Source organism: Verrucomicrobiia bacterium (assembly GCA_035495615.1).
GTDB lineage: Bacteria > Omnitrophota > Omnitrophia > Omnitrophales > Aquincolibacteriaceae > DATJFP01.
Genome location: DATJFP010000034.1, coordinates 1 through 43,835, shown reverse-complemented (window position 1 = coordinate 43,835; position 43,835 = coordinate 1). Strand labels below are relative to the sequence as shown.

Annotated in this window: 38 protein-coding genes and 1 tRNA gene; 35 read left to right on the top strand and 4 right to left on the bottom strand. The window is 58.5% G+C overall.

The genetic code is table 11. From position 1 onward, the window contains the following. The 6 genes from VL688_04220 to VL688_04195 form a co-directional block, all read left to right on the top strand. On the top strand, positions 1–903 hold a 903-nt coding region (locus VL688_04220; protein HTL47252.1), incomplete at its 5' end, for a UDP-N-acetylglucosamine--N-acetylmuramyl-(pentapeptide) pyrophosphoryl-undecaprenol N-acetylglucosamine transferase. Continuing rightward, positions 900–2,300 (top strand): UDP-N-acetylmuramate--L-alanine ligase, encoded by a 1,401-nt coding sequence (murC, locus tag VL688_04215; protein HTL47251.1) that lies wholly within the window; start codon positions 900–902, stop codon positions 2,298–2,300. The genes VL688_04220 and murC, both read left to right, overlap by 4 nt. Continuing rightward, positions 2,260–3,174: a UDP-N-acetylmuramate dehydrogenase gene (gene murB, locus VL688_04210; GenBank protein ID HTL47250.1), complete on the top strand. Its 915-nt coding sequence runs from the start codon at positions 2,260–2,262 to the stop codon at positions 3,172–3,174. The genes murC and murB overlap by 41 nt, the downstream gene beginning before the upstream one ends. 7 nt (positions 3,175–3,181) lie before the next feature. Beyond that, a complete protein-coding gene (locus tag VL688_04205; GenBank protein ID HTL47249.1) occupies positions 3,182–4,105 on the top strand; it encodes a D-alanine--D-alanine ligase in 924 nt (307 codons plus the stop codon). Continuing rightward, on the top strand, positions 4,102–4,914 hold the full coding sequence (locus tag VL688_04200) for an FtsQ-type POTRA domain-containing protein (protein HTL47248.1): 813 nt from the start codon (positions 4,102–4,104) through the stop codon (positions 4,912–4,914). The genes VL688_04205 and VL688_04200 overlap by 4 nt, the downstream gene beginning before the upstream one ends. A 3-nt stretch (positions 4,915–4,917) precedes the next feature. Beyond that, positions 4,918–6,162, top strand: coding sequence for a cell division FtsA domain-containing protein (locus tag VL688_04195; GenBank protein ID HTL47247.1), 1,245 nt, complete (start codon positions 4,918–4,920; stop codon positions 6,160–6,162). A 56-nt stretch (positions 6,163–6,218) separates the two neighbouring features. Here VL688_04195 and VL688_04190 read toward each other — a convergent pair whose 3' ends face one another. Continuing rightward, positions 6,219–8,204, bottom strand: a complete 1,986-nt coding sequence (locus tag VL688_04190; GenBank protein HTL47246.1) for a DEAD/DEAH box helicase — start codon at positions 8,202–8,204, stop codon at positions 6,219–6,221. Between the two features lie 87 nt (positions 8,205–8,291). Between VL688_04190 and thiD the strand changes: the two genes are divergently transcribed. Both thiD and VL688_04180 read left to right on the top strand, forming a co-directional pair. Further along, complete coding sequence (gene thiD, locus VL688_04185; protein ID HTL47245.1) at positions 8,292–9,119, top strand: bifunctional hydroxymethylpyrimidine kinase/phosphomethylpyrimidine kinase; 828 nt, start codon at positions 8,292–8,294, stop codon at positions 9,117–9,119. Between the two features lie 68 nt (positions 9,120–9,187). Further along, positions 9,188–9,556 carry a response regulator gene (locus tag VL688_04180; GenBank protein ID HTL47244.1) on the top strand — a complete coding sequence of 123 codons (369 nt, stop codon included), beginning with the start codon at positions 9,188–9,190 and terminating at the stop codon, positions 9,554–9,556. A 33-nt stretch (positions 9,557–9,589) separates the two neighbouring features. Here the strand turns inward: VL688_04180 and VL688_04175 are convergent, their stop codons facing one another. Then, positions 9,590–9,874 (bottom strand): hypothetical protein, encoded by a 285-nt coding sequence (locus VL688_04175; GenBank protein ID HTL47243.1) that lies wholly within the window; start codon positions 9,872–9,874, stop codon positions 9,590–9,592. A 126-nt stretch (positions 9,875–10,000) separates the two neighbouring features. Between VL688_04175 and VL688_04170 the strand changes: the two genes are divergently transcribed. Further along, positions 10,001–11,467: a nicotinate phosphoribosyltransferase gene (locus tag VL688_04170; protein HTL47242.1), complete on the top strand. Its 1,467-nt coding sequence runs from the start codon at positions 10,001–10,003 to the stop codon at positions 11,465–11,467. Next, positions 11,464–11,676, top strand: a complete 213-nt coding sequence (locus VL688_04165) for a hypothetical protein (GenBank protein HTL47241.1) — start codon at positions 11,464–11,466, stop codon at positions 11,674–11,676. Before VL688_04170 ends, VL688_04165 begins: the two co-directional genes overlap by 4 nt. Here VL688_04165 and VL688_04160 read toward each other — a convergent pair whose 3' ends face one another. Next, positions 11,677–12,081, bottom strand: coding sequence for a hypothetical protein (locus VL688_04160; GenBank protein ID HTL47240.1), 405 nt, complete (start codon positions 12,079–12,081; stop codon positions 11,677–11,679). A 225-nt stretch (positions 12,082–12,306) separates the two neighbouring features. Between VL688_04160 and VL688_04155 the strand changes: the two genes are divergently transcribed. The 6 genes from VL688_04155 to VL688_04130 all read left to right on the top strand — a co-directional run bounded on the left by VL688_04155 (position 12,307) and on the right by VL688_04130 (position 15,184). After that, positions 12,307–12,690, top strand: a complete 384-nt coding sequence (locus tag VL688_04155; protein HTL47239.1) for a hypothetical protein — start codon at positions 12,307–12,309, stop codon at positions 12,688–12,690. 104 nt (positions 12,691–12,794) lie between these two features. Next, positions 12,795–13,265 (top strand): hypothetical protein, encoded by a 471-nt coding sequence (locus tag VL688_04150; protein ID HTL47238.1) that lies wholly within the window; start codon positions 12,795–12,797, stop codon positions 13,263–13,265. 50 nt (positions 13,266–13,315) lie between these two features. Next, positions 13,316–14,167, top strand: coding sequence for a toxin-antitoxin system YwqK family antitoxin (locus VL688_04145; protein ID HTL47237.1), 852 nt, complete (start codon positions 13,316–13,318; stop codon positions 14,165–14,167). Beyond that, complete coding sequence (locus VL688_04140; GenBank protein HTL47236.1) at positions 14,164–14,340, top strand: hypothetical protein; 177 nt, start codon at positions 14,164–14,166, stop codon at positions 14,338–14,340. The genes VL688_04145 and VL688_04140 overlap by 4 nt, the downstream gene beginning before the upstream one ends. 29 nt (positions 14,341–14,369) lie before the next feature. After that, complete coding sequence (locus VL688_04135; GenBank protein ID HTL47235.1) at positions 14,370–14,747, top strand: hypothetical protein; 378 nt, start codon at positions 14,370–14,372, stop codon at positions 14,745–14,747. Next, a complete protein-coding gene (locus tag VL688_04130; GenBank protein HTL47234.1) occupies positions 14,744–15,184 on the top strand; it encodes a response regulator in 441 nt (146 codons plus the stop codon). Before VL688_04135 ends, VL688_04130 begins: the two co-directional genes overlap by 4 nt. 5 nt (positions 15,185–15,189) lie before the next feature. On the opposite strand, the gene VL688_04125 is transcribed toward VL688_04130, so the two are convergent. Further along, positions 15,190–15,813 carry a glutathione S-transferase family protein gene (locus VL688_04125; GenBank protein ID HTL47233.1) on the bottom strand — a complete coding sequence of 208 codons (624 nt, stop codon included), beginning with the start codon at positions 15,811–15,813 and terminating at the stop codon, positions 15,190–15,192. 224 nt (positions 15,814–16,037) lie between these two features. Here VL688_04125 and VL688_04120 point away from each other — a divergent pair, with 224 nt between their 5' ends. The 19 genes from VL688_04120 to VL688_04030 all read left to right on the top strand — a co-directional run. Then, positions 16,038–17,036, top strand: a complete 999-nt coding sequence (locus VL688_04120) for a diguanylate cyclase (GenBank protein ID HTL47232.1) — start codon at positions 16,038–16,040, stop codon at positions 17,034–17,036. Between the two features lie 11 nt (positions 17,037–17,047). After that, positions 17,048–17,440: a hypothetical protein gene (locus VL688_04115; GenBank protein ID HTL47231.1), complete on the top strand. Its 393-nt coding sequence runs from the start codon at positions 17,048–17,050 to the stop codon at positions 17,438–17,440. Next, positions 17,437–17,988: a toxin-antitoxin system YwqK family antitoxin gene (locus VL688_04110; GenBank protein HTL47230.1), complete on the top strand. Its 552-nt coding sequence runs from the start codon at positions 17,437–17,439 to the stop codon at positions 17,986–17,988. The genes VL688_04115 and VL688_04110 overlap by 4 nt, the downstream gene beginning before the upstream one ends. Before the next feature lie 33 nt (positions 17,989–18,021). Further along, positions 18,022–18,297: an acylphosphatase gene (locus VL688_04105; GenBank protein ID HTL47229.1), complete on the top strand. Its 276-nt coding sequence runs from the start codon at positions 18,022–18,024 to the stop codon at positions 18,295–18,297. 1 nt (position 18,298) lies between these two features. Next, entirely contained in the window at positions 18,299–19,015 is a 717-nt protein-coding gene (locus tag VL688_04100; GenBank protein ID HTL47228.1) for a metallophosphoesterase family protein, read from the top strand. Position 19,016: 1 nt separating this feature from the next. Further along, positions 19,017–21,068, top strand: a complete 2,052-nt coding sequence (gene ligA / locus VL688_04095; GenBank protein ID HTL47227.1) for an NAD-dependent DNA ligase LigA — start codon at positions 19,017–19,019, stop codon at positions 21,066–21,068. A 32-nt stretch (positions 21,069–21,100) separates the two neighbouring features. After that, entirely contained in the window at positions 21,101–22,003 is a 903-nt protein-coding gene (gene xerD, locus VL688_04090; GenBank protein HTL47226.1) for a site-specific tyrosine recombinase XerD, read from the top strand. A 59-nt stretch (positions 22,004–22,062) separates the two neighbouring features. Further along, positions 22,063–22,575, top strand: coding sequence for a hypothetical protein (locus tag VL688_04085; protein HTL47225.1), 513 nt, complete (start codon positions 22,063–22,065; stop codon positions 22,573–22,575). Positions 22,576–22,693: 118 nt separating this feature from the next. Next, a tRNA-Glu gene (locus VL688_04080) sits at positions 22,694–22,768 on the top strand. A gap of 27 nt (positions 22,769–22,795) precedes the next feature. Next, entirely contained in the window at positions 22,796–24,118 is a 1,323-nt protein-coding gene (purB, locus tag VL688_04075) for an adenylosuccinate lyase (GenBank protein ID HTL47224.1), read from the top strand. Positions 24,119–24,164: 46 nt separating this feature from the next. Further along, entirely contained in the window at positions 24,165–25,064 is a 900-nt protein-coding gene (locus tag VL688_04070; protein ID HTL47223.1) for a phosphoribosylaminoimidazolesuccinocarboxamide synthase, read from the top strand. A gap of 1 nt (position 25,065) precedes the next feature. After that, the gene (purS, locus tag VL688_04065) at positions 25,066–25,329 is read left to right on the top strand and encodes a phosphoribosylformylglycinamidine synthase subunit PurS (GenBank protein HTL47222.1); all 264 of its coding nucleotides are present in this window, start codon (positions 25,066–25,068) and stop codon (positions 25,327–25,329) included. Between the two features lie 2 nt (positions 25,330–25,331). Next, on the top strand, positions 25,332–26,033 hold the full coding sequence (gene purQ, locus VL688_04060) for a phosphoribosylformylglycinamidine synthase subunit PurQ (protein HTL47221.1): 702 nt from the start codon (positions 25,332–25,334) through the stop codon (positions 26,031–26,033). Between the two features lie 2 nt (positions 26,034–26,035). Then, positions 26,036–28,285, top strand: coding sequence for a phosphoribosylformylglycinamidine synthase subunit PurL (gene purL, locus VL688_04055; protein HTL47220.1), 2,250 nt, complete (start codon positions 26,036–26,038; stop codon positions 28,283–28,285). Beyond that, positions 28,285–29,694: an amidophosphoribosyltransferase gene (gene purF, locus VL688_04050; protein HTL47219.1), complete on the top strand. Its 1,410-nt coding sequence runs from the start codon at positions 28,285–28,287 to the stop codon at positions 29,692–29,694. The genes purL and purF overlap by 1 nt, the downstream gene beginning before the upstream one ends. Positions 29,695–29,888: 194 nt before the next feature. Then, the gene (locus VL688_04045) at positions 29,889–35,849 is read left to right on the top strand and encodes a hypothetical protein (GenBank protein ID HTL47218.1); all 5,961 of its coding nucleotides are present in this window, start codon (positions 29,889–29,891) and stop codon (positions 35,847–35,849) included. A gap of 165 nt (positions 35,850–36,014) precedes the next feature. After that, positions 36,015–42,380, top strand: coding sequence for a hypothetical protein (locus tag VL688_04040; GenBank protein ID HTL47217.1), 6,366 nt, complete (start codon positions 36,015–36,017; stop codon positions 42,378–42,380). Between the two features lie 110 nt (positions 42,381–42,490). Further along, positions 42,491–43,519 carry a phosphoribosylformylglycinamidine cyclo-ligase gene (gene purM / locus VL688_04035; GenBank protein HTL47216.1) on the top strand — a complete coding sequence of 343 codons (1,029 nt, stop codon included), beginning with the start codon at positions 42,491–42,493 and terminating at the stop codon, positions 43,517–43,519. A 35-nt stretch (positions 43,520–43,554) separates the two neighbouring features. After that, on the top strand, positions 43,555–43,835 hold a 281-nt coding region (locus tag VL688_04030), incomplete at its 3' end, for a phosphoribosylamine--glycine ligase N-terminal domain-containing protein (GenBank protein ID HTL47215.1).

Sequence of the window (43,835 nt, the reverse complement as noted above, 5' to 3'; positions counted from 1 at the left end):
TCTTTGAGAAGCGCCGGCTTTTTGTTAAAATTGGCCCGGGCTTTCGGTGCTTCTTACCGCCATCTTACCCGCCTCAAACCTGATTTAAGCGTCGGATTCGGCAGCTACGTTTCATTTCCCGGGATGCTGCTCAGCGCCTGGAAGAAAATCCCGACGGTGATCCACGAGCAGAACGCAGTTCCGGGAAAAGCCACCCAGTGGCTGGCTGGCCATGCGGACGGCGCTGCGGTAAGCTTTCCTGAGACGCTCGAAAATGCGAAACTCCGGCGCCGTGAAGTGACGGGACTGCCTTTAAGAAGCCGTTTCTATCAATCTTTATCATCGCCGCGGACCGCTCCCGCCAACGGACGCGTGAAGCTCCTCATCGTGGGCGGATCGCAGGGCGCGAGCTTCTTGAATCGCACGATTTTAGACGCTTTTTCGCTGCTGAATTCTGAAGAAAAAAACAAAATAGCCGTTACTCATATCACCGGTGAAAAAGATTTGGTTTCGGTGACCGAAACGTACCGAAAACAGGGCCTCGAAGCCAAAGTTTTTCCCTTCTTTGAAAAAATGGAGAGCCTTTACCCCGAGGCGGATCTGGCGCTGACGCGGGCCGGCGCGAACACCTTGTTCGAGCTGGCCATGTTCCGCGTTCCCGCCGTGGTGATCCCGTACCCCCATGCGGGCGGCCATCAGGCCGACAACGCGCGCTACTTTGAAAAACGCGGCGCGGTGCGTGTCGAGCTCGAATCGAGCCTGACGCCCGAATCGCTCGCCGCGGTTTTGCGGGAGCTTGTCGCGGACGAGGACGGAAGGCGCCGGATGTCGGAGGCCATGGGAAAGCTTGCTTGTCCCGAGGCCCCGGAAAAAACAACCCATTTTGCATTAGATGTATTTATTCATAAAAGGAGAGCCGAGTGAGCGTCATCAGTACTAACCTCATCGGGAATGCCAAACGCATCTACTTGATCGGGATCGGCGGGGTCGGCATGAGCGGCCTTGCCCGCATCTTGAAACGCCAGGGCTACGAAGTTGCGGGCTTTGATTCCAAGGAAAGCGCCACGACTCATTCCCTCCGCGAGCACGGCATCCAGGTCTGGACCGACAAATCGAAAAGCTCTATCGCGGATGCGGACCTTGTCATCTATTCCAGCGCCATTTCCGCCAGCGATCCCGAGATGATCACGGCCAAACGCCTGGGCATCAAGGTCCATCACCGCGCGGAAATCCTGGCCACGCTCCTTAATTTCGCGCCGACCTCGGTCGGCATTGCCGGGACTCACGGCAAGACCACCACGACTTCCATGACGTCTTTCGTGCTTTCCGAACTCGGCCAGAAGCCCACGTGCCTCGTGGGCGGGGACGTGCTCAACTGGGGAACGAACGCGATTCTCGGCCGCGACGACCTCTGGGTCGCGGAGATCGACGAGAGCGACCGCAGCCATGAATTTTACGCGCTCAGCTATGCCGTGCTCACGAACCTGGAGCAGGACCACATCGAAAATTACAAAGACCTCGCGGACCTCAAGGGTTCGTTCGAGCGCTTTGCCGGCAACGTCAAGAATCCCGGTCTGATCGTATACTCGGCCGAAGACGCGCTCCTGGCCGAGATCGTCAAGAACAGTGGCAAGCCTTCGGTGAGCGTCGGCTTTTCGCCGTCTTTTGATTTTTCCGCGGACAGTATCATCATGAACAACTTTGGGTCGGAGTTCGACCTGCTGGAAGCCGGGTTTTTCGTGGCCCGCGTGAAGCTGGGCATCCCGGGACGGCACAACATCGCGAACGCACTTTGCACGCTGGCCCTTTTGAGCCAGATGGGCTATGATCTTGAAGAGATTTGCCGCGCCCTCAGCGGTTTCCGAGGGGCCAAGCGCAGGCTGGAATCCAAAGGCGAATACCACCAGGTCATGGTGATCGACGATTACGCGCATCATCCCACGGAAGTCCGGGCGTCGATCCGGGCGCTCCGCGCGATGGGGAAAAAAGTCACGATCGTGTTTCAGCCGCACCGGTACACGCGCACCGCGTATTTCTTCAAGGATTTCGCGCTTGCGCTGGCGGAAGCGGACCAGGTCATCTTGACCGACATTTACTCGGCAGGGGAACAGAACCCGGGAAATGTCCACGCGCGCCTGATCCAGGAACAACTTCTCGGATTGGGCCATCCCGAGGCGCAGATCGTTCCGCGCGAGCGGATCATTGCCCATCTCCAGACCCTGGCCAATCTCCAGGGCGTGGTTGCGTTTGTTGGCGCGGGAAATATCGGAGAGGTTGCGGATGAATTTGCGTGCCGGCTCAAAAATTTCGCTACGGCGTAACGTCCTTCTTTCCCAGTACACCACCATGCAGGTCGGCGGCCCGGCAGAGCTTTTTGCCGAGCCGGCCAACGAGCAGGAACTCGCCGCGGTTTTAGAATACGCCCGCCAGGAAAAAGTCCCCTTCATGGTTCTCGGTAAAGGCTCGAACATGGTCTTTCCCGACACGGGTTATCCAGGCCTGGTCATCACGCTCCTTCAATTCCAGAAAGAGCGCATGGTCTTCGATCTCGAAAAATCCACGGTCAAGGCCTCGGGCGGCGTTTTTCTCTACCGCTTCGTGCTGGCCTGCCGCGACAAGGGTCTCGGCGGCATGGAATTCCTGGCCAACATTCCCGGGACGATCGGCGGCGCGGTCATCATGAATGCGGGCTTCAGCCGCCATGCCGGGCAAAAGAATGAGATCGGCGACCTCATCGAAGAAGTGACGCTCATGACTTACGAAGGCGAGAAGAAAGTCTTCGCCAAGGGGGACGTGAAGTTCACGTACCGCCATTCGAGCCTGCCGGAAGGCATCGTGACCGACGCCCGGCTGCGGCTCTGGCACCGCCCCAAAGAAACCATCGACCAGGAAATCCGCGCCTGCTTCCAATACCGCAATACGAAGCAGGACATGCGCTACCCGAGCTCGGGCTCCATCTTCAAGAACCCTCCGGCTCCCGCTCCTGCGGCCGGCGCTCTCATTCAGGAACTAGGCCTCAAAGGCACGCGCATCGGCGGCATCATGGTTTCGGAAAAACACGGTAATTATTTTGTCAACGTCGGACAGGGGAAATGCTCCGAACTTGTCCAGCTCATCGCACTTGTCCAAGAAAAGGTCTTTCATGCCAAAGGCATCTGGCTCGAACCCGAGGTCCGCATCATTGCCAAGCCCTAAGGTGGGCGTGTTTCTCGGGGGAAATTCCCCCGAACGGAAGATTTCCCTTCGTTCGGGCCGCGCGGTCTGCCAGGCTCTCGTCAACGCGGGTTTCCGCGTCAAAAGGCTGGATCCGGGCCGCACGGACAGGAAAAAGATCCTCGCGACTCCCATGGACGTCGCTTTCATCGCCTTGCACGGCGAGGGCGGGGAAGATGGCACCCTTCAAACCTGGATGGATCGCCACGGGCTTTCCTATACCGGCTCCGATCCTCTCGGCTGCCGGCTTTCCTACGATAAAATTCTCTCCAAAAGGATTTTTCAGAAAAAAGGCATTCCCACGCCGGACTACTGCGTGGTAACGGACCGTGACTGGAAAACCAAGCTCGGAAGTTTCCCAACGCCCTTTTTCCTCAAGCCGCCGCGGGATGGATCCAGCATCGGGATCCTCAAAGTCGAAGATTTTTCTAAAGAAATCCCCAAAATAGCGAAAGCCGTACGCAAGTATAAGCAGCTTCTTGCCGAAAAAAGGATTCAAGGACGCGAATTTACGGTCGGCATCTTCGGCGGCAAGGCGCTCCCCGTCATCGAATTGCGCCCCAAGAGCGATTTTTACGATTACAAGTCCAAATACACCAAGGGCATGACCGAATACCTGGTGCCGGCGCCGATCCCGGCGAAACTCGCGAAAAAGCTGCAGCGCGTGGGGCTCGCGGTGCACCGCGCCCTCCAATTGCGGGACTTTTCGAGGATCGACATCATGGTGGACAAAAACGGCAAACCTTACGTGCTCGAGGCCAATGCCATTCCCGGATTCACGGCCTTGAGCCTTTTGCCCAAAGCCGCGCGCCAGGCGGGCATCTCCTTTGAAGAACTCTGCTCGAGACTCGTGCGCTGGGCGTACGAGCGGGCTCAAAAGCGCGGGCCGCGCAACGGAAAGAAAAAGTCATGAAAAGAAAACGGAAAACGACACGCAAAAAAAACATGTTCTCGGGAGTCGCCGTGGTCTTCAAGGCCGCGGCCGGATTTCTGGCAAAGGCGCTTCCCACGATCCTGGTGATGGCGCTTTTTACGGGGCTCTTCTTCGGCGTGCGGCAGGCGCTTTACGCGGATGCGCATCTGTCCATCCGGGAAATCGAAGTCAGTCCCGTGACCGCGCTTTCGCCGGAACGCCGGCAGGACCTGGAATCCCGGCTCATGGGCAAGAACATCCTCAAGGTGGACTTGAAGCAGGTCGCGCGCGACCTGGAAAAAAATCCCATGATCCAGAGCGCCCAGGTGGGGCGGCGACTTCCCTGGGGCCTGAAAATTGGCATCCAGAGCCGCACGCAGCTGGCCTTCATCCGTTTTTCGCCGTCGGGCAAGTACGGACTCATCTCGAGCGACGGCATGATCCTCGACGTGGCTGACGAAAAGAACGCGTCGCTGCCGCTCATCGAAGCCTACGGGCTCGACATCAAGCAGCCGCGCATCGGCCTGCAGGTCAAAAGCAAAGGTTATATCGAAGCCGCGAATTTTCTCGCTGCCTTTTGGGACCACCCGGTCTCGAAGCGCGAAACTCTCACGCGGCTCAGCCTCGACGCGCAGGGCAATGTCACGATCACACTCGGGCCCGGCCCGGACATCCGCCTCGGCCGTCATCCGGCGACGCGCCTGGTAACGCTTGAAAAGATGATGTACCTGCTTGAAGGTGACGAACGCCAGAATATCGAGTATATTGACCTGCAATTCGACAACGTGATCGTAAAAAGGAAAAAATAAACTATGGAAATCAAGGGCATCGGAAACGTCGAAATCGTTTTTTACGTGGGAACGCACAAGGTTTCTGCTTTCGCGGGCCAGATCCTGAAAGACGGCCCCCGCATCCTTTCGTACCAGGAGATTTTTCAGCCGGAAGGTTTCGAAAACGGTTTTGTCGTGAACATGGAAGCGGCCGTCAGTACGCTGGACATCTTCGTCAACCAGCTCCTGCCGCAGCGGGGCAACCGGGAAGTCACAGCCTACGTGGTCCTGGGTAATTCCAAGCTCCACGGGCACCATTTCGCCAGCTCCCAGTATTATGAAACGCCGCGCTCCATCACCACGCACGAGGTGAAATCCATCGTTGAGCAGACGCGCAGCGTGGCCACGCTGCCGCTGACAGAATTCGTGCTGCAGGTGTTTCCCGAAAGCTTCCTAGTCAACGACATGGCCGACATCCACAACCCGCTCGGACTCGAGGCGAACCGTCTGGGCGTCGGGCTGAAGATTTTCACCATGGATTTCCAGGAGTTCAAGAACGTGTCGCGCGCCTTCGAGACCGCGGACATTACGGTGAAGGGGTTTTTTCCGCGCATGCTCACGGTTTCCGAGGCCGTACTGACGGAACAGGAAAAAGAGGAAGGTGTCGTGCTCATCGACATCGCGGATACGATGACGGAGTTGGTGCTTTGGAAGAACGGCCGCCTCACGCGCACGAAAAACGTCGAGAAGGCCGGCCGCACGCTCACCGACAAGATCGCGCGCGAATGGGAAATCGAGCTTCACGACGCGCAGAAACTCAAGGAAAGGTTTGCCACGCTGGAACCGGAGGCGGATTTCGGCGACGAACTGATCCCGCTCGTCCAACGCAACGGCAAGACCAACCAGCAGATCCGCCGCCAGGATTTCCAGGACAAGTTCACGGCCGCGTCACAGGAATGGCTCGGCGCGATTTTTGCAGAAGTGGACGCGCTGGCGCAGGAAGAAAAGATGATGTACCCGCATTACGTGTTCACGGGCGGCGGCACGGCCTTCAACGGCTTCATGGAGTTCGTGACCCACAAATTCCAGCGGGAAGCGCGCATGGGCGTCAGCCGCAAGCTGGAGGCCGCGAACGAGGTGCTGGTCGATCCGTCGCTCACACCGGCTCTCGGCATGTACCGCTGGCTTTCGGCCCAGCAGGTGAATTACGAAAAGCTCACGGCCCCGAAGAATGTTTTGGAAAAGACGCTGGCCTCGGCCAAAGGCTGGTTTTACTCCTACTTCTAAAGGGAACGGACAAGTCAAAAGAGTCGGGGACAGGTCTTCGGACCTGTCCCTTTTTTTTAGGCCCGCAGTTGTTTCTCCGCGTCCACGATGTCCCGGTTGATCATGCCGCAGGCCTTGCGCGTGGCCTGCTTCAACCCCTCGGATGCATGCGGCGCATGCTCCAATTCCCGCAGCAGCTGGATCACCATCCTGAAATTCCGGATCAGTTCTCCTTCGTCCACGGTCGTCAGGCGGAAAAGAGGGTCGAACTCCGACCCCTGAGCCCAGGCCTCGATGGCCCGCGCCACATGGAAATGCGGCGGGCGGGTATACGGAAAGACCCGGAATTTGAATTCCTTGCGGTAGATGAGCTTGGAATAATGCGCGGCCGTGTGCTCCAGCTTGACGATGGCCGGGGCATGGCGAGGTGCGTGGTCGTCCTTGCGCGGCTCGAACACCATGGCTGAGAGCAGCAGGCACAGTTGGATTGGACTCATGCCCTCCAGCACGCCGTCGGCGTGCATCTCGGAAAGCAGGAGTTCGTATCCGAACAGCGATGCCGCGAATTCTCCCTTGGGCGTCAGGCCGGAATCATCCCAATGGCCCAAGTCCTTGAGAAGCGACATTTTTCTTTCCAAAAGATAAAGCGCCTCGTTCCGCCTCTTTTTGGACGACTGGAAGTGGTGAAGCGAGCGGGGGTAAATTTCGAAGAGCTCTCGGCCGCGTTCCCGGTACAGGTTGAGGAGCGTGGCATAAGCCGCGTTGAACTGGCTCAGGATGGGCTCAGGCGTGCCGTAGATGACGCGCATGACCTCGTGGTACGTAATGTCGTTGGGGTGGATGCGCATGAAGACAAAGCCTTCGTCGTCCATGCCGCGGCGTCCGGCCCGGCCGGCCATCTGGTAAAAATCCCGTGTCGTGAGGTTGCGGAAGCCGTTGCCGTAGAACTTCTGCAGCTCGTCGAAAACGACGGTGCGCGCGGGCATGTTGATGCCAAGCGCGAACGTCTCAGTCGTGAAGATCAGCTTGAGGATCCGGCTCGTGAAAAGCTGCTCAACCACTTCTTTCAGGCTGGGCAGCATGCCCGCGTGATGAAAACCGATCCCGCGCTCCAGGAGAGGGCGCATGTCCTGGGCTGATTTTTCCTCGGTCAGCTGGAACCGTTCGAGCAGCGTGTCGTAGAGGCGCAGGATCTTGTCTTTTTCCGCGGGCGTCAGGAAATCGAATTCCATGGCTTCGGAGGCCAGGAATTCGGCCCGCTTGCGGCCGAAGACAAAATAAATGCAGGGCATCAGATTTTGGCTCTTGAGCCCGGCCAGAAGCGGCTCGAGGCGGTTAGGTTTGGCGCGAAGGAAAGGGCCGCGTGGGTGATAATGGCCGCGATGCCGGCCCCGGCCCCCGCCTCCATGCCCGCGCCAGTCATGGCGGTTCAGATAGCCTTCGCGCAGGAGCGCGTGTTTGTCCCGGAAAATCTTGCCCTGGCATTGAAAGCTGAAGCCGAGCGGCACCACGCGCCGGTCTTCTTTGATGACGGTGATGGGCGCGGCATGGACCTGCTGGATCCAGGCCGCGAGCTCGTCGATATTCGGCACGGTGGCGCTTAGCGCGAGCATCCGGATGTGCGGCGGCGTGAATAGAATGGCCTCTTCCCAGACCGTGCCGCGCTCGGGGTCATTCAGGTAATGGATTTCGTCGAAGATGACCCAGCCCGTCGCCGCGATGCGCCGGGAATTTTCGAAAAGGGAATTGCGGTAGATTTCGGTGGTCATGATGACGATGGGCGCGTCGGGATTGAGCGATACGTCGCCGGTCACGATGCCCACGCCGTCGCCATAGAGTTCCTTGAAGTCGCGATATTTCTGGTTGCTGAGCGCCTTGATCGGGGCCGTGTAGATGACGCCCACGCCCTGGGAGCGGGCCCGTTCAAGCACGCCTTCGGCGATCACGGTCTTGCCTGAGCCGGTGGGTGCGGAAACCAGGACGGAACAGTCTTTTTCGATCGCATCAAGGGCCTGTTCCTGGAAGGAATCGAGCCGGAAGGGGAAGCGCTCGCGCCAAGTCATGATGCCAAGCCGGGTTGGAAATTCATGGGAGTCATCATAACCCGCCTGACGACGGCCTGGAAGTGTTTTTTGTTTCGGGTTAAAATCATGCGCGTTATGAAAAAGAGCCGATCAAAATCGTTTTCGTCTTCCTGCCCGCCGGTGCTGACCATCGCGGGTTCCGATCCTTCGGGCGGCGCGGGCATTCAGGCGGACCTGAAAACCTTTCATCAGTTCGGCGCCTATGGCATGGCGGCCGTCAGCCTTCTCACGATCCAGAATACGCTGGGCGTACGCAAAGTCCACGTGCTTTCTCCCCAGAAAGTAAAGGAGCAGGTGCAGGCCGTGCTGGACGACATCACGCCGCTTGCGGCCAAGACGGGCGCCCTAGGCTCTTCGGCTGTGATCGCGGCCGTGGGCCAGATGGCTGCGCGGTTTTTATTTCCGCTGGTGGTGGATCCCGTGATGGTCAGCAAGAACGGCACCTGGCTTATGGACCCGCCGGCCTGCCGCACATTTATCAAACACCTTTTGCCTCATGCCTACCTGGTCACGCCCAACGTGCCCGAAGCGGTTCGGATTTCGGGCATGGCGTGCAAAGGTTCCGGATCCTTTCGTGACATGGCCCGGAAAATCAGCGGCTATGGCCCGCGGGCCGTGCTGATCAAGGGCGGGCATCTCAAAGGGGAGGCCGTGGATTACCTCTACTGGCAGGGGGAAGATCATTATTTCCGGGCCCCGCGCATCAAAAGCGCCCATTCCCACGGCACAGGCTGTACTTATTCCGCCGCCATTGCCGCGCTGCTGGCCCGCGGCCGGGCCCTGGACAAGGCCGTCAAGGAAGCCAAGGCCTATGTGACCCGGGCCCTGAGCTCTTCCCCCCATATCGGGCACGGCAATGGTCCGATAAATCACTTTGCAAAAACGGGACTTTAGGGCAGACTTTTAGGGGCTCAAGGCGAGGCCTGTTTTTTCCGATGCTTCGATGACCCCCCGGGAGGGCTATGTCTAAGAAAATACTGATGGTCGACGACGAAATGGATTACACCAGCATCACCAAGATCTTTCTCGAGGATGCCGGCAATTATGAAGTCCAAGTCGTCAATCGCGGCAAAGAAGGCTATCCCGCGGCCAAAAAGTTCATGCCGGACATCATCCTTCTGGACATCTCGATGCCGGACATTTCGGGGTATGACGTCGCCCGTCAGATTTCCGAGGATCCCCAGTTGAAGGACATCCCCATCCTGTTTTTCTCGGGCGTTTACCAGGAGACTCTGGACAGCGCGGCCAAGCTGAACGGCCGGCCGATCCTGACCAAGCCCACCAGCGGCGAAAACCTGATCGCCTTTATCGAAAATTACCTGCCGAAGTAGTTCTCAGGAAGGCTCAAGAGGAGAGGTGAGGAGTTACTGCTTTTGAGCGAAGCTGCCGGATTCTACCGCCAAATCGCCGGATTGCCACCGGTTCTCGCTGCGGAAATTCAGAGAGCCGTCTTCGCTTGCCTGCGCGGCGGTCCGGGACTGGGATGAAGCCTGAGCCTCTTTCCAGGCTTTCACGGGCCCGCGGGCGCTGCCTTGGGAAGACCAGGGCGCCTGCGTGAACGCTCTGGGAATGAAACACAGGCTCAGCGCGGTGAGCGCCAAAATTGCGAATCCTATTTTTGCGTGCTTGAAAACCCGGTTTTTTTTCATAGACTCAAGGGGGAGCCGGGAAAAGGATCCCTGTTCCAAAATAAATCCTAACACCCGGAATCGGGAATACAAGGTCCCCTCAATCATCGGTTCCGGTTTTGAAATACTAAAATGAAAAAACGAGTCATGACGCGTCAAGATAGCCCGGTTTTGATTCCTCATTCGCCCCTCTACACGGATCTCTACCAGTTCACCATGGCCCAGGGCTACTTCTTCACCCGCCGCCATCTCCAGCCCGCGGTCTTTGACCTCCACTTCCGCAACAATCCTTTCGAGGGAGGCTTCGTGATCGCCTCGGGGATCGAAGAGGCTGCGGATTATTTTTCGGATTTCCGGTTCCATCCCGGGGATTTGGAATACCTCCGGGCGCAGGGATTTAAAAAAGAGTTCCTGAGCTATCTGAAAGGGATGCGCCTTCGCCTGGATGTGGAGGCGGTGCGGGAAGGCGAGGTGGTCTTTCCGCATGAACCGCTCATGCGCGTGCATGGACCGCTGCTCGAAAGCCAGCTCGCGGAAACCGTGCTCATCAACCTCGTTCATTTTTCTTCGCTGGTTGCGACCAAGGCTTCGCGCATCGTGCGCGCGGCGCGGGGCAGGACCGTCATCGACTTCGGGCTGCGGCGCGCGCAGGGGCCGGCTGGATTCCAGGCTTCCCGCGCGGCCTACGTCGGCGGCGTGCACGCGACGTCTAATGTCCTGGCGGCCAAGACTTACGGCCTGCCTGTCTCCGGCACGCAGGCGCACAGCTGGATCCAGGCTGTCGGCGACGAAAAACAATCGTTCCTTGATTTCGGCCGGCTGTACCGCGATCAGGCTGTCGTTTTGATCGACACTTACAACACGCTGAAAAGCGGCCTGCCGCATTTGTTGGAGGCGTTGGAAGTGCTGCGGCGCGAAGGCATCGAGATCAAGGGCGTGAGGATCGACAGCGGAGACCTGGCCTATCTCAGCAAGCGCGTGCGCGCGCAGCTGGACAACGCGGGTTTCCCCAAAGTTCAAATCTTTGCGTCAGGGCAGCTCGACGAGTATATTATCGAAAGTCTTTTGAATCAGGACGCCAAGATCGACGGGTTCGGTGTGGGCACGAAGCTCGCGACGTCTTATGATGAACCGGCGCTGGACATGGTTTACAAGCTGGCCCGGATCCGGGACAAACCCGAAATCAAGATTTCCGACAGCTTGACGAAGATGAATGAACCCGGCTTGAAGCAGGTCCGGCGGTTTTATTCGGAGGAAGGCAGTTTTCTTCTCGACGCGATTCTGCTCGAGGGGGAAAAGGAAGTTCCTCAGATCCTGCATCCTTTTTACCAGCTGGCGAACACGCCCGTAAGAGGACTGCGGCATGAGCGGCTCCTGCAGCCTTTGATCCGCAAAGGCAAACGGGTCAGGCCCAAGCCGGCCGCTGCCGAGGCCCGCCGTTATGCGCAGGAGCGGCTGGCGCTTTTGCCGGAAGAACACAAACGGTTTTATTACCCGCATATCTACCGCGTCGGTGTCAGCCAGAAGCTGTTTCAGTTGAAGGAACGTTTGATCGCCGGACGCTTAGGAGTCCGGGAAAAAAAAGCAATTTCCAGAAAGGAAAGGAATCTATGAAGAAATTAAGAAATGCGCTCGTTCTGGTCCTGGCCGTCGCGGCTCTCGCGGGAGGATGCGCCAAGGACGATCTTGAATCGCTCACGCTGACCAATGCGAAGCAGGATCGGGCCAAGAAGCTGGAAGAGCAGGCCGCGGCCAAGGCGGCCAAAGAGACCGCTCCGGCTGCCGCGACGTCTCCGTCCGTCCAACCGTCCTCGCCGGTTTGATCAGGTTGACCCTGCGTGGGTCTTTTCGATGAGGATGTAAGATTCCCACAGGACTTCCCAGTCCAGAATGACGCGGACCGTCAAGTGTGTGGGCTTTTCGATGACAAAATTGGCGGGAAAGCGGTGCTTGTGCCAGCGGAAGAGGACGCTGTTGGTGATGGGCTCGATGTCCATGTGGGCGCTTCGGGCCTTGGCGCCGTACTCGGTTTCGTATTCGATGACTTCCTTGTGGAACTTCTGGTCCTTGCGCCAACACGTGACGGCGTAGAGCTTTTCGAAATGATAGGGGAAGGCGGGAACGTAGAGGTTCCCGAGAATGTTTTCCGCTAAATAACTGTCCTGCCGGGCTGTCGTAAATTCCTTACAGATGAAAAACTGTAAGAGCCGAATTTTGTCTTTGTCCATTCCAGTAAGCCGCTAAATATTTTTAGTATTCTCTAGCAGCATCCTCCAAGCCCCGTCAAAGCCCCGCGCGTTTATGTCTGGCATCCAAAATGCTCTGGTAATTCGGCGGAAATCGCGTATCATCTTAACTTTTTACCGGCGGACTTGCAAGAAAGGGATCAAATGTTCACGACAAGACAAAAGTGGATGGTGTTCGGAGTTGGGATTTTAGGCATCGGAGCCGTAGTGCTTCTTTCCTTTATGCCGGAGATTCCGGCTTTGCTGAATGCCGTTACTCAGGATTTCAAAAAGACCCTTTTTCTCCGCAAGGTTCCGGGCGATGCGTTTTGCCATTTTCTGGCCTACTTCAGCCTCATGCTGTGGTTTACCCTGAACTTCCCTCGCCGTTACCACTCCCGTATCGGCCTGTCCTTCCTCCTGATGGGCGCCACGATCGAGCTGTGCCAGAAATGGTTCACGACCTGCCGCACCTGCGAAACGCATGATTTTTTTGCCAATTTCACGGGCATCGTGCTGGCCTGGTTCCTGACCGGACCCTGGATCGCGGCATTTTTCCGGCAGATCGCCCTGCTTTTCAAACGCCGGCTTTCCTATTCCCGCATCTCCTAGCCTTCCGCGCTCCGCTTAATCTCCTCTCCAAAGCGCCGATATAAGAAGCAGCTTTCTACGTACCGGTTCTCCAACAGCACTTGCCTTTCCCGGGAAAGACGAGCATGGGAGAAAAAACACGTTTTCTGGCGGTTCTTCTGCTGCTTTGCGGGATGGCACCCGTATCTGCCGCGGCGGCCGCGGCCGAGATGCCGCGCGACGCCAAGCTTTATTATGAAAGCGGGGCCTTGAAAGGGGAGTTCCCTTATTCGAACGGGCAGCTGGAAGGCACGGTCAAATGGTATTATGAAAGCGGCGCGCTCGGTGCCCTCATGAATTACCGGAAAAACCGTCTTCAGGGCTTTTCCTGGACCTTTTACGAAACCGGAAGCCCGCGCCGCATCGTCCACCTCGAAAATAACAAACCCGTCGGCCCTGCCAAGTTCTTTTCCGAAGACGGACACCTGATCGAAGTCCAAAATCATATCGAGGGTAAACCCGCCAACCGCTGGAAGTACGGCCCCGACGGCTGCGTGGACGTCTGCGAAGAGATCGGGCCGGAGCCGTCCGCGGCGGATGCCGCGCATGGGGTATAATCGATACCAAGAGCAACACCGTCCGCAGAAAGAATGGAAAGCCTGCCTTCATGCATAAAAACAGCTTCTTCTTTATATGTCTTGCCGTGCTGGCCGCCGGAGCCCCGCCGCGCTCGGAAGCCGCGGTTGAAATCAGGAAAGACTATTACGCCGACGGTACGCTGCGTTTCGAGGCCTCGTATTTGAGCGGCGCCCTTCACGGCGTGACGCGGATGTATTCTCCGGATGGCTTTCTCGAACGCGAGGAGCCTTACCGCAAGGGGAAACTCGACGGTGTGGTCCTGGTTTATTATTCCAGCGGAAAATTGAAAGGCGTGGGGCAGTTCCGGCTGGGCACCGAAGACGGCATCCAGGAAACTTATTACGAATCCGGCAAGCTTAGAAACCGCACCCGCTATAAGGACGGCATGCTCGAAGGCCTGACCGAAGGCTATTACGAGGACGGCGCGCCGGAAAAAGAAGTCTACTTCGAGAAGGGGCTCGCCCAGGGCGAGGGCAAGCTCTATTACCCGAACGGCAAGCTGAAGACGCTCGCGCATATCCGCGACGGCAGGTTGGCCGGCAAGGTGAAGAATTTCTATGAGAGCGGAAGCCTGAAAGAGGAATGCGAGTACGTCAATGACGCCAAACAGGGGCCGTGTAAAAGTTATTACGAAAACGGGCGCATGCAGGCCGTGACGCCGTACTCGGAGGGCGTCCGCCAAGGCGTCCAGCAGCAATTCCAGGAAAACGGCGGGCTGAGCCGCGAGGTCCTGTTCGACAAAGGGGCTTCGCCCGCAGGCGAGCATGCCGAGGACGAGGAAAGCGTTTTGAAGGCCTTGAACGGCGGGGAAACGGAAGAGGATTTCAAGCCGTCGGCGCCGCTTTACGGCGGCGCGCACGGCAAAGGCAAGGCCAAGTGAAGCGCTGGATGTTCGGCATCACGACCGTCCTGTTGACCTCGGCTTTTTTCACCCAGCTTTTCCAGGACGGGGCCTGGCTCGCGCGGCTGACCGGCATCGACTGGAAGGTCCAGTTCGGCGGGGAAGTCGCGCTGGCGATGGTGGCCACGCTCGTCGGGACCAAGATGCGTTAGCGATAAACGATAGAGATCCGGAGGCAGTCATGAAAAAATTCTTCGTTCCGATCCTGAGCGTCCTCGGCCTCGTTGCCGTCGGGCTGATTTTCTTTTCTCTCAATTTCACGGTCGAAAAGGAACAGCATCTGGATGGTGAAATGGAAAAGCAGTATTTCTTCGGCAAGCTGGTGGCGGAGCGGTCGTACCGCAACGGCCAGCTGAACGGCCTCACGAAGATTTATTACGGGGACGGGAAGATCAAGTCGGAATGGACGTTCCGCGAAGGCAGCCGGGAAGGGCTTGCCAAGCAGTATTCGCCGGACGGCAATCTTAAGTTCGAAGATGAATACTCGGCCGGCAAGCGGGTGAACCGCAAGGAATTCGACACGGGCGGCAACATGATCTCCCAGACGGCGGCGAAATGAGGCCGGGCAAAGGCAAAAAGCTGCTGGTCGTCGATGACGAAGCCCTCATCACGCAGACGCTCCGCGAATTCCTTGAAGAGGAAGGCTATGAAATGGACGCATTTCAGGACAGCCAGCATGCCCTGAAAGCTTACATGGCCTCGCTGCAGCGGCAGCCTTACGACCTTGTGATCCTCGACATCATCATGCGGGGGATGGACGGGCTGGAGCTGCTTCGCCAGATCCGGCGGAAGGAAAAAGAATCCGGCGTCGACGAGATGCGTAAAGTGCCCGTCCTCATGGTCTCAGGTTTGCGGGAAACGTGGGTGGAAGAGGCCTTCGAAGACGGCTGCACGGATTACATCGTAAAGCCGTTTCACGTGGACCAGCTCCTCCGGAAAGTCGCGGCGCTTTTAAACGGCGCGTCCGAAAATCATCTCCCGAGCGAGAGGGACTAGAGGCCTTAGGAATTAACCGAGGTCTCGATCGTGAGGAGGCTCGCGCCCTTCCAGCCTTTGCGCTGCTTCAGGCGGTCGATGTAGCGCTTGAGCGGACCGGAAGTGCAGACCGTATCCAGGACGCCGAGGGCTTCCAGGCTCGCGGCCGCGGCCATGAAGGCGCAATCCGCGAACGAGAACGTGCCCGCGAGAAAATCCTGGGGACCCAGATAGCTCTCGATCCTCTTGATCTTTTCCCGCAAAGCCTTCTGGTCTTCCTCGGTAATCTCTTCCTTGGCGACGAGTTTTTTGAGGACGCAGCGGACGATTTCCTTGAAGAGGTGAAGGTCGCAATAATCTTCGATCATGCGGACCCGGGCGCGGCCTTCGGAATCTTCAGGCAGGAGAGGCGGTTCCGGATATTCGTCGTTGAGGTACTCGATGATGGCGGTGGATTCATAGACCGCAAAGTTTTCGTCGACCAGCGTAGGCACTTCGCCGTTCGGATTCAGGCGCAGGTAATCGGGCTTGTCCATGTCGCGTTCGGCAAAGCTCATGGGCTTGATCTCGTAGTCGAGGCCTTTTTCTTCCAGAACCGCAAGGACCTTCCGGCCGAAAATGGAAGGCGGGGCATAATAAAGACTGATCACGGTAATTCTCCTTCTCGTTCGGGACACGAGGTCCCTTGGGGCTGCGCCCCAGAGTTAAAATTTTTAACGCAAAATGACGTCAAAAGGACAGGCGAAATTATAGAAGAAGTTCGGGCCGAATCAAAGCTAATTATTTTTAAAGGCAATCGAGCCGGCCTCCATTGTCTCGCGTCGTAAAAAAGAGTACAATTTTTCAAAGCCGAGGATCAGCCAAAGGAAAGCTTATGGCGCAGAACGCCGCGAAAAACGACCTCCCGCCCGCCAACATCCAGACCAACGAATTCATCAATACGATCGGATCCATCATGATCCCGGATGTGGTCGCGCTGTCCCCGGATGCGAGCATTACCGAGGCGGCCCAGAAACTGACCGAGCACCGCATCGGCGCGGTCGTGGTCGTCGAAAACGGCAAGCTGGTGGGAATCCTGAGCGAGCGCGATTTCGTGACGAAGATCTTCGCGCAGAAGCGGGAGCTGGAAAAACTGCGCGTGTCGGACGTCATGACGCAGAAGCTCATCACCGCGCGGCCCGACTATTCGCTGGGCAAGGTCCTTGAAGAGATGAAGGAGTCCCATATCCGTCACGTCCCGGTCGTAGACGCCGAGGGACACGTGCTGGGCATCGTGTCCATGAGGGATCTTCTCACGCGCGTCGAGGAAAACCTGCGCAACCTTGTCCGGGAACGCACCAAAGACCTCAGCATCGACCCGCTGACCGGCCTCTATAATTACCGGTTCTTCAACGATTACCTGGACGCGGAGATTTCGCGGAGCCTTCGGCGCGGTTATCTTTTCTGCCTGCTCTTCATCGATATCGACCGCTTCAAGGCCTTCAACGACACGCAGGGGCACAGCCAGGGCAACCTGCTCTTGAAAGAATTCGCGAAAATCCTGAGGCCGGAGATGGGGGAAGGCCCCAAGGTGGACTTTTCCATCCGGCGTTCGGACATCGCGGTGCGCATGGGCGGCGACGAATTCGTCCTCATCCTGCCGGAAACCAACCGGGCCGGGGCCATGACCTGCGCCGAACGCATGCGCAAGGCCGTGGAGCACCAGCTCTACCACCTGGGCAGCGACGACATTCGCATTACGGTGAGTATCGGTATCGCGGAATTTCCGTCCGACGCCACAAAAAAAGAAGATCTGATCGAGCGCGCGGACCAGGCGCTTTACAAAGCCAAACGCACGGGGCGCAACCGCGTGATCAGCGCGGACGCCGGGTAAACGGAGGCCGCATGCAAAGAGCTCTTCTCATCGTCACCCTCGTGCTGCTGCTCGTCGTCATCGCCGTTTCGAGCATCAAAGAGCAGCGTCTCAACGCGGAACTCCGCTCATCCAGGAGCCAGATCGGTTTTCTCCAGGAACAGATCACGTCCCTCGAGGCGGAAAAGGCACGGCTTCTCGAAAGCCAGACGGCCTGGACCGCGGAAAAGGCCGCGGCCGAAGAAAGCGCCAAGACCGCCGCAGCCCTTCAAAAGCAAGTGTCGGAATTGCAAACCGAGCTGGCCGCGCACCCCGCGCCGCCGGCCGCGGAAACTTCTCCCGCGCCTTCGCCGTCGTCTTCGCCCGTGTCCGCGCCTTCCACGGTTCCGTCTCCGGCATCGTCCCCGGCTGAAGGCGCCGCATGACCGAATGGAGTCATGAGCAGAAAGATTTTGCGCGCGAGGTCCGGAAAAAATCGTTTCCCGGCGGGGGGCTGGAGCAGGAAACCAAATTAAAGCAAGGCCGGCCCGACGGCCCCACGACGAGTTATTACGAAGACGGCTCGGTCAAAGAAATCCTGAGCTTCAAGAACGGCATGCAGGACGGCCTGTGCCAGTGGTTCTATCCGAACAAACAATTGCGGCGTGAAGTGACCTACCGCGGCGGACTCATGCACGGGCTCATGCGCTCCTGGTACGAGAACGGCACCGTGAAAGAAAAGTGGACGTTCGAAGGCGGCCGGCTGGAAGGAACGGGGCAACTGTTTTATCCGGGCGGCGCCTTGAAAGAGGAAATCCATTTCCGGCATGATCTGCGCCAGGGCCTGCGCGTGTGCTACGGCGAAGACGGCAAGCCGCTGCGTGAGGAAATCTACGAGGACGACGCGCTGCATGGGCCCTGCAAGGTCTACGCGGGAGGCAAGCTGGAGCGGACGGAGCATTACGAGCGGGGCGAGCTTCGGGGAAGCGCTTGACGCTCCGTGCAAGAAGCGGTATGTTGAAAATCTATGAAGAAGCAGCTTCGAACCCTTTTCAGCGGGACCGTGCAGGGCGTGGGGTTCCGGTACACGGCACAGAACCTCTCGCGCCGCTTTGATGTGACCGGCTATGTCCGCAATCTGACCGACGGGCAGGTCGAGATGCTGGCCGAAGGCGAGGAAGACCAGCTCCGTCAGTTTCTGGACGCGATTTCCAATTCCCATCTTTCCGGATTCATCCGCGAGACGCGCACGTTCTGGGACGAGCCTCAGGGAAAGTTCCAAACCTTCGAAATCGCGGTCTGACATGCGCCACGCCGTCCTCTCCGACATTCACGCCAATCTCGAGGCTTTGGAAACCGTCGCGGCCTCTTTGAAGACGCGCGGCGTGGACAGGACCGTGGTGCTGGGCGACACCGTGGGCTATGGGGCGAACCCGAACGAGTGCCTGGGCTGGGCGCTCGAAAATGCGGACGTGGTGCTGATGGGCAATCACGAAAAGGCCGTGGTCGACCCGTCGCTGCGCGCGTGGTTCAATGATTTCGCGCGCACGGCCATCGAGTGGACGGCGGACGTGCTCGACGAGAAATGGACGGAGGAGATTCCCGGCCTTGTGTACACACGCGTGGAGAAAAACCTCTCGCTCGCGCACGGCAGCCTTCACGCGCCCGAGGCCTTTCATTATCTGACGCGCTACGTGGACGCGGTGCCGAGCTTCAGGGAGATGGAGACTCCGGTCTGCTTCGTGGGCCACACGCACGTGCCCGGCTGTTTTTGCGAGATGGCGCGCAGCGCGGAACGCCTCGAGCCCGGCATGACCGAGATCGCGGCCGGCACGAAATACATTTTGAATCCCGGAAGCGTGGGCCAGCCCCGCGACGGGGACCCGAGAACCGCTTTCGGGATCTACGACGACGAAAAACGGACCTTTGAACTCGTGCGGCTGGATTACGACAACGAAAAAGCCGCCCAGAAAATCAGGAAAGCCGGTTTGCCCGCGTATCTCGCCGACCGGCTGTTGTGACATGGCCAAATCCACTGCGAAAAAAGACGTTGAGCGCCGGATCGAAAAGCTGCGGGAAGAGATCCGCCATCACAACCGTAAGTATTATGAAGAGGCCAGGCCCGAGATCAGTGATTTCGACTACGACAAGCTGATGCGGGAGCTCGAGACGCTCGAGCGTGAGCATCCGGAACTCGTCACTGCGGATTCGCCGACGCAGCGCGTGGGCGGCGCGCCGCTTAAAGAGTTCAAGAGCGTCACGCACGGCGTGCCCATGTTGTCGCTGGACAATACGTATTCCGTGGAAGAACTCCTGGAATTCGACCAGCGGCTTCATCGGATCGTGCCTGAATCCTTTGATTATTTCGTGGAAGAGAAGATCGACGGCGTCTCCATCAGCCTCGTTTATGAAAACGGCGTGCTGGTCACCGGCTCGAGCCGCGGCGACGGCAAGCAGGGCGACGACATCACCGAAAATATCAAGACCATCGCGGACATCCCGCTCAAAATTCCCGCTCCCGGAGCGCCGCACAAAGGCCCGGTCCCCAAAAAACTCGAGGTGCGCGGCGAGGCGTATCTTTCGCATGCGCAGTTCGAAAAGATCAACCACGAGCGCGAGAAGCAGGACGAAGAATTGTTCGCGAATCCGCGCAATGCGTGCGCCGGCAGCCTGAAGCAGCTCGATCCCAAGCTCGTGGCGCGCCGCAAGCTGAATGCCTTTATTCACGGGCTTGTCACCGTGGAAGGCGCCAAAGCGCCGGAAAGCCAGTCCCAGGCTTTCGAATTCATGAAAGGTCTGGGCTTCAAGACCATCCCGCACACCTGCCTCACCCAAGACATTCATGGCGTGGTGGGCTTCATCGACAAATACCGCGAGAAAAAAGGCAAACTGCCGTACGACATCGACGGCATGGTCGTGAAAGTGGATTCCCTGGACGTGCGCAAGACGCTCGGCAGCACCACGAAATCGCCGCGCGGCATGATCGCCTACAAGTATCCGGCCGAAAAGGTGGAAACCACGCTGAACGATATCGTGGTCCAGGTCGGAAGGACCGGCGCGCTGACGCCTGTCGCGATCCTGGAGCCGGTCCTTGTTTCCGGCACCACGGTTTCGCGCGCGAGCCTGCACAACCAGGACGAGATCGAGCGGCTCGACGCGCGCATCGGCGACCGCGTGCTCATCGAAAAAAGCGGGGAGATCATTCCGAAGGTCATCCAGGTTCTCGTGGAAAAAAGGAAAGGTTCGCTTTACAAATTCCGTTTCCCGGAAAAGTGCCCGGTCTGCGGCGGCCATGTGAAAAAAACCGAGGGCGAAGTGGCGCTGCGCTGCGTGAACCTGGCCTGCCCGGCGCAGCTGAGCGCGCGCGTGAGGCATTACGCGTCGCGCGACGCCATGGACATCGAGGGGCTGGGCGCCGTGTGGGTGGCGCAGTTCGTGGACTACAAGATGATCAAGGATCTCTCGGACATTTATTTCCTGGACCCGGAAGAAGTGGTGAAGCTCGAGCGCATGGGCGAGAAATCGCGGGACAATTTGTTCCAGGGCATCGAGGCCAGTAAATCGCGGCCGCTGAACCGCCTGATTTTCGGCCTGGGCATTCCGGGCGTGGGCGAGCGCGCGGCGTTCATCCTGGCGCAGCGCTTCCAGGACCTGGACGTCGTGGCCAAGGCCGGGCAGGAAGACTTGGAAGCGATCCGCGAAATCGGGCCTGTCACGGCCAAAGCCATCGTGGAGTTTTTCGAGGAAGCCGGCACGCGGGCTATATTAAAGAAGCTGCGCCAGGCGGGAGTCCGCTTCGACATCGTGGAAAAGGTGAAGACGGCGGATGCCTTCAACGGCAAGACCTTCGTCATCACGGGCACGCTGGAATCCATGGAACGCTCGCAAGCCGAAAAATACATCCGCCAGCTGGGCGGCCATCCCAGTTCCAGCGTGAGCCGCAAGACCGACGTCCTCGTCGCCGGGGAAAACGCGGGCTCGAAGCTCAAAAAAGCGGATGAGCTGGGCATCAAGAAGATCGACGAGGCCGCCTTCCTCAAGCTCCTTCGCGACAGCGGCGTGAAGGACATTTAAACCTTACCGCCCCGCCGGCCGATCACCTTAAGGTGAAAATCGAACCTTCTCCCGCGGCCCTGCCGTTCGAAACCGAATTCTTCGATTACCTTTCCGTGGAAAAAGGCCTGGCCGCGAACACGCTTGCCGCCTATCGCCAGGACCTCGGAGCCTATGGCCAATTCCTTCACGGCAAAAAGCTGAAGGCCATGGACAAAGTCACGCGCACGCACATCCTGGACTTTCTGCTCCAGGAGAAAAAAAGAGGGCTGCAATCGTCTTCCATGGCGCGGCGGCTCGTCGCGGTGAAGCTGTTCCACCGTTTTCTCGTCAAAGAGCGCTTCCTCGAAACCGACGTCACCAGCGTGCTCGAATCGCCGCGGCTTTGGAAAAAACTCCCGAACTTTTTGTCGTCGCGGGAAATCGAGGCCATGCTGAGCCTCCCTCCGGCAAAAGGCAGGGGGCTCCGCGACCGGGCCCTTCTCGAATGCCTTTACGCGACCGGCACGCGCGTCTCCGAAGTGGCGGGCCTCAAGGTCGAAGATGTCAATTTGATGAACGGTTTCCTGAAATGCCGGGGCAAGGGCGACAAAGAGAGGCTCGTGCCCGTGGGCCGCGCGGCCGTGCGCGCGCTCGAGCAGTACCTGGAAAAATTCCGCCCGAAGCAAAAGCCCAAAACGAATCATCTCTTCCTCGGCAAAAGCGGGAAGGGGCTGACAAGGCAATTCATCTGGCAGCTCATCAAAAAGTACGCGCGGCTGGCCGGGATTACGAAAAAGATCACGCCGCATACGTTCCGGCACTCGTTCGCCACGCATCTCCTCGAGCATGGGGCCGACCTTCGCGTGGTGCAGGAATTGCTCGGCCACGCGGACATCGCGACCACGCAGATCTATACCCACGTTTCGCGTGACCATCTGAAACGCGTCCACTCCCAGTTCCATCCCCGAGGTTAATTCTTCCTTCTCAGGCCGCGGGGCCCTATGATATACTCCGTCATCCGAAAGGGGCCCCTTTGAAAAAGATTTTCTTCTTCAGCCTTCTGTCGTGCCTGCTGATCGCGGGCTACTGCCGCGCCAGCGACGGCCCTTCCGACAGTGACAGCGGCACGGACTGGGCCTCGGACCTCAATTCTTCCATGGACGCGCTTCAAAATTCGCCCCAGCCTTCCGAAAGCGTTTCCGCGGATGACAGCTCGCAGGAGAACCAAGACACGCAGGCCGCGGTCGAAGATTCCCAGCCCGCTCCCGAAGAATCCCAGGCCGAACAGCAAGATCCCCCTGCCGCGCCCGAGCCCTCGGAAAGCCTGACTCACGCGCCGGAATCCGCCACGGTGGATCAGGACATCGCGAAAGGATTGGACAGCGGTGTCGGTGTCATGGGCCGCGATGCGGCCTCGCTTTCGAACAGCGTTGCGCAGCTTGAACGAAAGGTCAATTACCTGGAGCGGGACGTGCGGTCGCTGGACGAGCGAGTCAGGAGCCTGGACAGAACATTGGATGATTTCAGGCGGCGGCGCACGACCTAAATTCGTCCCGCCGCATTGACACGAAACAACCGGTTTTATATACTGCGCGTGTCTTCCCTTAAAGCCGTTTCATCCAATCCGCTTTAAGTCACTATCAAATAAACTGTTACGGATTTCTGGCGCTATCGTCTAGCCTGATCTAGGACGTTGCCCTCTCAAGGCAAAAACACGGGTTTAAATCCCGTTAGCGCTACATGGACGCCATGCGTCGGGATACGATATGATTTCTCGTTACACGATGCCCGAAATGGGCAAGATCTGGACCGAACAGAACAAAGTGGCCAAATGGCTCGACGTCGAACTCGCGGCGCTGGATGCGTTGGCCAAGCACGACTACATTCCCAAAGACATTCCCGCCAAGGTGCGCAAGAAAGCGCGTTTCGATCTCGAGCGCATCCGCGAAATCGAAAAAATCGTCAATCACGACGTCATCGCATTCCTTACGAACCTGGCCGAGAACGTCGGGCCCGCGGGACGCTACGTCCATTTCGGATTGACCTCTTCGGACATCCTCGACACTGCGCTGGCGCTGCAGATCATGGAAGCGTCACAGCTGATCCTGAAAGAGCTGAAGACGCTTTCGGAAATTTTAAAGAAGAAAGCCATGGAACACCGCACTACCGTGATGGTCGGCCGCAGCCATGGCGTGCATGCCGAGCCTACGACGTTCGGCCTGAAGATGGCGCTCTTTTATGAAGAATCCAAGCGCAACATCAAGCGCTTCGAGCAGGCCATGGACACGATCGGCTACGGCAAGATTTCCGGCGCCGTGGGCACGTTCGCGAACGTGGATCCGGCTGTCGAAGACGATGTCTGCCGCGCACTGGACTTAAAGCCCGATCCGATTTCCACGCAGGTGGTCCAGCGCGACCGCCACGCGGAGTACCTTTGCACAGTCGCGGTCATCGGCGCGTCGCTCGAAAAATTGGCCACGGAAATCCGCGGCCTCCAGAAAACCGAAACCCTCGAAGTCCAGGAGTCATTTAAGGAAGGCCAGAAGGGTTCATCCGCCATGCCGCACAAGCGCAACCCGATCACCTGCGAGCGCGTGGCCGGTCTTTCCCGCATCCTGCGAGGCAATGCGGTCGCAGGGCTGGAAAATGTGGCGCTCTGGCATGAGCGCGACATCACGCATTCGTCCGTCGAGCGCGTGATATTCCCGGACAGCACGATCCTGCTTCATTACATGATCGTGCTCATGCAGGGCGTGATCAAAGACCTGGTGGTTTTCAAAGACAACATGATCAAGAACCTCGAGAAGAGCCGCGGCATTGTTTATTCCCAGGGACTTTTGTTGAAGCTCGTGGAAAAAGGGCTGACGCGCGAGGAAGGCTACGCGCTCGTGCAGAATGCCGCGAAGAAAGTATGGGAGCAGGACGATGCCACCATGCGCGATGTGGTCCTGAAAGACCGCGACATCCTGAAGCATCTGGGCCGCGACGAAGTCGAAGCGGTTTTCGATACGAAGTACCATCTCAAAAACGTGGACAAGATTTTCGCGCGTGTGGGCATCAACGGCTCCCGTGCCAAGTCAGGCAAGTGATTGTTTTTCAACCGGAGGAAAACCTTGTATGCAAGCGAGCGCCGACATGAATGACACCGTGATGCAGACCCAGCTTCCGCTTCCTTTTGTTGCAAGAGGGAAAGTCCGCGATATTTATGAAGCGGGCAAAGACAGGCTCCTCATCATTTCGACGGACCGCCTCAGCGCTTTTGACGTGGTGCTTCCGAACCCGATCCCGCAAAAGGGCAAGGTGCTCACGCAGACCTCGGTGTTCTGGCTGAATCATTTCGCGGATTTCATGCCGCACCACCTGATTACGGCCGATGTCGACGCCATGGACCTGCCTTCGGAAGTCGTGAAAAAGTACGGCGCGCAGCTGCGCGGCCGTTCCATGCTGGTCAAAAAGGCGAAGCCGCTGCCGATCGAATGCGTGGTGCGCGGCTACGTGACAGGCTCCGGCTGGAAAGACTATCAGAAGACCGGCGCGGTCTGCGGCCACAAGCTTCCGGCCGGACTGCAGCAATGCGCCAAGCTCGAGAAGAGCATTTTCACGCCCGCCACGAAAGAGACCGTGGGCCACGACATCAACATCGACATCGCCGAAACCGTGCGCCGCATCGGCAAGGACCTGGCGGACAAGGCCGAGAAGTATTCGATCGCGCTTTACGAAAAAGGCCGCGAGTATGCCGCTACGAAAGGAATCCTGATCGCGGACACGAAGTTCGAGTTCGGCGTCTACAACGACGAGCTCATCCTGATCGACGAAGTGCTCACGCCTGACAGCTCGCGCTTCTGGCCCGCGGCCCAGTATGAGGCCGGCCACGACCAGCCGAGCTTCGACAAGCAGATCGTCCGCAACTACCTTCTCGACATCAAGTGGAACCAGAAGCCGCCCGCGCCGTCGCTGCCGCAGGACGTGGTGGAAAAAACTTCGCTGGCCTACCGCGACGCTTACAAGCGCCTCTCGGGAAAGGAACTGGAATAACATGTACAAGGCCGTCATCAACGTCACGCTGAAAAAGTCGGTCCTCGACCCGCAGGGGAAAACCGTGCTGCACGCGCTTTCGACGCTGGGCTACCAGGAAGCGAAGGACCTTCGCGTGGGCAAGCATTTCGAACTGACCGTGGACGAAAAGGACCGCTCGAAAGCGGAAACCCGCATCCGCGAGATGTGCGACAAGGTGCTGATCAATCCTGTCATCGAAGACTACACGCTGGAGCTCAAAGAGACCGCCGGGGCCGCCCGATGACGATGAAGGCGGCCGTCGTTGTTTTTCCCGGCTCGAATTGCGATACCGACTGCTACAACGTCCTGAAGGACGTGATGGGCATGAAGGTCGAATTCGTGTGGCACAAGGACGCGGCGCTCGGAGAGGCCGAGCTCATCGTGCTTCCGGGCGGCTTCAGCTACGGCGATTACCTGCGCACCGGCGCGGTCGCGCGTTTTTCGCGGGTGATGGAAGCCGTGAAAAAGCACGCGGACCAAGGCAAGCCCGTCATCGGCATCTGTAACGGTTTTCAAATTCTTCTCGAAGCGGGACTTCTTCCCGGCGCCATGCTGCGCAATCTCTCCCTTTCCTTTATTTGCAAGCACGTGTGGCTGCGCGTGGAAGACACGAACAGCATTTTCACGCGGCATTTCAAGAAAGGCGAGACGATCTCGCTTCCGATCGCGCACGGCGAAGGCAATTATTATTGCAGCGACGACACGCTGAAGCGCCTGCAGGACGAGTCGCGTGTCGCGTTCCGCTACAGCTCCAAAGACGGCGACGTTTCCGCGGCTTTCAATCCGAACGGGGCCAAGAGCAATATCGCCGGCATCCTCAACGAAAAGCGAAACGTATTGGGCATGATGCCGCATCCCGAGCGCGCGAGCGAAGACGTGCTGGGCTGCGATCACGGCCGCAAGATCTGGGAGAGCATCCTGGACGTCACGATGGGATCGCGGACATGACCATGACGAAAACTCCTGAAAAAATCACGCCGGAAATGATCGCCGCGCACGGCATCACGCAGCCCGAATACGAAAAGATCGTGAAGATTCTGGGGCGCGAGCCCAATTTCACGGAACTCGGGATTTTCAGCGTGATGTGGAGCGAGCATTGCTCTTATAAAAATTCCAAGCCCATCCTCAAGACCTTTCCGACCGAAGGCCCGGACCTGCTCGTGAAGGCGGGTGAAGAGAACGCCGGTATCGTGGACATCGGCGACGGCCTGGCCGTCTGCTTCAAGATCGAAAGCCACAACCATCCATCAGCCATCGAGCCTTTCCAGGGCGCGGCCACGGGCGTGGGCGGCATTCTGCGCGATATCTTCACCATGGGCGCGCGGCCGATTCTCCTGATGAACTCGCTCCGCTTCGGCAGCCTGGAAAAGCCCGTGACCAAGAGGCTTTTCCGCGGCGTGGTCGCGGGCATCGCGCATTACGGCAACTGCATCGGCGTGCCGACGATCGGCGGCGAAGTTTATTTCGACGAATGTTACGAAGGCAATCCTCTCGTCAATGCCATGGCGCTCGGCATCATGAAAAAAGACGAGATCGTGCGCGCGAAAGCAAGCGGCGTGGGCAATCCGGTTTACTACGTCGGCGCGGCCACGGGACGCGACGGTCTGGGCGGCGCGGCGTTTGCCTCGAAGGAACTCAGTGAAGAAAGCCACGAAGACCGGCCCGCGGTGCAGGTGGGTGATCCGTTCATGGAAAAACTTTTGATGGAAGCCTGCCTCGAGCTGATCAAGACCGACGCGCTGGTCGCCATGCAGGATATGGGCGCGGCCGGTCTCACCTGCTCGACCTGCGAAACCGCGTCCAGAGGCGACATCGGCATCGAGATCGATTTGCAGAAAGTGCCGCGCCGTGAGACCGGCATGGTGCCGTACGAAATCATGCTTTCCGAATCCCAGGAGCGCATGCTCATCATCGCGCAGAAGGGCAAGGAAAAGAAAATCGAAGACATTTTCAACAAGTGGGATCTGCATGCCGTGAAGATCGGCGAGATCAAAGCAGGGACCCTCATGACCGTGTATGATGGTCCGGAAAAAGTGGCGGTGATTCCCGCGCGTGCTCTGGCCGAAGAAGGCCCCATCTATGTGCGCGAAGAAGCCGTGCCCGCTTATTTGGAAGAAACGCGGAAGTTTGATCCGTCCTCGGTGAAAGAGCCCCAGGATTGCACGGCCGTGCTCAAGAAGCTTCTTGGCCATCCCACGATTGCCTCGAAGGGCTGGGTGTGGCGCCAGTACGACCACATGGTGCGGACGGACACGGTTTTCTATCCCGGCCATGACGCGGCGCTCATCCGGGTGAAGGGCACGAAACGCGGCATCGCGGTTTCGACCGACTGCAACAGCCTGTATTGCTATCTCGATCCTTTCGAAGGCGGCAAGATCGCCGTGGCCGAATCCGCCCGCAACGTGGTTTGTTCCGGCGCGCGGCCTGTTGCGATTACCAACTGCCTGAACTTCGGCAATCCCATGAAGCCCGACGTCTTCTGGCAATTTCATCAGTCCGTGAACGGCATGATCGCGTCCTGCAAGGCGCTGAACACGCCGGTGACGGGCGGCAACGTGAGCTTCTATAACGAAAGCCCGAAGGCCGCGATTTATCCCACGCCTACGGTGGGCATGGTCGGTATCCTGGACGATCTCTCGAAGCGCGTGCCTTCGCATTTTCAAAACGAAGGTGACATTCTTTTCCTGGCCGGCGACACGTACGATGAAATCGGCGGCTCGCATTACCTTATGATCGAGCATGGGCTGAAAAAAGGACTGCCGCCGCGGCTCGACCTCGCGAAGGAAAAAGCGCTGCAGAATTTTATCCTGGCCATGGGGGATTCCTGCCTTCTGAAATCCTGCCACGATCTCGCTGAGGGCGGTTTGGCCGTTGCGCTTGCCGAGAGCTGCTTCGGTAAAGAAGAGGGGATAGGCGCCGTGGTGGACCAGCTAGATCTGGTCACGCCGAGGGCCGCGGACAAGAAATCGCTGCGCAAAGACTCGCTGCTCTTCGGCGAAAGCCAGAGCCGCGTGCTGATCACCGTGAAGCCCGAACACAAAGAGGAAATCCTGCGCAAGGCCAAGTCGTTTTCCGTGCCGCTTTACCAGATCGGGCGGACAGGCGGCAAGGAACTTCACGTCGGCGACGCGATTCGTGCTAAAATAGCGGACCTGCGCGAAATTTACGATTCGGCCATTCCCAAAAAGATGGAGCAGTAATGAGCGGCGAAAACATCAAAGACCATTGCGGCGTGTTCGGGGCCTTCAATCTTCCCAACGCGGCCTACATCACGTATCTCGGCCTGTTCGCGCTCCAGCACCGCGGCGAAGAATCGGCCGGTATCTGCTCGAGTGACGGGGAAAACCTGCACCTGCACAAGGGCATGGGGCTTGTCGGCGACGTGTTCAACGAAAAAGTCCTCGCCTCGCTGCCGGGCCAGCATGCCATCGGGCATACACGCTATTCCACAACAGGATCGTCCAGCCTGATCAATGCCCAGCCTTACCGCGTGGATTACTCCCGTGGCCAGGTGGCCATCGGCCATAACGGCAATCTCACGAATGCCCAGATTCTCCGCGCGGAACTCGAGGCTTACGGTTCGATTTTCGGCAGCACCACGGATTCGGAACTCTTTATCCACCTGATGGCCAAGCCTTCATACCGTTCTCCGGAAGAGGCTGTCATCGAATCCGTCAAAAGGGTGGAAGGCGCCTTCAGTGTCGTGATGCTCAAAGAAAACCAGCTCTTCGCGGTCCGGGACCCACACGGCTTCCGTCCGTTGTGCTTCGGCAAACTCGGCGGAGGATACGTCGTGGCTTCCGAGACCTGCGCGTTCGATCTCATCGATGCGGATTACATTCGCGACGTCCAGCCCGGGGAAGTCCTGATCATCGACGACAAAGGCCCGCGCAGCTTCTTCCCGTTTGAAGACCAGGGAAAAAAGAAGGCCCATTGCATTTTCGAACACGTGTATTTCGCGAGACCGGACTCGCTTGTTTTTGGGGATAACGTGGCGCAGGTGCGTGAAAAAATGGGAAGGAACCTTGCCAAGGAGCATCCGGTGCAGGCGGACATTGTCGTGCCCGTTCCGGATTCGGGGAACTTCGCAGCCCTGGGTTATGCCCAGGAGTCGGGCATCCCGCTGGCGCACGGCTTCACCCGCAATCACTACATCGGAAGGACGTTTATCAATCCTACGCAATCCATGCGGGCCACCAAGATCAAGATCAAGCTGAACCCGATCCGGGAGATGATCCACGGCAAGCGCGTGATCGTGGTCGACGACTCCATTGTCCGCGGCAACACGGCACGCTCGCGCGTCAAGCTTTTGAGGCGCGCCGGAGCAAAAGAAGTCCATATGCGGATCAGCTGCCCGCCGCATATTTCGCCGTGTTATTACGGCATCGATTTCCCGTCCAAGCAAGAATTGCTGGCCTGCAACAACTCCATGGAGGAGATCAAAAAATTTCTCGACGTGGAGAGCATCGGCTACCTCAGCCTTGACGGCATGCTCAGTGCGGCCAGCCATGAGAAGAGCCTCTATTGCGCTGCCTGCTTTACGGGGCATTATCCCACGCCGGTTTCTGACGAGATCGACAAGCTCAAGCTCGAAAAAAAGCGCAGTTAATCCGCCGCAACCCTTTCCCGCGTCACTCAATACCGATTTCCTCTGTTTGTACACGCTATAAAGAGTTCCCTCCTGCTAGCCTTCCTTATTTGTATAAGGGCCGTTTTTAAGCTAAATTTAAAATGTATTTAAAAAGGGGGTATAAAGACTGTAATATTATGCCCAAACGAGACAGGTGACATCTTGAGGCTGCTATGACAAGGTTCAAGTTAACCCGACAGCTGACGGCCGGCTTTGTCCTCATCGCCTTTAGTCTGTCCGAAACTTCTTTTGTCCGCATCGCGTCCGCCGAACCTCTGCCTCCCGCTTCCGTGTCCAGCCTGCCCGCCACTCTTTCCGAAATTCAGATTCCCGTGAACATCGGAAAGGAAGAAGAAATCCGGCAGGCACCCGATTCCAAGGGCGTGGTCATTCTGGTGCAGGACGCGCACGGTATTCCGCAGGCGCAGCGAAGTATCCGCAACCTTATCGATTTTTTCCAGCAGACCTACGGCGTGCGGCAGGTGGCGCTGGAGGGCGCGGCCTCGCGTCTCAACGCGCAGATCTTCAAGAGCTTTCCCGACCGTGAAATCCTGAAAAAGACCTTCAAAGAATATCTCGAACGAGGCGAGCTCACCGGCACTTCCATGGCCGCGATTTTCAACGAGCAGCCCGGCGTTTACCAGGGCATCGAAGACTGGAAGCTTTACGAAGAAGGCTACGGCCATTTCCTGGCGGCCATGTCGAAAGCGGAAAACATCCGGAAGACGATGGAGGCGCAGGAAAAAGAACTCGAGTCTCGGCAGGAAAAAGTTTATTCGGAAAAGCTGCTGGGGGTCGCGCGCGCGCTCAAGAATTTCCGGAAAAACGGCATGGATCTTCTGGAAGTCATCCGCGTGCTCGCGGCCATAAAGGCTCCGCCCGAAGGCAGCGAACTGGCGCTGGTTTATGAAGAAAGCCTGAAGGATCCGGAAAGCCAGGTGCCGGTTGACATCGAAGCGAAAAAAATCGGTCAGCAGATCCGCGATTACCTTCTGTCCAAACCCAATCCGTCCGCCGGCGACCGCGAGCTGCTCGCGTCGTTCAACGAAAAGTTCCAGGCGCTGAAGGTCTCGGAAATCAGCCCGCAGGAATTCATGCTCTTCGTCAAGGAGATCACGGCCGGCATGGACCTGAAGCTCCAGGTTTCGGGCGGCATGCAGCGCATGATGCGCAAGCAGAAACGCATCAAGGACATTGAGGGCACCCGCTTTTTCGAGGCGTTCGAAGCTTATGCCGACTCCGTGAAAGAAAAGCTTTTCCGCAGTGACGAGGAAAGGGAACTGGATTCCGAATCCCACCGGCTGGAGCTCTTGAAAAAGCTGGGAAGCATGGAGCTGACCCGCCATCAGTGGGAAGAATTCAAGACGCTGCGCGCCGGCAAGCGGGCCGATCCCGCCATCCTGAAATCCCACATCGCCTTTTATCAGAACGCCGAAGCGCGCGACGGGGTGTTCGCGGACCGTCTGGGCGAATTGCTGAAAAAAACAGGGGAAGCGAATCCTTCCGTGCTTTTTGTCGCGGGCGGTTTCCATACCGAAGGGCTGGTCGAGAGGCTGAAGGAGAGGAATATCTCCTACGTGCTGCTCGTTCCGGATATCAACGGGCTGCCGGACGAAATCCTCTACAAGGACCACATGAAAGGCCTGGTTTCGTGGAAGGATTATTTCGAAGTGGAGCAGGGCAAGGTTGACGTCTACAAGGCGTTTGTCCGCGCGACCCGAGACAAGATGCTCGCCAAGAGCCAGGACCAGGGGCGTATGCTCAAAGACTGGCGCGACCAGATCATCCGTGACCTGGCGGACGAGAAGCGCATCATCGAGGTCGGAAATTACACGAAATTCATCGACGAAAAATCCGGAGGCGCGCCCGTCGAGAACCAGCTCCTGCAGAAAGTCGAGAAATTCGTCCAGGGGCTGCAGGACCTGGAATCCCATAACCAGCTCAACGAGCAAAACATCATGCGGCTCCTGCGTCCGGCCACAATCGCGGACCTCACCGCGCAGGGCCTCGCGGAGTTCACGTTCCTCGGCACGAATTATAAAGTCACGCAGACGCCTTCCGGCCTGAGCGTCGCGGAAAAGACCGAGGACTTCAACCGTGCGGGGCAGGTCTATGCGCCGCCTGAAGCCGCGATCCGCATGGAGGGCCAGCCCGAAGCTGTTCGCGCTGAGATCCGGGCGGAGGACGTGAGGAAAGTCATTTTGACCAAGCTCGCCACGTATTTGATCAAATATGTCCGCAACAATCTGGGAAGTCTTACGGATGACGAGACGAAGGTGACGGACGGCGCCGCATTCATCAACAATCTGGTCGCCGAGCGGTCCGGGAACACGGCGCAATTCATCTACCGCATTTTCCGGCAGATGGGAGTCGATCCTACCGAGAAGCGGCTGGATGGGCCGAAGATTTTCGCATTCCTGGAAAACCAGATGGGAACCCACGCGGCCACGTTTAACAAAATCGCCACCTTCCTGCAGACGGAAGGATTGGATCTGGAAGGTTTCGGCGAGTTTATGGAGGAGCAGCTCACGACTCTTTTGGGTATGGTGCTAAACCTGAACTGGTCCCATCCGGCGGCTTTTGAAGCGGGCGAAGGCGATTTTTTTCAGGATATCCGCAGGGTCATCGTCACCCTGCCCGAGCAATACGCGGACAAGAAAAAACGGGAGCTGGAAGAAATCCAGGCCAAGGAAATTTTCGGCAATACCGCCACGGCAGTGGCAGGGCTTTGGGCTGGCTGGGCGAGCTCCTTTAAACAGGACTTCATCAGCAACCGTGAAAAGGGAATCGAGGCTTTGGCGCTCCGCGCGGGGCCGGCGGCCCAGTGGGCGGATATCAAAGAAGCCGTGGCCGACCGCGTCTCCAGTATCTTGAGAGCTCATTTGACCGACGGCGGAATCGGGGAGATCCGACCGAACCCGGCTATCCGCGGGACTGAGTTGGAGGACCTCAAGCGCATGCCCCTGGAAGACCTCGTCGAACCGTCTCAAAAGAACAAGCTGTTTGATTTTCAGGCCGCGATCCTCGCGGATTTGAAATGGTATTTCGAGCATACGCCGCGTGTGACGCCTCCTGCGGCCGCGCCGCAGAACGCCGACGCCGAGATCGGCGGTTTCATCGCGGACCTTCTGTCTGACCTCGTACGCGATCTCATCGCGAGAAAGGTGCCTATCCGCGTGGACGGGGTCGCGGAGACGGGAGATTTTCTCGAGAACAGCAGGTTGATTTATCAGGGCCTTCTCGAATTGAGCGGGCAAATCCTGGGCGATCCGGCGAAGCAATTTCAAGGGCTCGACCTGAGTGATGCAGCAAAGCAGTTCGTCCGCGATCAATTTCTCCAGCTTGCCAAGCGTGAAATCGACCAGGAACTCGTGTTTTTGGAAAACCGGAGAAAACTGGCCCGCGATCCCAACCTGACCGGCAGCACAAATGTGGAACAGATCATGCTGGGCGTTCTCAGCACCCTTCAGGAAATGAAAGCGGAAATGCGCTCGCAGCCTAAGAGCGGAAAGACCAAGGCCCAGCTGCGTGCGGAAGCGGCTCAAAAAGAAGAAGCGGAAAAACGCAAGGAAGGCCTCGCCACGGCCTGGCTCCAGAGACTCGTGAGAGCCTTGCCGGGAGGATTTCAAATTGAAGATCTTCTGGATTGGCTGACCGAGCGGTGGGGCGAGCCGGGCGCCGGCATCGCGGGCATGATCACGGGCATCCTGACCGGGGTCGCCACTTTCGTGGGCGCTGCGATGCTGGGACCTGTATGGGGCGTCATTGCCTTTGCTGTCGGCCTTTATGCCGGCGCGCTTTTTATCTTCAGCAGCATTGCCTACATCGCCGAAGAAAATTTTCATCCCGCAAACTTGAGAAAACCGTCCAAGCCGGATGCGGTAGTGTCGGATCTTCCTGAACCCGCCAAGGCAAAGCCCGCGCCGGCCAAGGTAGAGCCGGACACCCGCACGCCTTTTCAAAAAAAACTGGCCTGGCTTCCTTTGAGTAATCCTGCACTGGGGCTTTTCAGCCGCGCGAATAAACGTTTCGGCCCATGGGGAGCTTTTGCCGTAGGCATGGCCTTCACGGCCGTCACCGTGGTCGCGGGGCTGGCAGTGCCCGCGCTGTTCCCCGCCATGGGGCTTTTGGGCGCGCGGATCTCTTTGGGAATTGCGTTTTATCTCGCTATTGTCTTTGTTGCCAACGGCGGTTCCTTCCTCGAAAATCTGGACCAGCAAAAGGGAAAGAGAGCCGCGGCTGCCGCGACGGCGGATCCCTTCGCGGCCAAGGAGTTCAAATTCGATGCCGGGGATTTCAAAGGCGGATTCAAATCCCGCGGCTTCGGAGAATTCCTGAGCCGTTTGCAGCGCGCGATGGACATGCGGACCGACAATATCAATATCCCCAAGGCTTTCCGGGAAGCGGGTTTCACGAAAAGCAGGGAACTGACCGCCAGGATCACAAAAATCGACCCGCAAAAGACCCAGATTGATTTCTCCGCGGAAGCGCCGTCGGGCATTCACAAATTCACGCTCACGATCCGCGTGGACGGGGACAAACAGTTTGTTTCCTTCAAAGTGCTTCCCGTGGAACAGCCGGAAAGAAACGACGCGCTTCCTCCGGCCGCGACCGTGGGGACTCCGGACGAAACGGTGAAGGCGCCCGCGGTGGCCGTGCCGCCGGCCGCTCCGGCCACGCCGCCGTCTTCTGCCTTGCCGGCAAGACCCGCGCCCAAGATCAATCCCTTGCCGCCGAACGCGGCGGTCAGCTCAAAATTCCGCAATGCGCTTGCGGCCGTGCAGGGAGCGCTGCAAAAAAACATGGTGCCTAGTCCTCCGCAGATGAAACTGCTGCGCGAAGCCTATCTCGCTTTTAAAGACAGCGGCGCCACGGCAAAAGACACTTCCGATTATGAAACCGCCGTGAATACGGCCCAGGAGCGGCAGACGGCAAAGACGGCGGAAAAAGACCGCGCGAAACAGGAGTACGACAAAGCCCTCGCCGAATTGGATGTGCGCCTCGACCAGGTTAAGACCGCGACCGACGGTATCGCCGCGGCCGCGGATCTCAAGGCGGCTCACGACCTTTTCACGGCCGCAGCCACCGCCTACCGCAAGTTCGTCGCGGACTTCGAATCGGAGGGCGTGCGCGTACTTGCTGATACGAAGGCGCGTCTAGCCACGGTCACGGCCGAAAATACCCGCCTTGCCGCGCTGGAGAAAGCGGAAACCAAATCGGAATTGAGACAATCCCCCGAAGAAGCCCGGACGCCGGCCGAACGCGTGAATGAAGCGCCTCCGCAGCAACAGGCGGATCAGGCGGAGATACGCCGCGTCACGCAGCTTGTCGTACATGTCATGGAAGAACCCGGCGCCGGCAGCGAAGAAGTGGCGCGCGCGGCGCACGGCACAAGCCAGATCGTCACGGGGAACGAAATGAGTCTTGACCGGTTCATCGCGGAATTGAAGGCCATGGCGCTTGCCAAGCAGGGCATCATCCCCAACGCGAATTACGAAGCCGCTTTGAATTACCTGCTCGACGAAGTGCTGGGAAATTATTTGAAAACGAATTTCCCGAACCAGGCCTTTACGCTGGCGCTCGACGTCCACTCCGAAAGCGAGGCTGCCGATTATCTGGAGCCGGTCCAGCGTTTGAAGGATTTCATCTCACGCCTCATCGTGAAAGGCGACGTGGGAGGCCAGGGCAAGGCGCTTCGCGATGCGCTCGGCGCTTCCCGCCTCAGCCCGGTGAAAAGTTTCCGTGGCATCCAGGTCTTGAACGGCGGGCAGATCGTGCTGCCGGCCGTCACGCCGGGACAATTCCAGGAATCGCTCAACGAAGGGATTTACGGCGTCGAGCTCATTTTCGACGACGGCACCGACATTACGGATCCCCGCATCCGCACCTATGCCGCATTGCTGCAACTGGTACTCGGCATCATGGCCGCGGCCAATTTGAAAGATCAAAACGCCCTCAAGATGAAAGGCGAGCTTCTGAAAGCGTCCCTCCTTCAGAACATGGGCGTGTTTGTTCAGTACGGCGATGGGCAGATGATCCAGCCCACGGTCAACGGCGCCGGCATTTCCATGAAACGCCTGTCGGCTTTGCTGATCAACTGGGAAGCGCGCGAACTCGTCCAATCCGCCGCATAACGTCAAAGGGAACCGCTACTTACAATCGTCTCTCCGAGGCTATGTTTTTTGTAATCCCTGCTATCTTATGCTAGTCTTTTAATAAGTCCAAGGGGGAGAAACGCATCCAGGCGCCCGTCACGGCGCTTCACGATCGAGGCTTTCGTAATGCACAAAAAAACAAGGATGAATCGCCTGATCGCGGCCTTGGCCTTGGCTTCCTTTATCACCAGCCCGAACGGCATTCCCGTCGTGGTTGCCGCCGCGGAAACGCCGGCGGCCCCGGCTCAGCTGTGGCTGCCGTCCGACCTGAACGAAATTCGAATTCCCTCCAACATCGGAAAGAAAGAAGAAACCCATCAAAGCGGCCGGAGGGTCGTGGTGCTGATCCAGGACGCGCACGGTATTCCCGACGCGCAGCGGAACATCCGCAACCTGATCGATTTTTTCCAGCAGACCTACGGCCTGTCACACGTGGCTTTGGAAGGCGCCGCATCCCGGCTGAACCCGCAAATCTTCAAAAGTTTTCCGAATGCGGAAATTCTCAAAAAGACTTTCAAGGAATACCTCGACCAGGGGGAGCTGACCGGCCCGACCATGGCCGCCATCTTCAATGAGCATCCCGCCGCCTACGAAGGGATCGAAGACTGGGCGCTGTACGAAACCGGCTATGCGGATTTCCTCGACGCGCTTTCGCGCTCCGCGGCCGTCGAGCAGAATCTTTCGCGCCGTGACGAAGACCTCAGAGCGCGCCAGGAAAAAATTTATCCGGCGCCGCTCCTCGAAATCGACCGCGGCCTGAGAAGTTTCCGCAAGGGCGATACAGACCTGCTGACCGCGCTGCGGCTGCTGGCCAAGATCAAAAAGCCGGAAGCCGGAAGCGAGCTTGCGCTGATCCTCGAAGAAGGCGAGCGCCGTCCGGAAAACCGCGTGCCCGCGGAGATCGAGGCCAAAAAAATCGGGGAGACCGTGACGGCGCGCTTCGCGGCCCTGTCCCGTCCTTCTTCGGAAGAGCTCAAACTGCAGGCGGCCTTCAACGAAAAATTCCAGGCGCTCAAAGTCTCTCAGCTCAGCCCGCAGGAATTCATGCTTTTTATCCGGGACCTCAATTCCAAGATGGATCTGAAACTTCAGATTTCCGAAGACCTCCTGCGCCTCACCCGGCAGCAGAAGCGGATGCGTGACATCGAAGGGACTCGTTTTTTCGACGCTTTCGAAAATTACGCGGCCGCGGTCAAAGAGACCTTGATGGCCGGAGAAGACGTGAAGCAGCTCGACCGCGAAGAGCGCGAGCTGGAGCTGCTGAAAAAACTCGGCAGTCTCGAGTTGACGCGCCATCAGTGGGAAGAGCTGAAAATCAGGGGCCTCGACCGCTTGGCGCCCGCGGGAATGATGGACGCGCAGGTCGCCTTTTATAAGAATGCGGAAGCCCGCGACGGTGTGTTTGCCGAGCGGCTTCAAAAGATGCTCGACTCACAGGGCAACGGGCCTGCGGCCGTCCTGTTCGTGGCCGGAGGCTTTCATACCGAAGGCCTTGTCGAGCGGCTGAAGGAGCGGGGTGTTTCGTACCTGCTTCTTGCGCCGGAAATCACGGGACTTCCCCGCGAGGTCCGTTACAAAGACCACATGCGGGGCCTGGTTTCCTGGAAAGATTATTTCCGCGTGGAGGAAGGGAAGGTCGACGTTTACAAGGCTTTTGTCCGCGCGGCGCGTGACCGGCTGCTCCTCAAAAGTCCGGACCAGGGAAGCATGCTTAAGGAATGGCGCGACCAGATCATCCGCGACCTTTCGAGCGAAAAACAGGTGGCCGAAGCGGGGCGCTACACGCGTTTCATCGACGAAAAAACGGGCGGCTCTGCGGCAGATGCCTATGAGAAAAAGCTTGTCGGCAAAGTGGAAAATTTTGTGGAAGGCCTCAAACAGCTCCAGGCGCAGAATCAACTCACGGACCAGAACATCCGCCAGCTTTTACGGCCCGGGACCATGACCGAAGCCGTGATGGCCGGCGCGCTGGATGAAGACGCGCCCGGTCTAGGCTCGACGCGCCGTGTTCTTCTCGATGCTGCGGGTTTTGCTTTCAGGCGCCTGCCGGGAGCTCCCCTTGAAACGGCGGCGGCGGGGAAATCGGAATTGCGCGCCCAGGGGAAGCGGTACGAAAGGACCGTCGTCAACAAAATCGCCATCGAGCTGCTTTGGCATTCGGACCTGAACGAATACATCGTGGAATTCCCGGAAATGCTGGTGGACTTCGAGCGCGTGAATTCCAGCTACATCAGGATTTCACCCGATGAAAAGCTGGCCTTGAGCGTGTTCGAAAAGGCCAAGGCGCATGCGGCGGGCACGTCTGACGTCTACGATCTCTATAAAAAAACCGCCGACGATACGCGCCAAATCCTGGCCGAAGACGCGTCCCGGTATTCGGATAAAGCCCGCGTGAACGGCGTGGACATTACCGCGGCCTGGGATAATGCGGCCAATTCGATCAAGCTCACTTTTCCCCAAATCCAGGTCCCGAACGACCGGGGCATAGCTTCCCCGTCGATTTCGATTCCCGCGAACAGGCAAACCGCGCTCAAGGTGATGGAACGGACGAAAATGCTCGCGCAGCTGGGACTGGATGCTTACGCGCTGCATGTCGAAGCGGAAAAGCAGTCCGGGCGGCTGGCGCGTGCGGACAGGATCTATTCGGAGGTTGTCGAAAAGGGGATCCGCATCGAAGTGTACTGGGACGATGCGGCCGCGGCTTATGCCGTCGAATTCCCGCAATTCCGCTCCGACGGGAAGGCCCCGGCTCCTTTGATTTTGTCCGATGACGTGGACGATGCCCGCAGCGTCTTTGCAAGGGCCGTGGAGTTGGCCGCGCAGGGCCTGAAGCTCGATCAGGTCCGCCGGCAGACCGACGCTTTCGCGGACGTGCAGGTCCGGCATCTGGGTTATCATGACCATGCGGAGGTTAATGGCGTCCGGATCAACGTCGCCTGGGACGGCGCCAATCAGCTTTACACGATTCATTTCCCGCAAGTCAGACGGCCGGGCGCCGAGATCGTCGAGATCGCGCCGGATGGGGACATCGCGCGCCGGGTTTTCGAAAACGCCGTGGCGCTTGCCCGCCAAAAATTGGACGTCGAACAAGTCTACGACAGGACCGTGGCGTACGCGCGCCAGCTGTATCATCCGGAACTTCGCAGCTTCGAAGAAACCGGCTCGCTGCTCGCGGCGGATCCCGCTGTGGCGTCTCTCGCGGAAACTCTGATGGAGATGGGCTCGCGCCCCGCGCTTCCGGACTGGGACGCTCTTCTCCCGGTGCTGCAGCAGGCGGGGGCTCTGAACGACAATCAGCGCGCCGAGCTGCGCGGATTCTTCGGTGATTTCGTCCGCGGCCTTCGCAATAATTGGCCCCTCCTGCTGTTGTTGTCGGCCGTGCTCGCAGGCGTCGCGGTGAATCAGGTGCGCGAAAATAAAATCGCTGAGGCTCGCCAGCAATTTCAGGCCGGAACCCAGGCATGGGAAATTTTCGAAAGCAAAATCTTTAAAGGGCCCGTGGACGAGGCGGACTTTGAAGCGCTGAAAAAAGCCTTCGCCAAGGATCCTGAACGCCTGAATTACCTTGCGAACAGGCTGGTTTACTTCGTGGGAGGCATTGACTATCAGAAGTTCGGAGCCGACAAAGAGGCAGGAAACCGCATCATCCGGGATTTTTTGGCTGGAAACCTCAAGAGCGTGCCCGAGATTCAGGAAGCCTGGCGCGAGTGGATTGAAGGGGACGAAAGAACTTCGGCCGTGCGCGCGGAACTCAGCCTGAAGGGCGCGGATTCTGAGCGCGCCCGCGAGCTGGTTCCCGACTTCCTCAAAGAACAAAGCCCGTACGTTCTCGGTACGGCCTGGGGACGCACGGAGCCTTCCTTTATTTGGATGGGCGAAATCCATGAGCTGACGAGAAGGGCGCAGCAGCGCGCGCTGGAGGCCGCGGGAAAACAAGCCGCGCCCGAGATCGACGACACGTATTACCTCAAGCTCATGCTCGAAATCACGGGAGGGAAAAATTACGGTTCCAAGACCCTCGAAGAAAAATGGCGCGCCTGGTTTACCGGCGCGCAGCGCGAAGCCCAACGGGCGGCGCAGGGCCGCAATGAGCTGCGCGCTCTGGATTTCAGCCTCGATCTCAAAGACGTCAAGCTGGGCTTTACCAAAGACCGCGTCCTTTCTCTGGACGCGATCGAAGAGGGAACCATCGTGACCGACATCGGCCGCGTCAACAGCGTCGTGGCTGCTTCCGCGGGTCTGGCCAAAGGCATCCTCGACCATCACCAATACCGGGGCCTGAGCGCGACGCGCCTGGTTTTCGACAACCGCCAGAAGCTCGCGTCTTCCGGAAAAATCCTGAAAATCATGACCCATGCCGATCCCGACTTCGACGCCATTGCGTCCGTCGTGCTCGTCAACTTCGTCCGGCGCTTCGGCTTTTTGCCGGAACAGTTGAAAGGGTTCGTGGATTACGTCAACTACGTCAATTCCTGGGACAGCGGCCAGCTCGACATCAAAAGCATCCCGCAGCTGCAAAACACTCTCGGCATTCTTGTCTTCGCGTTGAATAAAATCGCCGACGACGAAGCCACGGCCGCGGCGTTGAAGGAATTCGGGCTTCAGAGTTTCGGGCAGGTCTTCGCGCCGGATTTCGCGGCGCGGCGCGGCGCCTTTTTCGGACGCCTGGGCGAAATCAAGGATGTGCGGCGCGTCGAACTTGTCAGTAATTTCCTGAACGGCCTTTTGAATCACATGCTGGACACCGGCTACGACTTCGACGTCAGGAAAGGCGAGATCCTGGAAAACGACGTCCCCGCCGAATTGCAGGCGCTCTTCAGAAGCGCAAAAGAAAAAGTCCGCAAAGACCTGGACGACTTTGCGCGCGAAATGGCGCCGGACCGTTCCGTGAAGCTGAACGTTCGGTTGGTCAGCGAAGTGGAAGGGGAAGACCTGAAGGACCTGGACATGGTGGCCTCCCGCAATCCGGAAAGCATCTTCTTCGATTATCTGTACACGATGGGAACACTGGGCGGCGTGATCTACAAAGACAACACGCAGCAGCTGAACGGGCAGCCGAACCGCGACTATCAGCCGCTCGAAGGCGTTCAAGGCTCGAAGGCTGTCCTCGCCGTCAGCGACCAGGCCGGCGTCACGGTGCGGGGCCTGGCGGCTTATTTGAATGAGCGCGAGACCCAGACCCGCCGGGAACGCGGGCTAAGCCCGGAGCCGAAAGCCGACAACCGCGACAAGATTTTCTGGAAAGAGGCCCTGCGCGATCGTCTTGTGCTGACGACCGAAGGCACGGTCTTCACGCAGGAGGAATTGCTCGCGGCGCTCGAGGCGTTCCAGCGCGCCGAAGCGGAGCGCAAAGCCGAATTGCGTACGGGCCTTTACCAGGTGCGGATCGAAGAAGCCAACGGCATTTTTGTCATCGTGCAGAAACGGCCGGGGCTGGAAACGTTTGAGATGAATCTTACGGTGAAGGACAATGCGGCGGCGCCGTGGATCATCATGGACCTCGACACTACCGACGCCGCGGCCGCGGACCGGATTTTTGCCGATGCCCTGGCGCTCGCGAAGCAAAACATGCCGCGCGAAGAAATCGCCGGGAAAATGCAGGCCCGGACCGACGTGCGTGTGACGCCGCGGGCGGAATTGCGCCAAGGCAACCCTTCCGGGCTCACCGACGAGGCGAGAAAAGCCACGCAGCTTGTCGTCCGCGTTCTGGACAGAGGCGCCGCGGCCACGGGACAGGAAGTCGAAGAAGCCACGCGGTCCACGCGCCAGGTGCTGAACGAGAACGCCATCACGCTCGAACAATTCCTCGACAGCCTCAAACGGTCCGCGCGCGAAGCCGCGCAGGCGAAAGAGCTTGTCAGCGACGCGAATTTCGAAGACGCGCTGCATTATCTCGTGGACGAAGTGCTCGGTACTTATCTCCGGACGAAATTCCCGAACCGCGCCTTTACGCTCGCGCTCGAAGTGGACTCGGAAAGCGAAGCGGCCAATTACGCCGACCCGCTGAAGCAGGTTCGGGCCATGATCGAGCGGCTGGTCGTCAAAGGCGACATGGGAAGGCAGGGGAAAGAGATCGGGCAGATCGTGGGGCCGGCTCGGCTCAATCCCGTGCGTACGCTGCGCGGCGTCAAAGTGCTGGGCGACGGGCAGGTGGTGCTTCCGGCGGTTGCCGCGGGCAAGCTCGAAGAAAATCTGGGGCAGGGATTTTTCGGCGTCGAGCTCGTCGCGGATCAGGAAGTCAACGACCCGCGCGTCCGCACCTACGCGGCGCTCCTGCAGATCGTGCTGGGCATCGTGGCCGCGGCCAACATCCGCGATCTCAAGGAGCCCGAAGCCAACCGCAAACTTCTCCAGGCCGAGCTTCTCGGCAACATGCGCCTGCTCATGACCTACGAGGGCGGCGGCATGATCCAACTGACCGGCGACGGCGCCAGCGTTTCGCTTGGCAGCGTGGCCCGGGCTCTCGTCAACTGGGCCGAAGCGCGCGAAGCGATCAAGAGCGCCGCGTAATCTTTTTCCCGCGCACACCGCTAAATATCTGCTAGAGGTTCCGCATGAAATACGCTATACTCCCCCCTTACGAAGCCACCCGCACGTGAACTTTTACCCCTGATGAGCGTATGAAATCCTGGACTTATGAAAAGGCGGGCGTCCCTCACTTGAAAGGGGACCCGTCGTACAACCGCAAGATCACAAGCCTCATCCATTCCACCCGCATTCCCGGCGTGCTCGGAAGCGCCACGGGATTTGCCTCGCTCTTCGACGTGAAAAAATCAGGCGTCCGCGACCCGCTGCTGGTGACGTCCACCGACGGCGTGGGAACCAAGCTCGAGATCGCGCGCGCGCGGCACAAGCACGACACGATCGGCGTCGACCTCGTGGCCATGTGCGTCAATGACATCATCACCTGCGGCGCCCAGCCCATTATCTTCCTCGATTACTTTGCCACCGGAAAATTCGAAGCTCCGGTCATGGCCGAAGTCCTGAAGGGCATTGTGAACGGCTGCCGCCAGGCCGGCTGCGCGCTCACCGGCGGCGAGACCGCGATCATGCCTGGCTTTTACCAGTCGCACAACGGCTCGTCGCAGTATGATGTCGCGGGCTTCTCCGTCGGCGTCGTGGACCGCAGCCGCATCATCACCGGGAACAGGATCGAAGAAGGAGATTTGCTCCTCGGGCTTGCATCCACGGGATTTCATTCGAACGGCTATTCGCTCCTCCGCAGACTTTTCTCCGCCAAGCAGCTGCGCGGCGAAGCCGGAAAAAAACTCCTGACGCCTACGCGGATTTACGTGAAGCCTGTCCTCCGGCTTCTGCGGTCTGTCCCCATCGCCGGCATCGTGAACATCACCGGCGGCGGCATGATCGACAACCTGCCGCGCGTCATCCCTCAAGGCCTCGGCGCGGAGATCGATCCGCTGTCCTGGCCGCGGCCAAAGTTGTTCCAATGGGTCCAGGATTCTGGTAACATACCGTCTTTTGAAATGTTTAGAACTTTTAATATGGGCATCGGGATGGTCCTTGTCCTGAAGCCTCGTGCCTTACCCGCCGCCCGGCGCATCCTGCAGGCCCAGAAGCTTCCCTCCTGGGTCATTGGGACAATCCGGCGCACCAAGGGCGAGGACCCCCGGGTCCGTATCCTTTTCTGACCGGCACGGTATAATTTAGATATCCGGAGGCGAACATGAAAGTCCTTGTGATTGGTTCAGGCGGCAGGGAGCATGCGCTGGCCTGGAAGCTTGCCCAAAGCCCTCTATTAAAGAAGCTCTATGCCGCGCCTGGAAATGCCGGCATCTCCCAGATTGCCGAATGCGTCCCTCTGGCCGCGAATGACCTGGACGGCCTCCTCAAATTCGCCAAGAAGGAAAAAATCGATCTCACGGTGGTCGGCCCGGAAGTCCCGCTGGTCGCCGGCATCACGAACCGTTTCCAGGACGAAGGGCTCAAAGTCTTCGGCCCGTCGCG

Bases quoted from the DNA above. Each gene is read 5' to 3' on its own strand.
- murB (HTL47250.1), top strand. From the start codon at position 2,260: ATGAATTTGCGTGCCGGCTCAAAAATTTCGCTACGGCGTAACGTCCTT.
- VL688_04200 (HTL47248.1), top strand. From the start codon at position 4,102: ATGAAAAGAAAACGGAAAACGACACGCAAAAAAAACATGTTCTCGGGA.
- VL688_04195 (HTL47247.1), top strand. From the start codon at position 4,918: ATGGAAATCAAGGGCATCGGAAACGTCGAAATCGTTTTTTACGTGGGA.
- VL688_04190 (HTL47246.1), bottom strand. From the start codon at position 8,204: ATGACTTGGCGCGAGCGCTTCCCCTTCCGGCTCGATTCCTTCCAGGAA.
- thiD (HTL47245.1), top strand. From the start codon at position 8,292: ATGCGCGTTATGAAAAAGAGCCGATCAAAATCGTTTTCGTCTTCCTGC.
- VL688_04180 (HTL47244.1), top strand. From the start codon at position 9,188: ATGTCTAAGAAAATACTGATGGTCGACGACGAAATGGATTACACCAGC.
- VL688_04175 (HTL47243.1), bottom strand. From the start codon at position 9,874: ATGAAAAAAAACCGGGTTTTCAAGCACGCAAAAATAGGATTCGCAATT.
- VL688_04170 (HTL47242.1), top strand. From the start codon at position 10,001: ATGACGCGTCAAGATAGCCCGGTTTTGATTCCTCATTCGCCCCTCTAC.
- VL688_04165 (HTL47241.1), top strand. From the start codon at position 11,464: ATGAAGAAATTAAGAAATGCGCTCGTTCTGGTCCTGGCCGTCGCGGCT.
- VL688_04160 (HTL47240.1), bottom strand. From the start codon at position 12,081: ATGGACAAAGACAAAATTCGGCTCTTACAGTTTTTCATCTGTAAGGAA.
- VL688_04150 (HTL47238.1), top strand. From the start codon at position 12,795: ATGGGAGAAAAAACACGTTTTCTGGCGGTTCTTCTGCTGCTTTGCGGG.
- VL688_04145 (HTL47237.1), top strand. From the start codon at position 13,316: ATGCATAAAAACAGCTTCTTCTTTATATGTCTTGCCGTGCTGGCCGCC.
- VL688_04135 (HTL47235.1), top strand. From the start codon at position 14,370: ATGAAAAAATTCTTCGTTCCGATCCTGAGCGTCCTCGGCCTCGTTGCC.
- VL688_04130 (HTL47234.1), top strand. From the start codon at position 14,744: ATGAGGCCGGGCAAAGGCAAAAAGCTGCTGGTCGTCGATGACGAAGCC.
- VL688_04120 (HTL47232.1), top strand. From the start codon at position 16,038: ATGGCGCAGAACGCCGCGAAAAACGACCTCCCGCCCGCCAACATCCAG.
- VL688_04115 (HTL47231.1), top strand. From the start codon at position 17,048: ATGCAAAGAGCTCTTCTCATCGTCACCCTCGTGCTGCTGCTCGTCGTC.
- VL688_04110 (HTL47230.1), top strand. From the start codon at position 17,437: ATGACCGAATGGAGTCATGAGCAGAAAGATTTTGCGCGCGAGGTCCGG.
- VL688_04105 (HTL47229.1), top strand. From the start codon at position 18,022: ATGAAGAAGCAGCTTCGAACCCTTTTCAGCGGGACCGTGCAGGGCGTG.
- VL688_04100 (HTL47228.1), top strand. From the start codon at position 18,299: ATGCGCCACGCCGTCCTCTCCGACATTCACGCCAATCTCGAGGCTTTG.
- ligA (HTL47227.1), top strand. From the start codon at position 19,017: ATGGCCAAATCCACTGCGAAAAAAGACGTTGAGCGCCGGATCGAAAAG.
- purB (HTL47224.1), top strand. From the start codon at position 22,796: ATGATTTCTCGTTACACGATGCCCGAAATGGGCAAGATCTGGACCGAA.
- VL688_04070 (HTL47223.1), top strand. From the start codon at position 24,165: ATGAATGACACCGTGATGCAGACCCAGCTTCCGCTTCCTTTTGTTGCA.
- purS (HTL47222.1), top strand. From the start codon at position 25,066: ATGTACAAGGCCGTCATCAACGTCACGCTGAAAAAGTCGGTCCTCGAC.
- purQ (HTL47221.1), top strand. From the start codon at position 25,332: ATGAAGGCGGCCGTCGTTGTTTTTCCCGGCTCGAATTGCGATACCGAC.
- purL (HTL47220.1), top strand. From the start codon at position 26,036: ATGACGAAAACTCCTGAAAAAATCACGCCGGAAATGATCGCCGCGCAC.
- purF (HTL47219.1), top strand. From the start codon at position 28,285: ATGAGCGGCGAAAACATCAAAGACCATTGCGGCGTGTTCGGGGCCTTC.
- VL688_04045 (HTL47218.1), top strand. From the start codon at position 29,889: ATGACAAGGTTCAAGTTAACCCGACAGCTGACGGCCGGCTTTGTCCTC.
- VL688_04040 (HTL47217.1), top strand. From the start codon at position 36,015: ATGAATCGCCTGATCGCGGCCTTGGCCTTGGCTTCCTTTATCACCAGC.
- purM (HTL47216.1), top strand. From the start codon at position 42,491: ATGAAATCCTGGACTTATGAAAAGGCGGGCGTCCCTCACTTGAAAGGG.